This window comes from Pseudoalteromonas sp. PPB1 (genome assembly GCF_015356275.1).
Taxonomy (GTDB): domain Bacteria; phylum Pseudomonadota; class Gammaproteobacteria; order Enterobacterales; family Alteromonadaceae; genus Pseudoalteromonas; species Pseudoalteromonas rubra_D.
In genome coordinates this window covers 1-57,671 of record NZ_JACEQV010000018.1, presented here as the reverse complement: position 1 = coordinate 57,671, position 57,671 = coordinate 1, and the positions used below count along the sequence as shown (strand labels likewise).

50 protein-coding genes and 1 pseudogene (1 of these 51 running past the window's edge) are annotated in these 57,671 nt (G+C 47.6%); 16 read left to right on the top strand and 35 right to left on the bottom strand.

The genetic code is table 11. The annotated features are described in order from the left end of the window. The 4 genes from IY568_RS17260 to IY568_RS17245 all read right to left on the bottom strand — a co-directional run. A protein-coding gene (locus IY568_RS17260; RefSeq protein WP_194868223.1) for a hypothetical protein crosses the window boundary here: on the bottom strand, nt 1-124 show its start. Its footprint begins 326 nt before the window's first position; 124 of the gene's 450 nt are visible here — the first part of the coding sequence; its start codon is at nt 122-124; its stop codon lies beyond the left edge, outside the window. 748 nt (nt 125-872) lie between these two features. Beyond that, nucleotides 873-1,382 carry a hypothetical protein gene (locus tag IY568_RS17255; RefSeq protein ID WP_194868222.1) on the bottom strand — a complete coding sequence of 170 codons (510 nt, stop codon included), beginning with the start codon at nt 1,380-1,382 and terminating at the stop codon, nt 873-875. A gap of 120 nt (nt 1,383-1,502) precedes the next feature. Then, nucleotides 1,503-1,997, bottom strand: a complete 495-nt coding sequence (locus IY568_RS17250; RefSeq protein ID WP_194868221.1) for a hypothetical protein — start codon at nt 1,995-1,997, stop codon at nt 1,503-1,505. Between the two features lie 474 nt (nt 1,998-2,471). Further along, the gene (locus IY568_RS17245) at nt 2,472-3,242 is read right to left on the bottom strand and encodes a hypothetical protein (RefSeq protein ID WP_194868220.1); all 771 of its coding nucleotides are present in this window, start codon (nt 3,240-3,242) and stop codon (nt 2,472-2,474) included. A gap of 592 nt (nt 3,243-3,834) precedes the next feature. Between IY568_RS17245 and IY568_RS17240 the strand changes: the two genes are divergently transcribed. Continuing rightward, nucleotides 3,835-6,054: a GGDEF domain-containing phosphodiesterase gene (locus IY568_RS17240; protein WP_194868219.1), complete on the top strand. Its 2,220-nt coding sequence runs from the start codon at nt 3,835-3,837 to the stop codon at nt 6,052-6,054. On the opposite strand, the gene IY568_RS17235 is transcribed toward IY568_RS17240, so the two are convergent. Beyond that, a complete protein-coding gene (locus IY568_RS17235; RefSeq protein WP_194868218.1) occupies nt 6,051-6,953 on the bottom strand; it encodes a LysR family transcriptional regulator in 903 nt (300 codons plus the stop codon). The two genes, IY568_RS17240 and IY568_RS17235, sit on opposite strands and share 4 nt — an antisense overlap. Nucleotides 6,954-7,455: 502 nt before the next feature. Then, a complete protein-coding gene (locus tag IY568_RS17230) occupies nt 7,456-9,009 on the bottom strand; it encodes an AbgT family transporter (RefSeq protein WP_010382038.1) in 1,554 nt (517 codons plus the stop codon). Nucleotides 9,010-9,224: 215 nt separating this feature from the next. Here IY568_RS17230 and IY568_RS17225 point away from each other — a divergent pair, with 215 nt between their 5' ends. Next, entirely contained in the window at nt 9,225-10,070 is an 846-nt protein-coding gene (locus IY568_RS17225) for an HDOD domain-containing protein (protein ID WP_040644460.1), read from the top strand. A gap of 166 nt (nt 10,071-10,236) precedes the next feature. Further along, on the top strand, nt 10,237-11,412 hold the full coding sequence (locus IY568_RS17220; RefSeq protein ID WP_125561919.1) for an NRAMP family divalent metal transporter: 1,176 nt from the start codon (nt 10,237-10,239) through the stop codon (nt 11,410-11,412). A gap of 41 nt (nt 11,413-11,453) precedes the next feature. Here IY568_RS17220 and IY568_RS17215 read toward each other — a convergent pair whose 3' ends face one another. The 6 genes from IY568_RS17215 to fadI form a co-directional block, all read right to left on the bottom strand. Continuing rightward, entirely contained in the window at nt 11,454-11,732 is a 279-nt protein-coding gene (locus IY568_RS17215) for a YfcL family protein (protein ID WP_049863908.1), read from the bottom strand. Nucleotides 11,733-11,740: 8 nt separating this feature from the next. Then, a complete protein-coding gene (locus IY568_RS17210) occupies nt 11,741-12,868 on the bottom strand; it encodes an ATP-NAD kinase family protein (protein WP_194868217.1) in 1,128 nt (375 codons plus the stop codon). Continuing rightward, entirely contained in the window at nt 12,858-13,412 is a 555-nt protein-coding gene (locus IY568_RS17205) for an elongation factor P hydroxylase (protein WP_125561816.1), read from the bottom strand. The genes IY568_RS17210 and IY568_RS17205 overlap by 11 nt, the downstream gene beginning before the upstream one ends. A gap of 72 nt (nt 13,413-13,484) precedes the next feature. Further along, nucleotides 13,485-14,981 carry a sensor domain-containing diguanylate cyclase gene (locus tag IY568_RS17200; RefSeq protein ID WP_194868216.1) on the bottom strand — a complete coding sequence of 499 codons (1,497 nt, stop codon included), beginning with the start codon at nt 14,979-14,981 and terminating at the stop codon, nt 13,485-13,487. A 147-nt stretch (nt 14,982-15,128) separates the two neighbouring features. Beyond that, a complete protein-coding gene (fadJ, locus tag IY568_RS17195; protein ID WP_194868215.1) occupies nt 15,129-17,228 on the bottom strand; it encodes a fatty acid oxidation complex subunit alpha FadJ in 2,100 nt (699 codons plus the stop codon). After that, a complete protein-coding gene (gene fadI, locus IY568_RS17190; protein ID WP_125561822.1) occupies nt 17,228-18,538 on the bottom strand; it encodes an acetyl-CoA C-acyltransferase FadI in 1,311 nt (436 codons plus the stop codon). Before fadI ends, fadJ begins: the two co-directional genes overlap by 1 nt. 316 nt (nt 18,539-18,854) lie before the next feature. Between fadI and IY568_RS17185 the strand changes: the two genes are divergently transcribed. The 9 genes and pseudogenes from IY568_RS17185 (at nt 18,855) to IY568_RS17145 (ending at nt 28,232) form a co-directional block, all read left to right on the top strand. Beyond that, nucleotides 18,855-19,811: an AAA family ATPase gene (locus IY568_RS17185; protein WP_010382063.1), complete on the top strand. Its 957-nt coding sequence runs from the start codon at nt 18,855-18,857 to the stop codon at nt 19,809-19,811. A gap of 24 nt (nt 19,812-19,835) precedes the next feature. Further along, a pseudogene (locus IY568_RS17180) lies at nt 19,836-20,773 on the top strand (DUF58 domain-containing protein). A 6-nt stretch (nt 20,774-20,779) separates the two neighbouring features. Next, nucleotides 20,780-21,208, top strand: a complete 429-nt coding sequence (locus IY568_RS17175; protein WP_171045034.1) for a DUF4381 domain-containing protein — start codon at nt 20,780-20,782, stop codon at nt 21,206-21,208. Next, nucleotides 21,201-22,190, top strand: a complete 990-nt coding sequence (locus IY568_RS17170) for a vWA domain-containing protein (protein ID WP_194868214.1) — start codon at nt 21,201-21,203, stop codon at nt 22,188-22,190. The genes IY568_RS17175 and IY568_RS17170 overlap by 8 nt, the downstream gene beginning before the upstream one ends. After that, nucleotides 22,187-24,121, top strand: coding sequence for a vWA domain-containing protein (locus IY568_RS17165; RefSeq protein WP_194868213.1), 1,935 nt, complete (start codon nt 22,187-22,189; stop codon nt 24,119-24,121). The genes IY568_RS17170 and IY568_RS17165 overlap by 4 nt, the downstream gene beginning before the upstream one ends. After that, on the top strand, nt 24,115-25,746 hold the full coding sequence (locus IY568_RS17160; protein WP_194868212.1) for a BatD family protein: 1,632 nt from the start codon (nt 24,115-24,117) through the stop codon (nt 25,744-25,746). The genes IY568_RS17165 and IY568_RS17160 overlap by 7 nt, the downstream gene beginning before the upstream one ends. Nucleotides 25,747-25,797: 51 nt before the next feature. Further along, on the top strand, nt 25,798-26,313 hold the full coding sequence (locus IY568_RS17155) for a sigma-70 family RNA polymerase sigma factor (RefSeq protein WP_010382077.1): 516 nt from the start codon (nt 25,798-25,800) through the stop codon (nt 26,311-26,313). After that, nucleotides 26,313-27,044: a DUF3379 family protein gene (locus tag IY568_RS17150; protein ID WP_194868211.1), complete on the top strand. Its 732-nt coding sequence runs from the start codon at nt 26,313-26,315 to the stop codon at nt 27,042-27,044. The genes IY568_RS17155 and IY568_RS17150 overlap by 1 nt, the downstream gene beginning before the upstream one ends. 291 nt (nt 27,045-27,335) lie before the next feature. After that, nucleotides 27,336-28,232: a Tim44 domain-containing protein gene (locus tag IY568_RS17145; RefSeq protein ID WP_194868210.1), complete on the top strand. Its 897-nt coding sequence runs from the start codon at nt 27,336-27,338 to the stop codon at nt 28,230-28,232. A 44-nt stretch (nt 28,233-28,276) separates the two neighbouring features. Here the strand turns inward: IY568_RS17145 and IY568_RS25335 are convergent, their stop codons facing one another. Further along, entirely contained in the window at nt 28,277-29,806 is a 1,530-nt protein-coding gene (locus tag IY568_RS25335) for a LytR/AlgR family response regulator transcription factor (protein ID WP_194868209.1), read from the bottom strand. 146 nt (nt 29,807-29,952) lie between these two features. Here IY568_RS25335 and IY568_RS17135 point away from each other — a divergent pair, with 146 nt between their 5' ends. Further along, entirely contained in the window at nt 29,953-31,452 is a 1,500-nt protein-coding gene (locus tag IY568_RS17135) for an alpha/beta hydrolase (RefSeq protein WP_228553418.1), read from the top strand. A 112-nt stretch (nt 31,453-31,564) separates the two neighbouring features. Here the strand turns inward: IY568_RS17135 and IY568_RS17130 are convergent, their stop codons facing one another. Together IY568_RS17130 and IY568_RS17125 are read right to left on the bottom strand one after the other, a co-directional pair. Beyond that, nucleotides 31,565-31,732 (bottom strand): hypothetical protein, encoded by a 168-nt coding sequence (locus IY568_RS17130; RefSeq protein WP_194868208.1) that lies wholly within the window; start codon nt 31,730-31,732, stop codon nt 31,565-31,567. A 125-nt stretch (nt 31,733-31,857) separates the two neighbouring features. Further along, nucleotides 31,858-33,042: an AraC family transcriptional regulator gene (locus IY568_RS17125; RefSeq protein WP_194868207.1), complete on the bottom strand. Its 1,185-nt coding sequence runs from the start codon at nt 33,040-33,042 to the stop codon at nt 31,858-31,860. A 124-nt stretch (nt 33,043-33,166) separates the two neighbouring features. On the opposite strand from IY568_RS17125, the gene IY568_RS17120 reads away from it, so the two are divergent. Next, entirely contained in the window at nt 33,167-33,871 is a 705-nt protein-coding gene (locus IY568_RS17120) for a hypothetical protein (RefSeq protein ID WP_194868206.1), read from the top strand. Here IY568_RS17120 and IY568_RS17115 read toward each other — a convergent pair. The 18 genes from IY568_RS17115 to yceD form a co-directional block, all read right to left on the bottom strand. After that, nucleotides 33,856-34,620, bottom strand: a complete 765-nt coding sequence (locus IY568_RS17115; RefSeq protein WP_125561842.1) for a substrate-binding periplasmic protein — start codon at nt 34,618-34,620, stop codon at nt 33,856-33,858. The two genes, IY568_RS17120 and IY568_RS17115, sit on opposite strands and share 16 nt — an antisense overlap. Nucleotides 34,621-34,681: 61 nt before the next feature. Next, on the bottom strand, nt 34,682-35,692 hold the full coding sequence (locus IY568_RS17110; RefSeq protein ID WP_194868205.1) for a substrate-binding domain-containing protein: 1,011 nt from the start codon (nt 35,690-35,692) through the stop codon (nt 34,682-34,684). A gap of 154 nt (nt 35,693-35,846) precedes the next feature. Next, the gene (locus tag IY568_RS17105) at nt 35,847-36,260 is read right to left on the bottom strand and encodes a hypothetical protein (protein WP_010382100.1); all 414 of its coding nucleotides are present in this window, start codon (nt 36,258-36,260) and stop codon (nt 35,847-35,849) included. An 86-nt stretch (nt 36,261-36,346) separates the two neighbouring features. Then, nucleotides 36,347-36,556: a hypothetical protein gene (locus tag IY568_RS17100; protein WP_125561846.1), complete on the bottom strand. Its 210-nt coding sequence runs from the start codon at nt 36,554-36,556 to the stop codon at nt 36,347-36,349. A gap of 40 nt (nt 36,557-36,596) precedes the next feature. Beyond that, entirely contained in the window at nt 36,597-37,535 is a 939-nt protein-coding gene (locus IY568_RS17095; protein ID WP_125561849.1) for an ornithine cyclodeaminase family protein, read from the bottom strand. Between the two features lie 10 nt (nt 37,536-37,545). Continuing rightward, nucleotides 37,546-38,622, bottom strand: coding sequence for a M24 family metallopeptidase (locus IY568_RS17090; protein ID WP_194868204.1), 1,077 nt, complete (start codon nt 38,620-38,622; stop codon nt 37,546-37,548). Next, the gene (locus tag IY568_RS17085; RefSeq protein ID WP_194868203.1) at nt 38,619-39,647 is read right to left on the bottom strand and encodes a proline racemase family protein; all 1,029 of its coding nucleotides are present in this window, start codon (nt 39,645-39,647) and stop codon (nt 38,619-38,621) included. The genes IY568_RS17090 and IY568_RS17085 overlap by 4 nt, the downstream gene beginning before the upstream one ends. Before the next feature lie 57 nt (nt 39,648-39,704). Beyond that, nucleotides 39,705-42,710: a TonB-dependent receptor gene (locus IY568_RS17080; protein ID WP_125561854.1), complete on the bottom strand. Its 3,006-nt coding sequence runs from the start codon at nt 42,708-42,710 to the stop codon at nt 39,705-39,707. A gap of 242 nt (nt 42,711-42,952) precedes the next feature. Continuing rightward, nucleotides 42,953-44,815 carry a DUF885 domain-containing protein gene (locus IY568_RS17075; RefSeq protein ID WP_194868202.1) on the bottom strand — a complete coding sequence of 621 codons (1,863 nt, stop codon included), beginning with the start codon at nt 44,813-44,815 and terminating at the stop codon, nt 42,953-42,955. 117 nt (nt 44,816-44,932) lie between these two features. Then, a complete protein-coding gene (gene mltG / locus IY568_RS17070; protein ID WP_323744758.1) occupies nt 44,933-45,943 on the bottom strand; it encodes an endolytic transglycosylase MltG in 1,011 nt (336 codons plus the stop codon). Next, complete coding sequence (gene pabC, locus IY568_RS17065) at nt 45,943-46,710, bottom strand: aminodeoxychorismate lyase (protein WP_194868200.1); 768 nt, start codon at nt 46,708-46,710, stop codon at nt 45,943-45,945. Before pabC ends, mltG begins: the two co-directional genes overlap by 1 nt. A gap of 114 nt (nt 46,711-46,824) precedes the next feature. After that, entirely contained in the window at nt 46,825-48,063 is a 1,239-nt protein-coding gene (gene fabF, locus IY568_RS17060; RefSeq protein ID WP_138537717.1) for a beta-ketoacyl-ACP synthase II, read from the bottom strand. Between the two features lie 83 nt (nt 48,064-48,146). Beyond that, on the bottom strand, nt 48,147-48,383 hold the full coding sequence (gene acpP, locus IY568_RS17055; RefSeq protein WP_010374019.1) for an acyl carrier protein: 237 nt from the start codon (nt 48,381-48,383) through the stop codon (nt 48,147-48,149). Between the two features lie 209 nt (nt 48,384-48,592). Further along, nucleotides 48,593-49,339: a 3-oxoacyl-ACP reductase FabG gene (gene fabG, locus IY568_RS17050; protein ID WP_125561862.1), complete on the bottom strand. Its 747-nt coding sequence runs from the start codon at nt 49,337-49,339 to the stop codon at nt 48,593-48,595. A gap of 15 nt (nt 49,340-49,354) precedes the next feature. Further along, the gene (fabD, locus tag IY568_RS17045) at nt 49,355-50,281 is read right to left on the bottom strand and encodes an ACP S-malonyltransferase (protein WP_138537715.1); all 927 of its coding nucleotides are present in this window, start codon (nt 50,279-50,281) and stop codon (nt 49,355-49,357) included. 59 nt (nt 50,282-50,340) lie between these two features. Then, nucleotides 50,341-51,384 (bottom strand): phosphate acyltransferase PlsX, encoded by a 1,044-nt coding sequence (gene plsX / locus IY568_RS17040; RefSeq protein WP_125561866.1) that lies wholly within the window; start codon nt 51,382-51,384, stop codon nt 50,341-50,343. Nucleotides 51,385-51,395: 11 nt separating this feature from the next. After that, entirely contained in the window at nt 51,396-51,566 is a 171-nt protein-coding gene (gene rpmF, locus IY568_RS17035; RefSeq protein ID WP_010382129.1) for a 50S ribosomal protein L32, read from the bottom strand. Nucleotides 51,567-51,577: 11 nt separating this feature from the next. Then, entirely contained in the window at nt 51,578-52,102 is a 525-nt protein-coding gene (gene yceD / locus IY568_RS17030; protein WP_125561868.1) for a 23S rRNA accumulation protein YceD, read from the bottom strand. A 120-nt stretch (nt 52,103-52,222) separates the two neighbouring features. Here yceD and IY568_RS17025 point away from each other — a divergent pair, with 120 nt between their 5' ends. Continuing rightward, the gene (locus IY568_RS17025) at nt 52,223-52,810 is read left to right on the top strand and encodes a Maf family protein (protein ID WP_125561870.1); all 588 of its coding nucleotides are present in this window, start codon (nt 52,223-52,225) and stop codon (nt 52,808-52,810) included. Here IY568_RS17025 and IY568_RS17020 read toward each other — a convergent pair. Further along, complete coding sequence (locus IY568_RS17020; RefSeq protein WP_125561872.1) at nt 52,772-53,440, bottom strand: HAD-IA family hydrolase; 669 nt, start codon at nt 53,438-53,440, stop codon at nt 52,772-52,774. The two genes, IY568_RS17025 and IY568_RS17020, sit on opposite strands and share 39 nt — an antisense overlap. Continuing rightward, complete coding sequence (gene rluC, locus IY568_RS17015; RefSeq protein WP_125561874.1) at nt 53,430-54,392, bottom strand: 23S rRNA pseudouridine(955/2504/2580) synthase RluC; 963 nt, start codon at nt 54,390-54,392, stop codon at nt 53,430-53,432. The genes IY568_RS17020 and rluC overlap by 11 nt, the downstream gene beginning before the upstream one ends. Nucleotides 54,393-54,901: 509 nt before the next feature. On the opposite strand from rluC, the gene rne reads away from it, so the two are divergent. Beyond that, nucleotides 54,902-57,655, top strand: coding sequence for a ribonuclease E (gene rne / locus IY568_RS17010; RefSeq protein ID WP_228553416.1), 2,754 nt, complete (start codon nt 54,902-54,904; stop codon nt 57,653-57,655). Nucleotides 57,656-57,671 lie beyond the last annotated feature (16 nt).

Genomic DNA, 57,671 nt, shown 5'->3' with positions numbered 1-57,671 from the left:
AACCAGACCCCAAAGCGCTCATTTTATACAGAAGATAAATTTGCACTGTCTTGCTCGTCAAAACGATAATGTAAGCCAACAGGAGAATGAAAAGCAAATTTCTAATATATTTTAGGAAAACCATGATATTCCTTAATCCAACAGCACCTTCAGGACTAGCTCACCCAAAGCACACCTTTTTGTTAGCTTTTTTACATTTAGCCACGGTTAATAAAATCCCCTTCCATGCAGGTTCAGCACAAAGCCTTCTACGAGCCCATCCTGAGTCGTTTGCCCTGTAACAGCGCCGATTCCATGCTGAAACAGGCATATAGGTATGTATAATGGAGCCCCTAACCTAAGTAGCTTATGACAAACATCAGTATCACCCGAAGTAATTTTATTAATTTTCTCTTGTAGCTGATAAAGCGCTTCTTTAGGTTAAGTGCACAATAAGCTCATACGCAAAATGCTGATGGGCGCTATTGTCCGCAACACGCTTTGTATCAATCTTGTTGTTGTTTTACCCAATTATCTTCGGAATTAGCATATAGGACAGTGTGGCCCCCATTAGACTCAAGATTAGAAAGAACTTTTGATTGATGTCTCGAGAAAACTGAGCACCTATATAAATCAATAAACCACAACTCAATACTGCAATAACGAATGAAATTTGAGGGAAGAGATAAAACATGAATTCATTTATAAAAAATGATGTTTCTATAAAACGAGTGTTGCTTCCTCGTTGTATTACCATGAAATATAAAATTTCGATTATAGGTAAACCTTTTGAGGTTATCGAAACCTTATAAGCAACACTTTTTAATCTATTCTGGTAAATCAAATTTTACTCATTAGTCATTAAGACAATCATATTGTCAGTTGGAGCCTTGTTAACTACCAGACTCCTCGACCCACTCTTGGTGCTCCTCGATAAAGTTTTGCCAGTAATATTCTTCACCTGAAATGTCATTTAGATTCTTCTTAATGACAGCTAGCTCACTGGTGTCTGTAATCGTGTTTTCATCTGGGTCTATGAGAGCGAAATCTTGTTTGCTCAGGCCCCTTAAGTAGGAAAGTGCCTCAAGGAACGAACATAATGAGGTGGATACTAGCTCCCGGTTCCATTCACCCATACCATGCATAGCCGTATACACCGGCAGTGCTGAGTCGCTTGTATCTCCGAAAAAAGGGTCTCCGACTTCAGTATCCGTTCCAATAACAATCCAGCTACTTTGCCAATCACCTTCGCGCGGCCCGCTTAAAGCGGAACCGTCAGGATGTACGCTATAGCCAAGCTGAAAATCTTTGATATCGCTCTCGTCAGCAATACTAAATCCATTAGGACCAAAGAATACCTCCCTGACGCCTCTAGCTTTTAAAATATTAATAATTTCTTGCACCTAGATCTCCCTGAGTAATTAGCGCCGTACACAAATGGTTAAAAATAATTAGTTATAATGTGTGAACAACGGACAAAGCAAACGGCTTTTTACGAACCTTTAATTCACTTTGTTATATGCCTATTTTTCCAGGCTTTTAAAATTAGATATTTCGTAGAGCTTATCACCTAAAAAGACAAGACTCTGCAAATTTCTTTCTTGCGTCGAGGCTCTGGGTTCCCACACGCATGTTTTAGAGTACCTTTGCCCATTTTTGGGCTTAAAACACCAAGTTGCCCCATCCAACCCTCTCACATTGTCTTCCTGTAGAGTGGCTTGTACCGCACGATACAAGTCTTTCAAGTACATGGCTGTATCAGGGTCTAACTTCGCTCTTGATTCATGCTTTATTGTGGATTTCAATGGCCTGCTAGTTGAAATGGGTTCTATAAACTCTGACAATAAATAACTCACTTCACCCGAACAAAACTTAAAATGATAGCGACCGTGAAAAGAGGTGCTCATTTCAAGTTCAAACAATTTTCCCCCGAGCACGTCATTTTCTGAACAATTAGGGTCATCGGTAGCAAATGTGTTGAAACCAAAAACAATAAATATCAGTGAAACAGTTCTCATATTGTAAAAGCCGAATGACGTTCAATTAACGGGTTGAGTTTAAGCACTACCATTGAGCAACGAATTAGCGGTTACAAAGTAACTAAACCGGGGCCTCCTCCTGAGCAGCATACCAACATATCATTGCTATTAACGTAAACGGAATGATGGAAATAACTAAATTTTTCATCCTGACTTGCCGCCACTTAATTAAAATAGCTACTAAGTATGGTATAAACACAACCAAGGTAGCGAGTCCCATAAACCCGGCAAAGTACAGCATTTCGATTCTCATGCTGCTTGCGCTGGTGTGATATCCAAAAACGCCATAAAGAGCAAAAGCAAGCGGAAAGCACACTATAATCGTTACGGCATTCAATAGGTTATTTATTGTAGGGGCTCCAGTAGGTTCCATGACTCTCTCAATGCTGTACAACAATATCCAAATCAGCCGCCGCATCAACGGTCGGCTGTACTTGTTAGTTATTTGAAAATTCAAAGTGACACTTCTCTGTAGTCCCATTGGACTGCAAATCCCCGTGCCCCCATTAAAGGGTTCGCAAGGCGTTTGAACTCATTATCTTGAATCTCCCACTCAGCATCAGACTCAAGCTTTAGAGTCTCCGTGAGAACAGCCTTTGCTTCTGCTGTGATTCGGTCTTCAAATGTAACTGTATATTCTCCCATAGGAACAAACTTAATTTTATTAACAATAAAGAGCCGTCCAGTTCTGCCTCCAATTCGACTGCGCAGCTTTTTTTCATACTTACTATAGAGTGGCGTGCTTTTTAGCTCATAAAATGCTGATAACGCACTCCTTCCTTTTGGTTGTACGTGACTTGCAGATACGTACGAATAACTAGCGCTTTGGGCAAATAAAGCTTTTGCGTTGCCAGTGACTTTTTCACTGAGTTTGGCATTAAGGTTTGCAACAAACTTGCTGTTTATTTTTCCGCTCTCTGCACCTGTAACTAAGCCATTCCCGGTATCATATTCCTGGGGTATTTCAATGTCCCACATGTTATTAAACGAGATATCTTCAGGAAGATTATCTAACTCTTTCAGCCATTTATAGTCAGATATCACATCATATCCATTATCAGTTTCAAGTAGCAAAGTTCCAGGGAGATGGACTTCCCAAAATGGATTATACGATGTAAGTTTTCCCGGCTTATCAAATAATGGCGCTTCAGTGGGAGAGTGAACGCCACTCGTTTTGCACCCAGAGATGAACAAAAAAAGAAATATTAGCAATAATTTCAACATATCAAGTCTCCTTTAGGTTGAAAATCCACACGATTCACTCATGTTATATACCAGTGGTATTACTGAGAATACCGGTTTAAACCAGCCTACAAGCTATACCCCCTCAAAATAACATCGATACATTATGAACTATAACCACGTAGCTTATTGCTCAACACCAAAGTGCTCCGTTGAACGTGAGGCCTGGAATAAACGCACACTCGATTAGTTTAGGACGATAATGTTACTTATACCCGTTCGTATGCACATAATTGACCATAGTGGAGCGAGTGACTCTGGGTTGCTTTTAACAAACCCCAGCTCATGGACATGAACAACACAGCATGCCTATCGTTAAGGGCCTCTGAAAATTTGTGATAGTCACATGCAAACAGACACCACTACATAGTATTGGCAGCAAAAATCTTTTTTTAGCCCATTACTTACTGACTCTCCCTTTAACGCCAGCCCTTTGTTTGACTATTTCCCCTCCAGTATGTTGAAAAAAACCGCAATTAAGCTGATTTAGCGCAGCTTTTACTGTCTCTACCCATTGAATTGAGACCCTTATGGCCTTAGTATCGGGAAAAACAATAATAATAACTGTAACGTTTTGAGTTCTTTAAGCCGCTTTTTCTTACTTGAGGAAGAAACCCAATCGCCAAGCGAGGTGCCTAACTGGCGTGTCAGTGCACTGCGCATTATTTTGGTGACCGGACTTTTGTTGTGCCTGGGGATCTTTATCAACAGCTTGCCCGCTGCACTGGCATTTGAACTTAATTATGTGCTGGCACTGACATCGGGCTTTACACTCACCATAGGTGTGCTGCTTACACTGAGCCGCAGTGCCTACAAATTATGTGCTCACTTGCTAATGATTGCCATTGTGGCCGCAGGTGTAGCCATTAAACTGTTTATCCCCTTGTTACCCCTTGCTCAGCTTGGTTCTATTTTTGTTTACATTACGCCTATTCTAGCTTTGCTGCTGCTGGGTAAGCGAACCGCAATTTTTTACGCAGCATTGAATATCGTCCCGTTTCTGATGATAGTGCAGCAGGTTAATGTCTCGATGATCCCTTCGGGTGAGCGCATGTTGGTAGACGGAGACATTTACATACATTTTTTATTGTTTTTCTTCTTTAACTGTACAGTGCCACTGGCCGTGTGGCGCACCAGTCTGGCCGCCAGCCGATTGAATTTACATATGGCAAGCAACAACGAACTACTGGCTTCTCAGAAACAAATCTATCAGCGCTTCTTTCAGAAATCATTTCACGCCATTGTGCTGGTAGACCAACAATTTAATATTGCCGAAGCCAATGAGAAAGCGCGCCGATTGCTGGGGATCCAAACTCAACCCCTGCCCTGTAATTTCGCTCGTGTGACTCAGGACGATCTGAGTCGACTGCTGAACAATAACGACCTGATTGATGCTGACCTGAATACCTTTCATGTCGGCGAACGCACGATAGAACTGGCGTCGCGGGAATTTCACTCCGAGCAGCTATGTGCCTGGTATCTTAATGACGTCTCTGATCAGCATCAGCTTCAGCAGGATCTGCTGGCGCTGGACGTCGCCCACCAGCAAGCCAAATATTTTGATGCGCGGACCAACTTACCGAACAAAACCTGGCTTACCGAGCAATTACAGGTGCACATTGATCGCGGTCAGCCATTTGCTCTGCTAATTGCTGAAAACCTCAATAAACATGTACTGGATTACCTGATTGATGGTGAGCTGCACAAACACTTATATGGCCACATTAATCAGGTAGCTGAGCACGACCCCAGTTTGCTCGATCAGATTGCCTATATTGGTGCCGGAAGACTGGCTATTATTATCGAGCCCGATGCACCCGTGCTGGAAGTGGCACAACGCTGGCATCAACATCTAGATTTCTGGCTCAAACTGGGTCAGCATCAATTCCACGCCCGTTATGCAGTAGGCATTGCTACCTATCCGGAACATGGTTATATCCCGGAACGCCTGCTGAAAAATGCACAGCAAGCCTGTGAATTGCGTGGTGCAGGCGATGACCTGGCCATCTTTGACCACGGAACACGACGCCAGACACTGGCGCGTCACGAAATGGCCCTGCTGCTTGAAAAAGCACTGGAACATGACGAGTTACAAATAGTTTTACAAAGCAAACACGATAACACCCACTCAGTGATTGGCTATGAAGCCCTGGCCCGCTGGCATAGCCCTTTGCTGGGCTGGGTATCTCCCGGGGAGTTTGTACCCATTGCTGAGGAATTTGGCCTGGTTAATCACCTGACACAACGCATTCTGCACAAAGTGTGTCACACCTTGCAAAGCCACCCGGATATTCATGTGCCTATCGCCATCAATATCAGCTCCCGGGATATTGCCTGCGAGCAGTTTGCCCGCAACACACTGGCCATAGTGCATAGCTATGGCCTGAATCCGCGCATGTTTGAATTTGAGCTCACCGAGTATAGTTTTGCCGATGATCACAATCAGATCATGGAGGCCCTCGATAAAATGGGGTTCAGCCTGAGTATTGATGATTTCGGGATAGGATATTCCAATATTGCGCGGGTACTGGCTTCTCCCATTAAGCGACTTAAACTGGACCGCTCTTTGGTCACCCAGATCACTTCAGATCAAAAACAGCAGGCGCTGTTGCTGGGGATCCTGACCATGTGTGATAACCTCGGTATTGCGGCACTGGCAGAAGGCGTGGAAACTCAGGAGCAGCTGAATAAACTGCTCGAACTAGGGGTTAAAGAGTTTCAGGGCTACTGGTTTAGCCGCCCTGTGGCTGTTGAACAAGTGCTGGCGAACACACACGAAGCCTCTGCCACTTAATTGCTTTGTCGGTCTTCCAGCGCCATACATTGATATCTCAGCTCACCTAGAAACGCCCTGGCAGCCGGGCCGAGCGTATCTCCATCTTTAAAAATCAGGTTGAGCTGAGCCTGACGTGTGCGATTGTGGGTCAAGGGTAGTGGTTGTAACGCGCCCGTGCTGAGCTGCATTGCAATGGCACTGTAGGGCAACCAGGCAAAACCCAGCCCTTGAGTCACCATATCCACCATAGTGCGCAAATGACTTACGGTCCAGCGCTGATCAGCTCCCAACCAGCCGCTGTCTGTCCCCTTACCCAGCGCAGAATCTCTGACTACGATTTGCCGGAATGATTTGAGGTCCTCCAGCGTCAGCTCACGGTCGAGCTGATGCAACTTGTGATCCGGGTGCGCGACAGCCACAAACTCCACCTGACATAACTGTTCACTGAATCCATCTGTCAGCACCATAGGCGAGATAGCAATATCCACCTTGGCGTTCTGAAGCGCCTCAAACGACCCTGACAGAATAGACTCAACCAATTCAATGCGAAGCAATGGATAGGCCTGAGAAGTTGTCTCCAGCACTTTGTAGAGCAATGACTGAGGAAAGATTTCATCGACGGCAATACGCAGGTGGCTCTCAACCCCTTTTGCCAGAGTCTGGCCAACCGCTTCGACTTTCTCGGCTTCGTCGAGCAAATAATTGGCGCGGCGTAACATCATGTCGCCAGCTTCCGTCAAGTGCGTTTTGCGGCCTTCCACCTGAAATAGCTTAACCGATAACGCAGTTTCTATTTTCTGTACTGCCGTATGTATGCTCGACTGACTCTTATGAATAGCCTTGGCCGCTTGATTAAATCCGCCATACTCCACAACAGCGCGAAACATACGCCACTGCTCAAGCGTCACTCGTAACATCTCACCTTCCTCATCATTTGACCCTGTAGGGCCTTTGTCTGTAACTATTCTAATCTATTCAAGTACTTTTCTCTATTGATGTACAAGGCGTTCAACTTTTCATTACCTCAAGCAGTCTCACCTCAGAAACGAAATAAAACCAAAAGGCCAGCACAGTTTGTCATAATTTAGTCATCTAACAGGGGTATGATGCGCCTGCTTTTAACCGGTATGTACTCTTATTGGTTACTTGGATTTTCAACCTCCCTTGAGTATTTACTGCACGGAGGCAGTAAGATTTCCCTTGGTGCTTTTGGCCCAACCAATAGCAGATCCATATAGCCGACAGAAGTCGGCTTTTTTCTTTATTGCTATCAGTAACCCACTACTTTGTCAGAATGAATGTAAAAAGATGTCTGTGAAAGGCTGAAATTTTGACTCGATGTCTTTGAAAGCGGGCGTGAACAGTTGCTTGAGAGAGAAACAGGATGGGGCATAGGAGCCCCGTCCATAGTTCAGCAGATTAACCTGCCGGATAAATATAGCTAGACTGTAAACCCAGAGGAATGCTCAGGCCCCAGTATGCCAGCAGGAATAAGCTCCAGCCAATCAGGAAAGCAATAGAGTACGGCAACATCAGTGCCAGCAATGTACCAATTCCGGTGTCTTTCACATACTTCTGACAGTAAACCACCACCAGCGGGAAGTAAGGCATCAATGGCGTAATGATGTTTGAACTGGAATCACCAACACGATACGCCGCCTGAGACAGATCTGGTGAAATACCCAGTTGCATCAACATAGGCACAAAGATTGGGCCTAATAGTGCCCATTTCGCTGAACTTGAACCAACAAACAGGTTCACAAAAGCAGTCAGGAAGATAATCCCAATCACAGTCACAGAGCTTGGCAGTGCCATTGCCTTTAATACTTCTGCGCCTTCGATGGCCAATAATGCCCCCAAATTAGACTGGCTAAATGCCGCAATAAACAGCGCACAGAAGAACGCCATGACGATATAATAAGACATTGAGTTCATCGACTTACTCATTGCATCTATCATGTCTTTTGATGACTTAAAAGTACCGACCATAAAACCAAATACGGCGCCCGGGATCCAGAACAGTAAGAAAATCAGCGGTACAATGGACTGCATCAACGGCGCACTAAAATCGGTCAATGCACCACTTTCACTGCGCAGCGCCGAGTCTTCACCACTGGCCGCATAGATGAGCAAACCAATACCAGCCAGCATGACAGCAGACGCCGCGTAAAATGCCGAACGCTCTTTGCCGGTTACTTCGTTAAACTCAGGCAGATCATCAGTATCACCGTCGACTTTGGTCGATGCCAGACGCGGCTCAATAATTTTATCAGTAATGTACCAACCAAGCAGAATAATAAAGATGCTCGACGCCGACGTGAAGAACCAGTTATTCAGCGGGTTGACCGATATTTCAGGATCGATGATTTGGGCTGCGCTTTGAGTGAAGCTCTGCAATAGCGGATCAATACCTGACGGAATAAAGTTCGCACTAAAGCCACCACTTACCCCGGCAAATGCCGCTGCAATACCTGCCAGCGGGTGACGGCCCATGGCATAGAAAATCACACCCGCCAATGGAATTACCAACACATACCCTGCGTCGGTCGCTGTGTGGCTTACGATTGCGATCAAAATGATAGAGGGAGTTAGCAGGGCCTGAGGCGTGCGCTTCAACATCAGCTTAAGACCGGCATTAATATAGCCTGAGTGCTCGGCCACACCGACGCCCAGCATAGCAACCAAAACTACGCCCAGAGGCGCAAAGCCAGTAAAGGTTTTAACCATTGAGGCCAAAAAGCCAGCCAGAGAATCGCCGCTAAGCAGGTTATGAACAACAATCGCCTCTCCGGTGCGTGGATCGATGGCATCAAAACTGACGCCTGACAGCATCCAGGACAGTAGCCAAATCAGCAGCATGGCACCGAGGAAGATCATGGCAGGATCTGGCAGCTTATTGCCCACCCTTTCAATGTTGTTGAGGAATCGCATAACGAAACTGGTGTCGTTATTCGCGTTTTTCGCTTGTTCCATAGTTAATCCCTAAAAAGAAAATTAGCCAACTTTAACTTAACAACCGTAACAATGCCAATTCATTTGTTCCTTAATCCATTACGTGGGTATTATTTATGCGTTATTTTGCGTTATCGCAAAGAATGCGTAATTCAACTCAGCTACTATACTTGAAAAACCAGCCAGACTCTGGGCTGGCTGATCGTGTTTTCAGTATTTTTCTCAACGAGACCGCTATGATCGAAATAGACAACGCCGTGCTTAAGGATATGAATCATGGGTTTTGCCTGCCAGCAAAGCCCGAGCTGTTGCAAAGTTTGCATCAGGTACTGCAACAACCCGAACCTGAGCTAGGCGAAATTGCAGCGCTGATAGCAACAGATGTAGCGACCTCCGCCGCAGTATTAAAAGTAATTAACTCCTCCAGCTATGGCTTTTCACGTACCATTACGGACATTCGCCAGGCTGTGATGTTTCTGGGACTCAACAGTATTACCATGCTGGTGACGGGCTATTTGCTCAAACAAGCCTTTGATCAATCCAAGTGCTGCATCAAGCTGGAGCGTTTTTGGGACAGTGCTCAAGAAATTGCCGATGTGGCGACACTGATTGGCAATAAGATAAAAAGTAAAGTACCGGTCGAAAACCTGTACATGCTCGGCCTGTTCCATGATGCAGGTATTCCCGCCATGGCGTTCAATTACCCGGATTATGTCGAGGTATTGGGCGCCGCAAACAGAAATTACGATACCTTGCTGGTTGAGTTCGAAGAAGCCCGCTACCAGACCAACCATGCTGTGATTGGTTATTACCTGGCAAACAGTTGGAATTTGCCCAAGCCCATTTGTCAGCTTATTCTGCGCCATCACGACATTACCTATCTTCAGGAAAAACGTAGCGATGAAGAAATGCTGACCTTCTCAACATTGAAAATGGCAGAGAATCTGGTTCACACCAACAAGCGCTTTGTCGCGGCGCCAGACTGGCCACTGATGAAACAAAGCGTGCTTGATGCACTTAACCTGGATGAAGACGACTACCAGGACCTCAAAGACGATACCGAAGAATACTTCACCAGTTAGCTCAATTACACGTCCTGACAGGGCTTTTGATCTCCCAACCTCATTAGCCCAGTCATTTTCCACTTGGCAAATGCTTTCAAATCGTTAACATGAGTGGCAAAAATCATGGAACGTCGTGTTGGAATCAATGTTTGCTAAACTCAGGAACCTGGGCCCCGGGATCCTCATGGCCACCGCCGCAGTCGGAGGCTCTCATCTGGTCGCCGCCACCCAGGCTGGCGCCTTATTTGGCTGGCAACTATTATGGTTAGTGGTTGCGGTTAACCTACTCAAGTACCCCTTTTTCCGTTTTGGGGTGGAATACACACTGCATAGCGGTAACAGCCTGGTCACGGGCTATCACAATAAAAACCGGGCTTTGTTCTATCTGTTTGTGGTGCTCAATGTCATCGCTGCAGTTGTGAACACGGCGGGGGTACTGTTGCTCACGGCTGCACTGCTCCAATATGCGTTACCCTGGTCTATCTCGTTGACCACTTTATGCTATGCCTTACTATTTATCTGCCTTGGGATCTTATTGTTTGGTCACTATAAACTGCTCGACAAAGCCAGCAAGGGGATCATGGCCATCTTGTGCTTTACCACACTGGCAGCCTTGTTGGTCGCAGTGTCACAGGGTCAGGCCCACCCGTCACCGCAACCGGCACCGTCCCCCTACTCGCTTGCACTACTGGGATTTATGGTGGCCCTGATGGGCTGGATGCCAGCCCCCATTGAAATCTCAGCCATCAATTCGCTCTGGCTCAAAGCCAAAACTCGCACTCAATCGCTCAGTAAAGCACAGGGCTTGTTTGATTTTAACCTTGGCTACTTTCTGACGCTGTTCCTGGCCGTGGTATTCTTTTCACTGGGTGTGCTACTACAGTATGGCCAGAGTCAAAAAATCGAACTCGCAGGCGTCGCTTTTTCTAAACAGCTGATAGATATGTATGCACTAACACTGGGCGAGTGGGCGCGCTGGTTGATAGCCACGATTGCCTTTTTATGTATGTTTGGCACCACCATCACGGTACTGGATGGCTATGCCAGAACCCTGGATGATGCTGTGAAACTGATCAAACCACATAAAAACAAAGCCAGCCTGTCATTGTTTATTGCCCTGCAAGCCATATTCGGTATGGTGCTGGTGCTGTTTTTTAAGGCTAATCTCAAAGACATGCTGATGTTTGCCATGACACTGGCGTTTTTAACCACGCCATTTTTTGCCTGGCTTAATTTCTCGCTGATCCGCAAAGAACTGTTTGCACAGCAAAGTAAGCTGGTGCAAATATTGACCTGGACGGGTCTTACCTATTTGATTGCGTTTGCAGTGTTATTTGTGGTGTGGCGCTGGGTACTGTAAATGACAAAAGGCGGTATCAACCGCCTTTTTATTTGGGTAAATTAAGCACCTAACTGCTTAAGTCGCTCCCAGATGGTTACCACGTGATGCTTATCTTCCTCGTTAAGCTCACCGTCGCGGTAAGCTTTCACCAGGCTGGATTCAACTTTGGCATTCAGCTCATCGACTGATAACGTCAGTTCCTCAACCTGAGCATATCCAACTGCCAGGTCAAAATGACCGCGTAAGTAGCCACCAGCAAACAGTTCGTCATCGCTTGCTCTTTCTACTAATTCATCAAAAAACTGCTGTGCAGCTTCTATATACGCTTGAAGTGACATTCTGTCTCCTAAATTAAATCCTGATGCCCGACGGCATACATTACATGGTCATTATAACCTGTTACTACTTTGATGTAGCCACTCAGTTCGTTATCTAAGTCCTGATCGCCCGTATCCGCTATCAAAGGGCGACCATTGAGTGCCTGCAACTTACTTTTAGTCGCAACCACGATGATATTATCTTTGCCGATCTGGCGGATCAGCGCCGGGCTTAACTGCTGATTACCCCGGCCAAAAATATGCCCTTGTCCGCCAATTAAGGTAATGACCAGCTTAGTGGGTGCCTGCCCGACATTATCCAGCAACTGTTGTGCGGTCAGGTCGCTCCCTAGCAAAGTATGATCGCGGATCAAATCTACTCCGAGCAGGGTATTATCAAGCCCCAGCTCTTCCATAATCGCCGCTACGGTTGAGCCTGAGCCCATGATATATTGCTCGTCTTCTTCCATCTCTGAAATCACATACGCAGCGATATCGGCCAGCACTAGTTCGTCGCTTTCTTTACCGCCATTTTTTACGCTTTGTACGTAACGCAATTCACTGGGTACCTGCATTTCACCATAACGCTTGGCGCGCACCGTTCCGGCTCTGAATGCATTTTCATCTATGTCCATCACATCGGCATCGTCTATGGTGACCAATTCACCTTTGATGAGCATTTCAACGACCCGTCCCGCCGCTTTCGGCGTAATGGCATAAACGCCACTGTGGATTTTGCAGCCAGCAGGAACCCCCAGCACGGGGGCCTCGCTCCCGATCGCAGAGCAGATATTTCGTGCGGTCCCATCTCCACCAGCAAACAGCAACAAGTCTACTTTCGCTTCGGCAAGTAACCTGGCGGCCTGCTCAGTGTCCTCAGGGGTCGATGGCGTACCACAAGTCATGACTACCCGGGTGGTAAAACCGTGCTCTTTGGCAAGCTCCTCCCCCATTTCACCACTGACGGTATAGACCTCCAGCACATCCCGGTAGGGGTGTAACAAAGCCAGCGCCTGTGCCGTACGGCTATGTGCTTTTGGCTCAGCACCCATGGAGCGGGCAAGTTCAGCGGTGTCGCTACCATCACTGCCTTTCAACGCCACTGCGCCGCCCAACCCGGCAACCGGGTTGACTATCAATCCTAGTTTAAACTGCATCTGCAAACTCCTGTGGACAATGCCATTCAAACTGGCCAGCACTGAGTGGCCAGGGGGTCGAGTAAAACTGAGATAACGCTTTGAGTAAAGCCTGAGTGCGAACGTTGAAGCCGGCTGTGACCATCTCCGTCACCTGTGCATGAACACGTTTTTGAAAAGCAAAACGGCAAGTGGGCTCACCATTTAAATTGTCAACGGAGACGTTAAATGCAAACCCCGCAGCGGTGCTCAGGGCCCACTCGATAGCCTGAGGTTTAACTTCTACCTGCTCAAATGCCAGTTGCTGATCTTTACTGCGTCCATCAGGACAGTACCAGTAACCATAATCTTCCTGCGCCCTGCGCGCTTTACCCGCAACCAGCCAATGAGCAACTTCATGCAAGGCACTGGCATAAAAGCCATGCGCAAATACAATACGGTGATAATCACACTGCGTATCTGCTGGCAGATAGATTGGCTCATCTGTGCCTGACACCAGCTTGGTATTGTACTTTGGATAGAATAAGGCATTAAATATCGAGATCAGATCGTCAATGTGGTGCATACAACTCGCAGGTGGTCCTCAGGTTGGTTAATGGCCGCAGATTGTACGGATTTTTGGTGCTAAAGTAAAAAGTCAGTGCTGATCCGCAGCAAATAACACCGCTCTGCTACGACCTTGTGACTTAGCCTGATACAAAGCCTGATCTGCCTCCCCAATCAATTTTGCTAAATCCGATTTTTCGCTCACTTGTGTGCAACTCGTAACGCCGATACTTAAACTCAGCCCATGCTGGTTTTGTTCGCAATATGCCCGCACCAGACGTTGTGCCATTTGCAAGGCTTCTTGTGCATCAATTTCCGGACAAACCAGCACAAATTCGTCACCTCCCCAACGACCCAATCCGTCACTGGGGCGCACTGAGCAAACCAAAAAACGACTTAGCTCGGTTAGAGCGCGATCACCGGCCTGGTGGCCCAGCGTATCGTTCAATATCTTAAAGTTATCTATGTCGACTATCATGACTGACAAAGGACGCTGATAGCGCCTCGCCCGACTCAGCTCGTCATTCAGAATTTGCTCTATCTGACCTCGATTAAAGACTTGAGTTAAAAAATCGACTTCTGCTTTTTTTTGCAGTTGTAACTCGTGACGAAGGTCGCGGATCACCGCCACAAAGTAGGTCTCTTTTCCCAATGCCGTTCGGGCAATGGCAATGTCCAGGGGTATTTCATCACCACACTTATGCACACCGATAATATTTAAACCATTTTGCCCTTTGCGACGCATTTGTGCCCGACCCGTAAAATTGCGCCGCTCTTTGCTGTGCAAATCACGAAATCGCGCAGGGATCAGATCCTCTACCGACATGCGCAGTAGCTCCTGAACAGAGTAGCCAAACAATTCGGTGCACGAATGATTAACCCGGGTGATCTTGCCACTATACTCACAATAAAGCAGCGCATCCGGGATTGCATCAAACAAGCACGCCCGCTCCTCAATGGTCCTAAGCTGGCCACGTAACACCACAGCACCTGCACAGGCAAGTATCACAACCAAAGACAACAGCAACCAGGCTTCAACAGAGCCCTTATTTATAATACTATTCAGGGCCACCTGATGCTGTCGCTTGGTCTCCTCAATTCTCGCTTCCATACCTAATCGTAATGACTGGAGGGCAATGTCCAGCCGGCGATGGCGCGGTGATGAGGGGTTTTCAGATAACTTGAAAGGTGCGGTGTCCAAGGACTTGTCTGGGATTGATTGTCGAGGCTCACTCAGAATGCGTTGTACTTCATCAAGCGCCTCTCGTTCAGCATCACTCAAGTCCAGCTCAGCAATCATCATCACTATGTGCAGAGCGACATCAGCATCTGTATTGATACTATACGCTCGCTGCTCAGACAAATAATCTCTGACCTGATGTTCAGGGTCATTGTCACTCAGTTGACGTTCCAGTTCATCGAGCAGCTGTGCTTCTCGCAAAATAATGTCGGCCTGCTGCTGCCAGTGCTGCTCAAAGCGTGTGATCACAGCGCTGGCATCATCGCTGATGTACAACATGACCACGTTCGCGAACACCGTCGCGCTAACAAGTGTAGCGATAAAAGTGAAAAAGTACCTGCTGTGCATGCCTTGTCCCCGGGCCACTGACGCGCACCATCACCTGCAATTACCATTGCAAGATGAGCAAACAAGGTGACGACAATTATCCCCTTATTTTAGCCGAAAATAAAAAAGCCGCATAAATGCGGCTTTTTTACATGCTCAGACAAGGAGTTAACTATAGTAGGCTTCGCCTGCTTCAGCCTTTGCCAAAAGCGGCTCTGCAGGTGTAAACACCGCATTGTCGGTTGCATAGGTAGAGAGCTCAGAACACACCTTGTTCAGGCCGCGCTTGTCCATGTAGCTAAATGGTCCGCCCAAAAATGGTGGGAAGCCAATACCAAAAATGGCACCAATGTCGCCATCTCGGGCGCTGGCAATAATGCCCTCGTCCAGACAACGAGCCGCCTCATTTAGCATCTGTGCAACACAGCGGCTGGCAATTTCTTGCTTGTTGAGACGCGGAGCCGGTGTAATACCCAGCAAATCGTAGACAGACTCATCCACTTTTTTGCCTTTGCTTTCGTATTTGTAAAAGCCTTTTCCGGTTTTGCGGCCCAGACGTTTACTATCAATCATGCGAGCAAATGCATCAGGCGCTTTGAAACGATCACCCAGCTCTTTTTCCAGGATTGGCGCAATTTTTGAACCAATGTCTACGCCCACTTCATCCAGCAATGCCAAAGGCCCAACCGGGAAGCCAAACTCAACCAGAGCCTGATCAATTTTCTCAATCGGCTCACCCGCCAGCAGCAAGTTCGCCGCTTCATTCACATAAGGCGCGAGGATGCGGTTAACGTAAAAACCCGCTTTATCTTTTACCACGATGGGCGTCTTACCTTGCTTGCGAGCAAAGTTAACTGTACGTGCGATAGTCTCTTCTGAGGTCCCTTCATGCGGAATGATCTCAACCAATGGCATCTTTTCTACCGGAGAGAAGTAATGCAGACCAATGACATTTTCAGGACGCGCTGCGTTTTCAGCGATCTGGGCAATCGGCAATGACGAAGTGTTGCTGGCAAAAATCGTTTGCTCAGTACATTCACGTTCAATATCCGCGACCATGCTTTGCTTCAGTGCCAGGTCTTCAAATACTGCTTCAATGACGATATCGGTATGACGCATGCCAGTGTAATCGGTTGTGCCTGTGATGCGGTTCATCGCCAGCTGTAACTCAGCTTTGGACAAGATACGTTTTTTCTGCTTTTTCGACAGGATCTTGTAACTGTAACTCAGGGCATTGCTGATCCCCTGATGTGCCACATCTTTAATTCGTACCGGCACGCCAGCTTTCACTGCGCTGACATGGGCAATACCGCCGCCCATCAGACCACCACCAAGCACTGCCGCACGATTGATTTTAGGCGCATCGTCACTTTGCCATTCTTTTTTCATTTCGGTGGTGGCAAAGAAAATGCCACGTAATGACTGAGATACTTCTGTCATTACTAAATCGGCAAAGCCTTCGGCTTCTGTTTTATAGGCTTTCAATTCGCCTAACTCAACCGATGCACGGACCGCCTTGATGATAGCCAGCGGCGCCGGATAGTGGCCACCGGTTTTCTTCTCAACATTTTCTTGCGCTTTTTTGAAGATGATGTTGCGACCAAACGGATTTGATTCCAGCAGCTGACTCAGTTTGTCCAGCTTAGGCTTACGTGCTTTAGGCTTGCTACCCCGGGCCAGTTTAATGGCCACGTCCAGCAAGATGCTGTGTGGTACACTGTCATCTACCAGACCGGCCTTTTTAGCCTGCTTGGCACGCACTTGCTTACCTGTGAGCATCCACTCCAGCGCTTTTTGGATACCAACCAGTTTAGACAGGCGTTGTGTACCACCACCGCCCGGTAACAGGCCCAACTGTACTTCTGGCAGACCCAGCTTGGTTTTGTCATCGTCGCTACATACGCGATAATCACATGCCAGTGCAAATTCAAGGCCACCACCAAGGGCCGCACCATGAATGGCAGCGACAGTTGGGAATGGTAGTTTCTGCATTTTAAAAAACGCTTGCTGACACATTTCGGATAAGCGCAGCGCATCTTCGCGCGTTTTTGCCTGATCCAACATCTTGATGTCGGCACCGGCGATGAAGTTATCGTCTTTACCGCTGACAAACACCATGCCAGTCACATCATCATTGCGGCCCTGCTCCAGAATAGTCAACAGCTCATCGGCAAAGCTGTCGCGCAGCGTGTTCATCTTCTCGCCCGGCACATCGATGGTGACGATGGCCACGCGGTGGCTGTTTAATTCATAACTAAATACTGACATTATGCACTCTCCAATACAAAGGCAGCACCCAGACCACCAGCCGCACAAGCGGTAGTCAGCGCAAGTCCACCGCCGCGACGTTTCAGTTCATTCAGGGTTTGCGTGATCAAACGCGCGCCTGTTGCCGCAAACGGGTGACCATAGGCCAAAGAACCACCGTTTACGTTGAATTTATCCATATCGATTTCACCCAGCGCTTTGCTGCGACCCAGCTTCTCCTGAGCAAACTTATCAGAGGCAAACATCTTCATGTTAGCCAGGGTTTGCGCCGCAAACGCTTCGTGCATTTCAATTAAATCCAGGTCTTGCAGAGTAAGACCAGCGCGCTCCAGTGCCAGTGGCGTGGAGTGAGCCGGACCCATCAACATGTCTTCGTGCACACCGATAGCGGTAAATGCATAGTTGCGTACATAACCCAGAATTTCGTAACCCAGTGCTTTGGCTTTGCTTTCACTCATCATCAGTACCGCAGCCGCACCATCAGTCAGTGGTGTCGCGTTTGCCGCCGTCACAGAGCCGTGCTTACGGTCAAAAACCGGGCGTAATTTCGCATAGCCTTCCAGTGACGAGTTCGCACGAATGTTGTTGTCTTTTTCAATAAAGCCTTTGTATGGTTCAACGTGCGCTGCCATGACTTCATCTTTTAACAAGCCATCATCCCAGGCCTTGGCAGCCAAGGTGTGTGAACGGTGCGCCAGCGCGTCCTGATCAGCACGGCTGATTGCATGGGTTTTGGCCATTTGCTCAGCAGTCTGGCCCATAGACAAGCCCGTTGAGTACTCTGCAACCGCAGGAGGCACCGGCATCAGGTCTTTCAGTCTCAGCTTTGAGAAAATTTTCAGACGCTGTGACAAAGTACGCGCCTTATTGAGATCAACCAGGCTGCCTGCCAGCTTTTTGCTCACACCGATCGGTAAAACCGACGATGAATCTGCACCGCCGGCAATGCCGACAGCCGTATGACCTGCAATAATAGATTCCGCAACATTCGCCACAGCCTGGAAACTGGTGGCACAAGCACGTGAAACTGAATAAGCATCGACTGACACAGGCATGCCTGTGCCCAGCACGATTTCACGCGCGATGTTAGGTGCTTCAGGCATTTGCACCACCTGACCAAAGACCAGCTGATCTATCTCTGTTTTATCGATATTCAGACGTTCCAGCATTTCATTGACGACGACCTTACCCAGGTCCAGTGCTGGTACATGGTGATAGGCCGTGGCCTGTTTCGCAAAGGGTGTACGCAAACCAGAAACAATGGCAATGCGATCCCCTGTTGTTGTTTTTAGAATGTTTTGTTCAGACATGAATTTTGCTCTCCCGCTGACAGGTCTGACCTGTTATTGTCGCTTGATTCTAAACAACCGAATCCTTAATGCCAATAGCTAATTAGAAAATCTTGTAATTCAAGCACGACTCACAGGGCCTATCCAATTGCCGCTTTTAAATCTAGTCTGATTTTTGTTCAATTCAAAAAGTCACTGAAAAATAAATGAAGATTTATGAACTTTTACCCAATTCAGTGTCTAATCAAGTTACAAAAAAACGCCCGCAAAACCTTGAGTTTTGCGCCTCAATCCTTATAAATAAGCAAAAAATTTGTCACAACAAGGACAAAGCACCATGGCAGTAAACGCATTTAGTGAACTGAAAAACTACCTCGACTCGCAAATCTTAGGTCAGAGCGCACTGACAGAAGCGCTATTAATCGCCTTACTGGCAGATGGCCACTTACTGGTTGAAGGCCCGCCGGGACTGGCTAAAACCCGTGCCGTAAACGCCCTGGCAAAGGGCATTGAAGGAAGCTTTCAGCGCGTTCAGTTTACCCCGGACTTGTTGCCTGCCGATATTACCGGTACCGACATCTATCGCCAGCAAACCAGCGAGTTTGTGTTTGAAAAAGGCCCCCTGTTTCACCACCTGATCCTCGCGGACGAAATTAACCGTGCGCCGGCCAAAGTGCAGTCTGCGCTGCTCGAAGCCATGGCGGAGAGGCAGATCACGGTAGGCAAAACAACCTATCCACTGCCCGAGCTTTTCATGGTAATGGCAACACAAAACCCGCTGGAACAGGAAGGGACCTACCCGTTACCAGAAGCGCAACTTGACCGTTTCCTGTTGCATCTCAATATTGATTACCCGCAAGCCAGCACTGAGCTGGAGATACTGCGCTTAACCCGTGGCGAAGCACTGTCTGAACAAAGCGTGCAGTTCACCCCTATTTCACAACAAACCTTGTTTGAAGCACGTAAAAAAGTACTTTCACTGCATCTGGCTGAGCCGCTTGAACAATATCTGGTGCAATTAATCATCGCCACGCGTGAAGCCGCCAAGTTGGACCCGCAGCTGGGCGCCTGGATTGAATATGGTGCCAGCCCACGAGCGACCATTGCTTTGGATAAATGTGCTCGCGCTCATGCCTGGTTACAAGGACAAGACTTTGTCACACCAGATGATATTCAGGCTGTCCTGCATAACGTGCTGCGTCACCGTATCATTCTGAGCTATGAAGCACAGGCAGATGGGATCAGTAAAGATCAGGTGATCAGCCGTATTCTGGAACTGGTACCCGTTCCGTAAGTGGTTGCGATTATGAAGCATGCTATGCAATCCGTTGATCACACTAGTTGGCTGACACAAAGCCACAGCAATGGTGTTGAGCTGACACTCAAAGAGCTGTTGTACTATAAAAGTAAGGCACGCCTGCTGGACCTTAAGCCCAAACGCGCTATTCGCAGCGATCAGGCCGGGCAATACCTGGCCCCGCATAAAGGCCGGGGAATGGAGTTTGCAGAAGTACGTCAGTATCAGTACGGGGATGATATCCGTGCCATAGACTGGCGAGTGACTGCGCGCACCGGAGAAGCGCATACCAAGCTCTATCAGGAAGAAAAGGAGCGTCCGGTGTTTATTTTTTGCGATCTGTCCAGCCCGTTGCTGTTCGGCAGTCGCTTGTTGCTTAAGTCTGTTCAGGCTGCCCACCTGAGTGCCCTGGTTGCCTGGTCTGCGTGCGCCCGAGGTGATCGACTCGTGGCGTCGTGTTCAGCGAACACGGTCACCATGAACTTAAACCCACCGCACGTGACAAAGGAGTGCTGGCATTTTGTCACCAACTATGTGATATCCATGCACAAAGCCTTGCTCAGCGCGGTGAAAACCAGGCCTCAAGCTTTGACAATAATCTGAAACGTTTGTCACACCTGGCCAAGCCCGGCAGTCTTATCTATTTGATCTCGGATTTTAGCCAGCTCAATGAAGCCAGTTTTAAGCAGCTTGAGCACCTTAGCCGGCATTGTGAACTGATTGGCTGCCAGATCAGCGACCCGTTTGAGCACACCTTACCGGCTTATAAGGATGCGGTAGAAGTCAGCTCCGCGTCTGGCAGTTGGACTTTACCGTTAGCGGATAAGCAATTCAGAACCCAGTTTGCCGAGCAGGCTGAGCAAGCTTTTCAGAACAGACTGGCACGCTTGCAGCGTGCCGGAATGACCATGCAAACGTTTTGTGCCTCAGCGCCAATTGAAACCCAGATCTCCAGGTAAATGATGATGCAGAACCCCTTAGACGCGCTTCATGATGTGATCCCACCCGAGCAGGTTGACTGGTGGCCACTTACCCCTGTCAGCTGGGCGGTGATCATTGCAGTCATATTGATAGTGAGCGTCAGTATCTGGCTGGCTGTCAAAAAATGGCAGCATAATGCCGCCAAACGCGAAGCCATTCAGCTGAGTGAACAACATGCCCAGGATGCACTGGCATTACATGGCATACTCAAACGTCTGGCCCGGCACTATTATGGCAATGAGCACGCAGCTCAGCCTACAGCGCAGTGGCTGAAGTTGCTCAACAAACTCACAGGCCAGCAGTTCGACCAGCAGGACCTCAATTCGTTATATAGCAGTAACCCGACGCTGGCGTGCACTAAGCTGATGTCGGCAATTAAAACCTTCAAAACCAAGGAGGCCGTCAATGTTTGAACTTGACTGGCCACTGGCGCTGCTCTTGCTTCCCCTGCCCTGGCTGATTGCACGCCTTAAGCCAGCCACTGCACAAACTCAGATCCGCTTACGAATGCCTGGCTATCAGCAACAAAGCGGCTCCGGACAAAATATGGCTCGCCCGAAACGCAGCGTTAATGTGTTAGAAGCATTGATCTGGTTATGCCTGGTTGTGGCACTGAGCGGCCCCAGCTGGCTTGATGACCCAATCACCTTACCCAACGAAGGACGCGATATTATGCTGGCCGTTGACTTGTCAGGCTCGATGACAGAACAAGATATGGCTTACCAGGGCAAATATGTCGACCGCCTGTCGGTGGTCAAAGCGGTTTTATCTGACTTCATCGTTGAACGTCAGGGAGATCGACTGGGCCTGATCTTATTTGGCGATACCGCCTTTTTACAAACCCCTTTGACTCGAGATTTACAAACCGTCAGCCAGATGTTACTCGAAGCACAGATAGGTCTGGTTGGACGCGCAACCGCCATTGGTGACGCAATCGGGTTATCGGTCAAGCGCTTCAACCAAAAAGAGCAAAGCAGCCGTATTTTAATCTTGCTCACCGATGGCCAGAATACTGCCGGTAATCTAAAACCAGAAGAAGCGCTGATCCTCGCCCGCGAAGAAGGCATTAAAATCTATACCGTCGGTGTCGGTTCGGATGGCCAGGGTGGGTTTAGCTTGTTTGGCATGGGCGGTATGGCTGGCAGCAGCATAGATGAGAATACCCTCAAACACATCGCCTCTGAAACCGGTGGTGCGTATTTCCGGGCCAAAGATGTGAAAGGGCTACAGCAGATCTATGCGGAGCTCGATAAGCTTGAGCCGATAGCCGATGAGAACCAAACCTTCAGACCCAGACTGTCGCTCTTTTATGTCCCCTTACTGATAGCGCTGGCGTTATGGAGCCTGACGTTACTCAGTAAAGCCATCAGACAATTGCGAGTGAAGCCACTATGACCGAGTTTATTTTTATTCGCCCCGCTTTGTTGTGGTTGCTCCTTCCCTGGCTACTGCTGACAGGCATACAGTGGATTAAACGTCATCGTAGTAACGACGGCCAATTGATCGCCCCACATCTTGCCCAGTTCGTATTGGAAGATGGTCCCCGAAAGCAAGGCAGTAGTACACCCTGGCTGGTCAGCTTGTTGCTGTTACTCAGTATTTTGGCCGCAGCAGGACCCAGCTTTGAAAAGCACACGGTACCCGTTTTTAAAAGCAAACAAGCCCGGGTACTGGTCATGGATATGTCGTACTCAATGTATGCCACAGATATTCAGCCTAACCGACTGACCCAGGCTCGTTTCAAAACCCTGGATATGATTGGTCAATTTACCGAAGGTGATACTGCACTGGTTGCCTATGCTGGAGATGCCTTTGTGGTGTCGCCATTAACGGATGATATTAAAACACTAGAAAACCTGGTGCCCAGCCTGAGTCCTGAAATCATGCCCAGCAAAGGCGCTAACGTGCTGGCAGGCCTGGATCAGGCCAAGATCTTACTTGATCAGGCAGGTTACGCAGACGGTGAAATTATCCTGATCAGCGATGAGGTAGAGCAAGACGAACTGGCGGATATTTCAGATTTATTTAATGGCACAAATTATACGCTGCATGTGTATGGTATTGGCACCTTAGAAGGTGCACCAATTGGCCTGCCTGAGGGTGGCTTTTTGAAAGATCGCTACGGGCAAATTGTAGTCCCTAAACTCGACCCTGAGCGCCTTTCAGCCCTCGCCTCACGTCAGGGAGGCCGCTATGCCACTTACACACACAGCGACAGCGACATCAAAACATTTGCCCCAAATAAAGTGACAGACTTGGACAGCAATGAACAACCTGGTGAGGCTCTTTGGCATTTGGATGCCGGTAAATACCTGCTATTTATCATAGTGCCGCTGGCGCTGTGGTTAATGCGCTCTCAGCCACTTACGCTGGCAATTTTGGTTGTGGCACTGATACAGCCGCAAGTCGGGTATAGTGCAGACTGGAGTAACTGGTTTAAAAATCAGGACCAACAGGCACTGGAGTCTTACCAACAAGGTGACTTCGAACAAGCACAGAGCGCTCAGGATCCCACTTTAAAAGGGGCCGCTTTATACAAGGCCGGTGAGTACGCGCAGGCAGCGGAACAACTTAAACACGCGACTTCAGCCATTGGCCAGTACAACTATGGCAATGCGCTGGCTAAATCAGGACAACTGGACGAGGCCATTGCGGCCTATGAACAGGCTTTGCAACTGGACCCTGACTTCACACAAGCACAGGACAATAAGCAGCTTGTTGAAGATCTAAAAGCCCAGCAACAAGAGTCACAACAGCAAAATGGCGATCAGTCTGACAACCAGGAGCAATCTGGCGATCAAAAAGATCAGCAACAAGATGGCGAACAACAGCAAGATGGCCAGCAGCAAGGTAATGAGCAACAAAGCGACCAGCAGCAGGAAAGCGGGCAGCAACAACAAGGTGGTGAACAACAAGAAAGTAATCAGCAAAGCGAGCAGCAAAATGGCGAGCAATCTGACAGTGACGCACAAGAGCAGCAAAGTTCGGACTCAGATAGCGCTGGACAATCAGACAATGACAATGCGCCTGAACTGGCGCAATCTGCCGCACAGAATGAGCAACAGGAACAGACTGAGCAGTCCGCTCAGTCTGCACAACAAGCTCAGCAACAGGCTGCTGACGGTGAGGAGCAGTCGGAGCGCGCACAGCAACTGATGCAAAGTCGCCCACTGACACCACAAGAGAAAGAAAAAGCGCAGCAACTCGATCAGTTACTTCGTAAAGTACCGGACGATCCGGCCATCTTGCTACGCAACAAAATGTTATTGGAATCACAACAACGGGTGCGCCAGCGTCACCCGCGAGGAGTCGAAAAATCATGGTAACGCGATTACTGGGATCCGTGATCTTACTTATTACAATGATGCCTGCCTGGGCCGTAGACCAACTCAGCGCCAGTGTAGATAAAAACCCGGTGTTGGTCGGTGAATACTTTACATTGACCATAGAAGCCAACGGTAAGGTCTCGGGCCAGATCCCCGACACCAGTGCGCTGAGTGGTCAGTTTGTCACCAGCCCAATCAGCACCAGCTCCAGAACCAGCATCATCAATGGCAGCATGAGCAGCACGACCAGTTGGCAAATGCAACTGTTGTCGCGCAAAGCAGGCGAATTTACCATTCCCAGCTTTGAGGTAGCAGGCCAACAGTCCCGTCCTATCAAACTCAAAGTACTTGCCCGCGAACAAGATGGCGAAGCGCAGCAAAACCTCTTTATTAAAACAGCCCTCAAGCCAGACACTTTACATGTGCAGCAAGCTGCCCTATATACCGTTAAACTCTATATCGGTCAGGATCTGCTTGATGGTCAGCTCAGTGCGCCACAAATGCAAGAGGCACAAATTGCCCAGCTGGGCAAACAAAGTGAAGACTATGAAATCGTCAATGGTCGTCGTTATATGGTAGTGACTCGAGAATATCTGGTCCAACCACAAAAAAGCGGTACCTTTACACTTGAGCCGCCCATCTTTAATGGCCAAATACGCGAGGGCTACCGTCGCCTGGCTGTATCGGCGATGGGTGACAGCATTGAGGTAGAAGTCAAGCCAATCCCCGACACCTACTCAGGCACCTGGCTACCCAGCGAACTGGTCAACCTCAGCGAAGAATGGCAGCCAAGCGATCAAGCTGTTGTGGTTGGCACACCAATCACACGTACTCTGACACTCACAGCACTTGGTGTAACTAAAGAACAACTGCCTGACATAGAGGTGCCTGATGTAGATGGTTTCAGAACTTATCCAGATGAGACTGATCGCAAACAGATGACCCGTGATGGTCGGGTGATCTCTCAATTGATCGCCTCCTATGCCCTGCTCCCTCAAACGCCGGGGACGTACACTCTGCCAGAAATCAAAGTGCCCTGGTTTAATACCGTCATTAACAAAGTGCAATATGCCACCTTGCCATCCCGCACGATTGAGGTAAAGGCCGATCCAAACCAGGTATCCGTTGCACCGGCCCCCGTTATTGAAGCCCCCAGGCAAGCAGATACCGACTTCGAGCCGCAGATTGTCGTCCAGAATGCAGAAAAAACTTGGCTTGACTGGGCATTGCTTGCGTCGGGCTATCTAGTGTGGCTCGTCACCTTAGTGATTTGGTTTCTGACTCGCCAGTCAAAGCCAGCCAAGGTGAAGACACCCGAACAGACACCAGTAACGTCGGACGAAACACAAGCAATGCAGCAGATCAAGCGTGCCGTTAAAGCTGCTGATTTAGCCGCCTGCTATCAAGGGCTAAAAGCCCTTGCCCATGCTCAAGGCCATGTGCAACTTCATACCTGGCGTCACCAACTTAGCCAGGAGTTGCAAAACGAAATTGCAAAGTTGCAAGGCGCGCTCTATAGTGCCAAGCAGGAGAATGTTGATCTGGTGTTGCTGTATCGCCTTTTAGCGGCACAACATAAGCAGATTAAAAACTCTAAAAAACAGCATCTTGAACCGTTATATTAATTTTTCTTCGGTTTGATGAAATAACTTTGCTAGAGACAAGGTCTTATTAGCATGACCACAAAACAAAAACGTTACGAAAGTCTGGTCCAGGTCTACAACAAGGAGCTTTATCGCTTTGCTTATTGGTTGTGCCAGGACCCGACCATTGCTGAGGATTTGGTACAGGAAACCTTTTTGCGCGCCTGGCGTTCACTTGACGCTTTGCAGGACGATAGCGCCGCCAAATCCTGGTTATTAACCATATTGCGGCGTGAGAATGCGCGCCGTTTTGAACGCAAACAATTTGATTACGCCGACGTTGAGCAGGACACTCTGATTGATACCAGCAGTGCATCTCCCGACTCACAGACTGAGCAAATGATGATCCAAAAACAGATCAGCTTGTTGTCATCTGAGTACCGTGAACCACTGCTATTACAAGTCGTGATGGGCTGCTCCGGCGAAGAAATCGCACAGATCCTGGAACTCAACAAGAATACGGTGATGACCAGGCTATATCGTGCCAGAAACCAATTGAAAGAGGCTTTAACACAAGTGACCGAAACAGCAAAAGGGGCATCAAACTGATGGATGAACTCGAATTTCGCCGCCGCTTGTTTGCCGATCCCAATGATAAGGATGTAGTTGCTCAGGCAGACACCGATCCGGCCAAACAGCGTCTCGTCAAAGAGATGCAAGATTTTGATGCGACGCTGCATAGTGCGTTAGAGATTTCTGTGCCTGATGATTTAGCTCAGAAGATTCTGGCAAAACAGCAGGCAGATACTGATACCACGATACAGCAAACCGCCGAAGTCAAACAATTAGCCTGGTACCGACGCTTCAAGGCGCCGCTTGCCACCGCAGCCTCGGCCTTACTGGCAGTATCCTTGTACTTCGCCACGGCAGTCCATGCGCCATTACACGCTGGCGAACATGCCTTGCAGCACGTCTATTACGAAGCTGAAGCGCTCGCTTTAACACGCGAGGTGCAACTTCAGGAAGTTAACGAGAAACTGGCAATGTTTGGTGGCAAGCTTGAAGCTATGCCTGGCAAAGTGACCTACGCGACATTTTGTAATTTTAAAGGACAACGCAGCTTGCACCTGATCTTCCAGTCAGATCATGGACCGGTTACTGTTTTTATCGTGCCAACCGATAGCGATGATGCCAAGAGTAGCAATGAACGTTTTGCTGATGAACGCTTCAGCGGCAGCATCAAACCCGGAGATCGCGCTGATACCATTTTAGTGGCAAATCTCGATACCCCACTGGAGCAGTATCAAACCGCCGTGACAGAATCACTGCGTTGGTTGTAAGCGCCACTTGCAGATAAATACCTCAGCCCCAGGCAGGTTATGGGTGCTGAGGCTTTATCATTTCCCCAAGTTTTGAGAACAAATAGCTGATAATAAATACAGTTATAACAGATATTTTCGAACAGTTAGCAAGAATATTTCGACGCTAATCAAAAATCACAAAAAAACTCTAAATTTCATATACTTACCTATTTTATAAAGCCGTGTTACTGGGGTAGGCGCTTGAAATCGCTTCGCTTCACCGCATTGATTAACTACAATGCGTTCAGAACTAAAACTCAGAGGAACACCATGAAACAGTTTGTTGTTTTAATGACACTCATCGCCGTTCTGGTATCTACCAGCTTCAGTGCAGAAGCACGGAAAAAGTTCGGCAGCAAGAAAAGTGCGGGTAAAACCCACGCAACCAGCACCACAGCACAAAAAAAACAAGTCGATACTAAGACTCTGGCACCTAATACCGCTAAACCTAAGTCCAATAAAAAAGGCATCATGGCAGGCGTACTGGGTGGCTTACTTGCCGGAGGCCTGATCGCGGCCATGATGGGCGATGACTTTGAAGGCTTCCAGTTTATGGAAATGATCTTATTTGCCATCCTGGCTTTTGTGTTGTTCAAGGTGATCAAATCCTTTATGACCAAACGCCAACAACCCCATATGGCGGGTATGCCGCAAGGTGGTAACTTTGGTGGTGGCAACTTTGGCCAAAACAATGGTGGGCAACCGCAAAACCAGCAGCCACAATTTCGTCAGCAACCACAGTCGGCCACAGTGAGCGGTGGATTTGGTCAACAGCAGGAACAGGTACCCTTTAACCTGCCTGCAGATTTTGATGTAAATGGCTTCTTGCAAGGCGCACGTGATCACTATCACACAGTTCAGAATGCCTGGAACCAGAGTGACTTTGCGACCCTGGCCGAATACCTGAGCCCGGAGCTGGTCGAAGAGTTTAAACAGGACCGTGCACAACACGGTGAGGTAGCAACCGAAGTGATGTTTGTTGATGCTCAGTTGGTACGTGCGGAAACCACACCGGTCGCCTGGGAAGTAAGTGTCATGTTCAAAGGTAAATATCGTGACCTTGGCGATAAGCAGGAAGAGCCAATTCACGAAGTTTGGCACCTGGAAAGAAAGACACAAGGCGATGCGCCTTGGGTTATCGTCGGCGTAGAAGATTTAATCGACTAGTTCGACATCTGTGCTACCAGCACCGCCTGGTAGCACACTGTATTTCACTCAATAGTTCCCCTCACCTGACCTAGCAAACGCCGACTGACGGGCACGCGATTACCGTCACTGAGATAAAGAAACGCATAGCCAGACTCCATTTTATCCTTATTTAGCGCAACTCGTCTGACCTTATCCAAATCAACCAGATAAGATCTGTGGACCTGCATGAATGTGCCAGGGAGTTTATCAATCAAGCTTTTCAGTGTTCCCGAATATAAGCGCTCTTTGCCTCCGTCCAGGTGTAACTCAACATAATCGCCCGCAGCACGGCACCATAATATCTGTCCGACATCAATACGTTCAGCCGCACTACCAAAAGTCAGCGTGAGATACTGCTGCGTGCCCGTTTTGTTCAGTTGGGAAAGTTTAACCTGCAACTTGGCAATGGCCTGCTGATCAGCCATGGTCTGTATCTGAAGTTCACCCAGTTGGCGAATATGCATCCCCAATAACACACCCAGTAACAAGGTTACCATAACGTAGAAAAGCAGACTGTGAAACGACTGCAGACTCAGCATTGCTGCCATAACAAAAACACCCAAGGTAGCAGCAAATAGTAAGGCTTTGCCGGTACGATGCCGATAATAATACCAGCACGCAACCCCCACTCCGGCAAGCGCAGGGATGCTCACCGCCAGCGTCGTTTTTAGATCAAACCCGGGACTAAAAAATACCAACATCGAGGTAAGGCCTATAACGGGTGCCAGAACACTCAGCTTGACTTTGGTATCGAACTGACACAGGCGCAGTAAATAAACCAGTAGTCCAAAGCCAAAGGTCATGGCACAAACTAAGATCAGCACTAATCTGACATCATGCAAAGGATACGGGTAACTGAACCAGCCACGCAGTTGTTCAGCAGCTAGCTGAACAACTGCGATACCAATCAACCAAATCAACCCGGAAGGGATCTTAGCCCGCAAAGGGCTTAACCTCAGCATCAGTAAATAAAGTCCACCAAGAAGCAGGATACATAGCACACTGAGTTGCATATGCGGCTCAATGCCAAAGTAATCAGTGCTGTTTTGATACTTGCCCAGTGCTGCCAGGTGTAAAGGAGAAGATAGGCGCAAGATACTCTGGTGGGAAGACAAATGTATGACCACCCGGTTTTCACCGGTTCTTATCAAACCCGGGGGCACATAAAAGCGGGTGTCCATACGCCCGGCAAGTTCATGTTCGCCATCCTGTGAAACACGACCATTAGTGCCCAATAGCCTGCCATTGAGATAGACTTTACTAGAGGCTTTCGCAAACAAGTAAAATGCTAGTGGTTCAGCGCCTTCTTGCCAGCGTTCAGACAAATGCAGCGAAGCTTCTATCCAGATAGCCCGTCCCTGTGGGTCAGCACTAAAAAACGACTGTGTTGTGCACGCATCATCTTCAAAATTTGGTATTACTTCACCACCCGGACAGACACGTATCTGTTGATAATTTATGTGTGCCCAGTCTCGTGCTAGCGAATTAGCTGACGCTAATAATAGCAGCGTACAAAATATGACTCGTAAATGCCAGTTATCACAATACTGCACACTTCCCCCACCTCGACCTTTGACCGGTTGAATTCAACCGCTTATCGATATTACTATTAAAATCAATACATTTGATAGAATATCGCATGATAATTCGAATGGAACAAGATTAACTGGAGGCACAATTAGCAAACAAGAATATCACTATGAAAGACTTCAGATACACGCACTTTCGCAGCTACATCATACCCGTACTGCTATTCCTCAGCACAATAATGACCTTAGGTGCTTTCGCTCAGGATCTGCCCCTACTGACATATGACAATGAACAGGCTATTATTTTCAAGACTCAGGACAACCAACAAGTAGCAGCCTTTTCAGGGTTTGTCACCGTTCCGGAAAACCGTAACCGGGCTGGCAGCCGGGATATTCACATTCATTATGTACGCTTTCCTGCCACCACTAAAACACCTGGCAGCCCTATTGTTTACCTCGCCGGGGGGCCCGGCGGTTCTGGCATCAAAACGGCTGAATACGCCAACTTTCGTTTTCCTTTGTTTATGGCCCTGCGTGAATTTGGGGATGTGATTGCACTGGATCAGCGTGGTACCGGTAAATCCGATGCTCTACCAGCATGCCAATCGAGCATTTCCACTCATTCGGCTAAGCAACAAACAGATGTGGAAGTGGCGCACTTGTACCAACGCGCTGCGCTTGAGTGTGCCACATTCTGGCAACAGCAGGGAATTGACATTAAAGGCTATACGACAGAGCAAAGTGCCCAAGATCTGAATGACCTGAGACGTCATCTAAAAGCTGACAAACTGACTTTATGGGGGATCAGTTATGGTACTCACCTGGCATTGGCCGCAACCAAAACCATGCCTAACAATCTGGATAAGTTGGTCCTCGCCAGTGTCGAGGGGCTCAATCAGACAGTTAAACTCCCAGCTCAGACAGACGCTTACTTTGCCCGCGTTCAGAGTGCTATTAACACGCAATCAAAAGCCAAAGCTCTCTACCCGGATGTTGCCGGGCTGATCCGAAGAGTCCACAAGCGCCTTGAAACGGCACCAATAACCTTACATATTTCTGATAATAAAGGAAAGAAAACAGATTTTCTGTTTCAGCGCTGGCATATGCAGCGTCTGGCATCTGGGATGATAGCCGACCCACATCGAGGCCTGAAACGCCTGCTGGCACTTTACCGGGCTTTGGATATGGGGATCATTGAGCCACTTCAGCACATCGCAAACAGAGGTTATTTTAGCGAAGCGCAAATCAACTTCAGACTGATGCCATTGGCCATGGACATCGCATCTGGGATTACACAACAACGGCTGGAACAAGTGAATCACCAAAGCAGGTCAGCTTTGCTTGGCCCGTATCTAAACTTTCCTATGCCACAACTTCAGGGCGTGATCGACAGACTTAACTTAGGTGATGAGTTTAGAGCCCCTCCAGTATCTGATGTACCAACATTAGTGCTCTCAGGTTCACTAGATGGGCGCACTTACCCGCAAAACCAGCGCGAGGCTGTCAGACACTTTAGTCGCGTTACACAGGTGATAATAGAGAACGCAGGCCACAATCTGTTTATGCGCTCACCAGAGGTCACACAAACCATCCGCAGGTTTCTGGCCGACGAGCCAGTGAAAAAACAAAAGATTGTCGTGCCGCTACCGGATTTACTGATTAAACGCTAAAACATTGGTTTACATTAGAAAGGCAATTTTATTCTTCAGATCAATGTGGCTGCTTTAATACACCAACACCTCAGCGTCGTAATAAGACGCTGAGGCTATCAATTGCCGGCTATTAATCCCGACACGCACCAGCTGTGCATCCCCAATAAGGTTCACTAATAAAGCACTGTCTATTGTTGGTGATGTCCTGGCGCTGGCCACCTGCCACCTGAGGTGTCTGATCAGCAGGTAAAGGGTTATTGCCAGACAGGTTTTTCAATTTATTTATTTTGACTTTCATTTTTTATTTTCCTTGTTCATTTATTGACTACAGCTAGGCTACTTTATGAAAGCAACTAATGCAACCAATTAAATTAACTGTAAATCAACAAAATTTAAAATATAAACACATCTAACTCATCGCACTTACCCTTTTTTATACTCACCCGGTGTCATTCCTGTATGAGTTTTAAATGCCTTATAAAAAGACGAGCGCGCGTTAAAGCCAACCGCCATAGCAATGTCCAGTACTGTCTTATTATCATCAGCAAGCAGCAGCTTAATCGCTGCGTCAATCCGTGCCTTGTTGATATAGTCAAAAAACGACTGTCCCAGGGTCTGATTCAGGGTTTGAGACACATAATTGGCTGACACACCGATAGACTCAGCCAGCCTGTAGAGAGTCAGGTCTGGCTCCAGATAGAGTTGCTCCGTTACCACCGCGCGATGGATCTTCTGCGCAATGCGCTTTGACTGCTCGTCACCCAGTGCTGAGTGCTGGTATTTTACATCGACGCGAGCAGTCGCCATAACGCGGCGTTCATCCCCTGTCATGTCAAGCTGCTCGGTGAAACCATAGATTTTGCCAAAACCTGGTTTTTGTCGTAATGACCAAAACAGCACAAACCAGATGCTGATAGTACTCAGCACCGCGACGCCCCCTTCACGCAGTAACGTGGGTTGCGCACTTAAATCCTGAAAGAGTGTCAGTGCCAGCCAACACCAGGTAAATAACATCAGTATTAGTACCACAACTAACCAGTTCAGTTCGCGCTCCTGGGTGTTTGAAAATACCGCTTGCAACTTACGCCTGTAGTTCATCACCTTGCGCCAGGCCTTTAGCACATAAAACAAACTTTGCACCGGCCAAAACAGCATCAAGATAATGATCAGCCAGACTGTAAAACGTGCGTCAGCCGTTAGCTCGACGTTATCCTCTGCAAAGAAAATGGCAAATAACTCGGATTCAGGCAATTGCATCAGACTCGCTGACAGCACACATGAAACGCTGGCAGGGATAAAATGCCACATACTAGCGCGATTAAATTGCCAGGGGACGGGTGATGTTAAAGCTTGCGTGTATAAATAAAAGCAAGGAAACAGCAGCAACCAGGCAGGAACGATAGCTGCGATATAGATATATTGGGCTGACGGATAGTGTGTAAAGACAAACGGACCCGACAAAATAACAAACAGCGAAAAAAGAAACAGTACCAGCGCCCGATAACAATGCCAGCGCCTCGCCCTGCCAGTTAACACAGTTAAAGCCAGTCCAACAGCACCGAGTAAAAAGGTGTACACAAACGCAAATTCAGCCTCAAACAAAACCACTCAACTCCATGAATTAAATACTTATAATTATTATTCATGTCCTAACCTTTAGTATCGGACGACAGTCTTTGACTAGTCAGTATAAAGTGCAACTCAACCACATCGCAATATACAGGATCATAAGATGGAACAGATTACATTCACCATGCTAGCGCACATAATCACTGGGAGTGTTGCCTTTGCCGCCGGTGCAACCGCTATCGCCGTAGCAAAAGGAAAGTCACTACACGCTTCGGCAGGGACATGGTTTGTCTATACCATGCTGATAATGGCTGTCAGCGGTACAATGATCGCAATACTACAGCCTATGATCATCACCGCCATCGCTGGCACCTTTACAACCTACCTAGTTCTGTCGGGGTGGCTGGCCGTCAAATCTGCACCTAATACACAGGGAAGGTTTGACTACACATTTCCCGTATGCTCCCTGCTGATTGTGATTGCTTGTGTTTATTTCAGCAATCAGGCGGGCACCAGCCAGGCTGAAATAAAACATGGCATAAGCGCCTATGACTACTACTTTTTTGCAATACTCGCCGCATTGTCTTTTATTGGCGACATGCGCTTGGTGTATGCACAAGGGCTTGCGTCCACACCGCGATTGATGCGTCATTTATGGAGAATGTGCTTTGCCTTGTTTATATCGGTCGGCTCATTTGTGTCACAAGGTGCCGCCAAGATGCTACCACAGTCTTTTGTCGACTCAGGAGTGTTAGAGCTACCGGGGCTGGTCATTTTGCTTATAATTGTTTACTGGCGCCTAAAGCTCAGTTTTGGCAACAAAATACGCCAGTGGCGTGCCAATCGCGCAGCTCAGTCTTCCTCCTGAAGCATGTGCTGTCGGCATAGTTCAGTGGCCGTTGTGCTTTGCCGACAGTGTTGCGTGATAACCTGGTTTTCTGCTTTTCTTATTAACTCTGCCAGTTCACCGCTTTGCTTCATGCCGCGTAATACGGCATCCACTTCTTCGACCCAATGTTGCTGATCCTTATGGATATAGTGGTAGAGCGCGAGTTCACGAAAACTGCGCTGGTGCGGTATTACATTTTCAATCCCCGCCTGTGCCAGCATCACCAAACCATCAATACGATTGGTCAGCGCAACGTCGGCCAACCCCTTAGATACCAAGTTAAGCGCCTGGATGGTGGTATCAGTGTCCTCAACTCGGGGCATCCCCTCGGTGATGTTATTGGTGTGTTTTACACCACGTACTTTTGCAATTCGGTACTGCCTTAAGTCTTGTTCACTTTGGATGTTAACTTTGCCGTCATTGCGAATAAATGCCATCGTCTCTAACATATAATACGGCGTAGGAACACGGATGGTGTGAGGGTTTTCGTTACCGTAGCTAAAAATGCGCATGATTTCACCATGTCTTTTTCCGCTGCGTACCAGCTGCTGTGCACGCTTTCCCGGATAAGGTGTAATGACAATTGACACATTCAGCTTTTGATAGATTTCCGGTAAAACCAGACGGCCCACTTCCTGCTCAATCAAATAATTGATTGACACAAAGTGTAAGGGCCCGGCAAACGCGTTGTTGCACAACAACAGCAACAATAACAGAGACTTCTTCATCTACCTACCGAGCTTTTAAGGTTATGTTTATTCGATTATTTTAGTACCACTAAGGCAAATATCAATGGTTGGTCGTACAAGTTTCCGAATTTCCCTTATTGCAATAATGAAAATCCAAAAAATAGTGAGATTGAGCAGGTTCCCTGCCCTGCGTAATAAATTGATGCAAAAGCTCAGCACCGAGACGCCCCATTTCAAAGGGTTTTTGTCCGATGTTCGTCACTGATAACCCTCTTTGCAGCGCCTTTAGCTGACTATTTTCAGTATCGGCGGAAATAATCACCCGCTTCCCATCAGCAATAAGAGATTTGAACTGTGCCATGCGAGTGATGTAATCAGGATTAAACTGCGCAAACCCGGCAACAGCAAGAAAAATAGGGGGGTCGGGATATTTCATCATAGTGACAAGCTGATCCAATGCATCAGCCCGTCTGCCAAACGTAAACAACGGACAGCGATAGTGTTCAATCCACCCATTTTCACCCGACAGTCTTTTCGTGCTTTGACCGGACAATGCATAGCGCACCCCCGCAATGCGTTGGTTCAGGTTTGGTGTCGTCTGGTGTCCTGATTGCAGGCATATATACTGCTGTGGTTCGATTTTAAAACGCTTTGCTTCTTCACCCAGCGCTTTACCGAAGTCAAAATTATTGGTACCTACATATGCGAGTCGGTAGGCTGCATGCTTCGAAAGCAGATCGGAGTCAAAAGTGATAACGGGGATGGCATGTTTTGCTGCCAATTTGAGTGCGCCATCGACAAGGAATTGAGAATCCGTGGTTGAAATAAGTAATCCGTCAATGCCCTTTCGGATCAGCTCTTTGACGATCAACACTTGTGTTCTGACGTCCTGATAATCATCCGCACCATCGTAAATGCAATGCACATTTGGGTGGTCCCGGGCAAAGCGCTGGCAGCCTTTATGAGATTGCTGATAAAAGCTGTCATTTTTAGTTTTGCCCACAACGGCGATATTGACAGGCTCCTGCACTTCGGTGGCAGCATAAACCAGACCTTGCCAGCACAACAAGATAATCAACAGAAGTGAAAACGGAGCAATCCGGATGAGCATGCCAGTGCCTGGTGCAGTAACTAACGACTTGTTAATAGTTTAACCAAATCGCTCTAAAAAACAACAACCTTTGGAATCCAGCCAGCTCCTGAGCGGGTGATAAATCAGAGTAAGATCTGAGTATCAAAGGCCCGCTTTTACCTCTGACACAGTGTTACTTGCAGCTGAATGCTAACGTGATTTGATAAGGTTCGCCCATTGAATCTTCTGCAATACCACCGCCAATGCTCATAGCTGCACCCACATCATCAACGGCATTTTCACCCAAAATCCACATCGCCGTGCCGGCTGCTTCCACTGCTGTTGCGATATTACGCTTTTGCAAATATTCCTGCTCAGGCATTGACCCCATGTAGGTAATATCCTCATTTTGTATATAAGCGTGACCACGCTCTTGCTCATCGCAATAATGGTTTGCCTGTTCCAGTGCTTCCTTACCTGCCGCCTCTCTGGTTTCTGCGGTCAAGTTCACATAGTGCTTACCATCCGCAGAAGGACGGACGTTATTGTGATGCGCGCAGCCGCTTGCGAATACGGCGACCAAAGAGAATGCGATCCAGTTTTTCATAATCTTTACCCTGACTGTGTTTATTTTATTCGGGTAAAGTGTATAAAGTCTTTGCGTACCTTTCAGTGAGAGAGTGTTTGAAAGTGTTAAACCAGCACAATACCATGATTGTCAGCCAACACCTGACATTGCTGGCCTGACTTAAATCGTTCAACCAAAATCGGATCATACAGCAAGGTATCGCTCATTGATTGTCCACCGTATTGATAGGTCACCAGTATATGCGCCTGATGGCAAATCAGCGGATTAAGCAATCGTTTATCATTGACAACCACCAGCTCAATGATTGGACACATACGACAACGTTGTTTATTCCTCCTTGTAAATTTCCACACCTCAGCTTAGCTCCAGCACCAGTTTCGCGGCCAGCAAATCACTGAGCGCTGTACCAACTGACTTAAACAGCGTAATTTCACTGTCATTAAGCCTCAGAAAACAGTTTTTCCGAGCCATGTCGGCCAGCTCTCCTGCTACCTGATCTGCACTAAACACCCCTTCCGCAATTGGGATAAGCAACTCACCAGCCTCATTCAGAACATTGGTTTTACTGTCAACATATACCCGGCTGGCAAGCAATGTCGCGGTATCAATCTCTCGTGCATCTTTATGATGATTACCAATCAGATCTATATGCGTCCCCGGACTCAACCAACGCCCGTCAAACAGCGGAGTGTGACAGCCCGTCGCAGTACAAATTACATCTGCTGAACCTATTAGCCCAGCATTACTCTGGCCGAGCACAAAGTTAACCTCAGGAAAGGCCTGTGTCAGAGTCGCTTTCAGAGTTGCTCCTTTGTCCGGGTTACGGGCAACCAGCGTCACTTTCTCGTAATTTCTCACCGCCAGATGGGCACGCACCATATAAGGAGCCAGATTCCCTGCACCAAACATCACCAGGTGCCTCGCGTCTTCTCTGGCTAAATAAGACGCCGCAAGTGCAGAAACAGCAGCCGTGCGCCATAACGTCACCTGAGTGCCATCCACCAGCGCCAAAGGTTCACCATGCTTACGACCAAACAGCATTATTTTTGAATACAAACTGGCTTTGCCATGTGCTTCATTACCCGGGAAGTAGGTAAAAGCCTTAACACCTATCACTGCGTCATTCCATGCTGGCAACACAGCAAATGCGTCATGATTAGTGGCCTGAGCGTCCAGCTCGAAGACGCTGCGCCTGGGCATAGTATGCGTACTAGCAAACCCCCGCTGCAGCGCAGCAATCAAAGTGGGAAAACTCAGCGCCTGTTGCACCTGCGCTCGCTCTATCATTTTCATAGTGCTTCCTTTATAACTCAAAATCTTGTGGGGCATGCGTCAACAACTCATAGCCAGAGTGCGTGATCACAATATCTTCTTCCAGTCGTACGCCACCAACGTCCGGAATATAAATCCCGGGCTCAATGGTGATCACATTGCCTGGTTCCAGGCGGTAATCAACGCCCGGTTTGATGAAGGGCTGTTCATGCAGAAAAAGTCCGAGACCATGTCCCAGCCCTTCTCCTGCATACTGAGCAAAATCACTGTTCATCATGACCGCATGCGCAGCCGCATTGAGAGCCTGACAATCTTCACCTGCACATGCTCTAGCCAATGCTGCCTGCTGGGCGCTTTGCACCGTATCAAATATGCTGCGTTGCTCCGCGCTTGGTTTACCGTAAACATACGTGCGTGTCATATCAGAACGATAGCCGCCAACAACAGCCCCAAAATCTATCAGGATCAAATCACCATGTTGAAGCTTCTGTGTCGAGGGGTTGCCATGAGGCAAAGCGCTGCGAGGGCCAAATAAGAGAATAGTGTCAAAAGAAACCCCCTCAGACCCCAATTTTTGCATACGATAATCCAGCTCAAGGGCCAAGTCGCGCTCACTGATCCCTTCTTTAACGAGTTGCAAGGTGTCCGCCAGTGCCTGATCAGCGATTTGAGCGGCATGACGAATGCAGGAAATTTCCTGGTCAGTTTTCACTTGTCGTAATTGCTCAATAAAACCTGTGCAAGGGGTTAATACACGACCAGAAAGCTCGCGGCTGATCTCTTGCCACTGACCTACATCAATGTGTGCAGCATCGAAAGCCAGTGCCTTAAGCTCTGCGGATAAGCGACTCAGGCAGTGACCCAGGCTTTCAGTATCTCTGTGTCTCAATATGACTTCGGCCTGCTGCGCTTCAGCCTGCGCACGCTCATAGTAGCGGTAATCTGTGATCAGCTGGCATTGCTCATGGCTGATCAACAACGTTGCTGCGTGCCCGCTAAACCCGCACAAGTAACGGATATTTTCGTAGCCGAATACCACCATGCCCTGGTGCCCAGATGACTTCAGCAAATTGCGTATTTGAGTTTGTCGTTGTAGATACTGATTCATCGTAGAATAAACCCTTGTTGAATTGGATCGTTGGGATCCAGCCAAAATGTATGTTCCGCGGTGACATACGCTTCGCCTGTCACTTTTGGTCGCACCGCATCCCGACCACCATACTGACAAACCGCATCGATACTGACATCAAATCCGGATGCTAGGATCCCTTCAATATGGATAGTCTCGTCCCAGCCAAGCGCTCCCCGCGCAGCCAGCAATGCGGCTCTGCCGCTTACACCTGTGCCTGTGGGGCTGCGATCCAGCGAGCCATCGGCAAAAATGCACACGTGACGGCTATGGCAATGCGCTCCGCTCACCTGTGAATTGGAATAGAACACAACGCCATATAAGAAACCCAACGACACGTCTTCAGGGTGTTCAAGTTGAACCTTGCCTGCTAATGCGCGTTTTATTTTCCTGCCCAGACAAATGATCTCTTCGCTATTTTGCAGGCTCAGAGCCAGATCGAGTTGATCGGCGTCGACATACGCATAATAAGCACCACCAAATGCAATATCACAGTACACAGTGCGCATTCCGGCCAGTGTTACCGGCACATTCAGCTGACAAACGAAAGACGCAACGTTGTAAAATCCCACCTGTTTTTTGTCGCCAGAATAAAATGCGCAGATCTGCCCCGCAGGCGTATCCATCTTCAACTGTTGCTCACCCATTGCCTCTGAGCTCTGGGTTCTTACCAGCTCAGTCAGTGCAATCACCGCATGACCACACATGGTGGAATACCCCTCATTGTGCATAAACAAGACACCAAAGGCGCTGTCTGTACGCTGCGGTTCAGTCAGCAACGCACCATACATATCTGCATGTCCGCGTGGCTCAAACATCAGCATTTTGCGCATGTCTTCATAGCGCGTCAGGCAATACAAGCGTTTGTCGACCATGTTATTCCCTTTCGGCTCAGGCAAACCTGAGGTAATAATACGCAGCGGTTCGCCAGCCGTGTGCATATCCAATGCTGTTACTCGTGTCCAGTGTTGTGGCATCTGACACCGTCTAAAATCTAGTTTCATCACTTCTCCATAAAGAAAAGCCGGGCACGAAGCCCGACTGACCAGGGAAACAAACGATCAAAAAGTAAAACGAGCAACCAGGGAAATGTAGCGCTCCTCCTGACGGCGGGTCACCAGACCATAGTCTGGATTGAGTTCCAGTTCCTGACCTTCTACTGAGCTATTTCGTGTTCTCGTTTCAGTGATGTCCAACGCAGCATCGTTATTCAGCAGGTTGTATACTGTGGCTTTGAGCATCAAATCATGACCTGAAATTTCAGTGTTGTAAGTCATGGATAAATCGATGTTGGTCAACCAAGGTAAGGTGTCAATGCTGCCTCGCGGCGCCGCGCTGCCGTTCTCATCATAATGACTAACATGACCGTAATCACGGCTCACACACGCATCCCAGGGGCTGCCGTTCTTACAGCTATCAACATTTCGGGGATGCAGGGATAAATAATTGGTCGGGCGACCTGAAATGGCACGAGCAACCATACCCAGTGTCAACTCGTCAGTCAGTTCATACGCACCGGCAAATTTAAACGCATGGCGGTGATCATTAGGCAAATTGCCGTAACCATTATCCATTAAATCGGCATAATCATAAGACGTTGTCCAACCTGGATCCGCCTGGTTATTGTCGGTTTTAACCAATCCCTCGGTGTTCCCATAGCTATGGGACCAGGTATAAGATGAGTTGATCCTCAAACGATCTGTGATGCTGCCTTCAAGCGTAAACTCCAGCGCCAGATACTTACGCTTAGCTTGTTGTAACGCCAGTTCCTCTGCGCTCAGGCTAATTTCATCAACCTGGCCATCGCCGTCAAAGTCGTAACTCATGGTAATGGCTTCGCCCGGGTTATTCAGCACATAGTAGGAACTTTGCCCAACATTGTCTGTAATTCCCATTTCAGCCAACTTTTTAGCTAGCACCGGACCTACATCAGTATCTTCTACGCTGCGTCCCAAATCCCTGTAGATTGCACGAATACCAAGCGCCATATCGCCGAACACTTCTTGCTGGTAGCCCAAAGTGAATTCATCTGAGTACATGGGCTTTAGGCTTGATGAAGCAATCAATCCGGGTTCCGTAATACCGCGTTGACGCCAGTAACGATCACGCAACTGTGCCCCTCGGCTTGGAGAGCCATCTGCCCCCAGTACAGGTTGCCCATTGGCATCCACTTCGTCCAATGCATAATACTCAAACCATTCAATGGAAGAAGACCCCTGTGTTACGTTCATATTGACTGAGACGGGCTGAAAATAACGACCATAAGTTGCAAAGATTTTTGCGCTACCATCACCATGTAAGTCATAAATAGCCTGCAGCCGCGGTGCAAACTGATCTTTCATATCAACGAAAGCACGCCCATCAGAGACCGTGTTTTCAAATTCGCTGTATCTGAAGCCCAAATTCAGTACCAGATTATCCGTCGCCTGCCAGCTATCATTTACATAGAATGCCAATGCAGTTGAATCAGAATCCACTTCTCTGGTGCGCACCCGGCGCTCAATGTAATCCGTGCCTTGTGGCGCACCAGAAATATCGTCTTCTGACGCGGTTAAGATAGTCCACCACCCCTGTGCCTCACCTAAGCCATTTTGACCTTCATAATAGTCAACCGTAATCTTGCTGTAATCCAGACCAAATGACACAGAGTGCATTTCAAGATCCCAGGTAAAGTCGAGTTTAAACTGGTCGCGCACAAACTCTTCTTCTGTGACACTGCTCGCGGTATGAGACGACACCGTGACAAAGCCATCGCGCTCATCCCACACACCAGGCTCTGTGGATGCCACTACATTTTCGACATTTTCCGATACCCGACCCAATACAGCAGAGACTGAGAAAAAGTCATTGATATAACCGTTGTAATTAAGACTGTATACTTTGCCGCCGTCTTCGCCGGGGGCAGCAACACCACGTTGCTCTCCTATTACATTGGTTTCCCAGTCATATCCATAGGATGTGGTATCCCAAGTCCGTTTGTTGTTCATCGCTGAAAAACCCACAGAGTGGTCTTCACTGATAAACCAATCTAACTTAGCAAACCAGCGATCTTCTTCTCGATCACGGTCGTTGTAGACTGTTTGTCTTGCCCAGGTATGGTTTTCTCTGCGTGGCGCAAGTAATCCATAAAAGAACAACGAGTCTTCAATCAACGCGCCGCTGGTCCACACCTGAATTTCCTTAAAGGATTCGTCTGACTGCTGGGTATTGGTGTCATAACCCACAACACCATTACTCTGGTAAATAGAGTCATGCTGATCTCGCAGACTATTCGGGTCATAGCGCATTTCGACACCCAATTTGAAATCGTTATCACCGGATTTAGAAACTGCATTCACAATCCCACCGAGTGCGCCTCCAAATTCAGGGCTGACACCCCCTGTTTTAACCTGAGTTTGCGCAATTGCTTCCCAGGGCAAACGAATAGACCCCAAACCGGTGCGAATACTGGTGACATTCAAACCATTAAAATAATAGCCATTTTCAGCAGACGAAGAGCCGCCAAAGCTAGATGCACCTTTAAAGTCTGAACCTCCGGGTTCTGCAGTGCCAGGAGCCAGCAATGCAATACTTTCAAAACCAGTATTAACGGGCATGGCTTTGATTTCTTCATCTGTGTAAGTGACACCCGCTGTTGATGAAGCCATATCAACCCGACGAATGGCGGTACCCGACACAGCGATACGCTCAATATCTGTGGCACCCACACGATAAAGTTGTGCATCCAATAGTACTGACTGGCCGATGTTTACCTGAACCAGCTCTTCCATGACCGACTCAAAACCATCTTTGCTAATCGTTACCTGATACTGACCAACAGGCAGGTTACGCAGGATATATTCGCCCTGAGCGTTGGTTGTTGTGCTGAAGGTCAACCCCTTCGCTTTATGTGTAAACACCAGTTCGACTTCGTTAAGCTCACTGCCCTGCCCACTGACAATATTACCTCTAACCAGACTATTTCCGTCCGCTGCAAGCACAGGCACCGCGCTCCCTAACGCAAGCGCTATAGCACTCGCAGCCAGAGTATGACGGATCGCCTGCGTATTCTTTTTATTGTTACGCATTTCTAATTCCTGTTGAGTTCCCATTGATGATTTGTCTGTATCAGACCTATTCACCCTACAATGAATTTATATTGTATACAATATTTTTTATTCATTTATTGTGCTATCAGCAATGAAAGTAACGATCAGAAGCAAAGAAGTAATACGATGGAGTAGCCGGAATTAAAAAACAGAAGTGAAATTAGGATTAACCTATTCAGGCTGAATGAAGGGATAAAAAAGGTGGCTGCGCCACCTTTTCTTTAACTTTGTGATGCCACCCAGCGGTCAACATCATCTTCTACGATGGCCAGTGGCCTTGCGCCCTTAAGCAAAATGACATCATGGAAGGCTTTGACATCAAACTTATCACCCAGCGCCTTGCGTGCTTTATCACGCAATTCAACGAGTTTGATCATACCTAGTTTGTAACCAAGCGCCTGTCCGGGCCAAGCTATATAGCGGTCAATGGCCGATGTTACATCGCTCATTGCCGAGCCCGTTGCCTCTGCAAAGTACTCTATCGCCTGCTGACGCGTCCACTTTTTATAGTGCAGACCCGTATCAACCACCAGGCGCGCAGCGCGATAGGCTTCGGCCTGCAAGCGACCCAGGTCACCGAACGGATCGCCTTCATACATGCCCATTTCATACGCGACGAGTTCAGAATACAGAGCCCAGCCCTCGATATAACCATTAAATGAAGCGTTCTGACGCATCAGACCTATGTCTGTTTGCAGCATGTTCAGGGCAATTTGGAAGTGGTGACCAGGAACCGCCTCGTGATAGGTCAGCGTTTTCATACCAAAGCTGGGCACTGCCTTCATATCTTTGAGGTTGATGGCAAACACGCCCGGACGGCTGCCATCCAAAGAAGGGGCGCTGTAGTAACCACCTGGTGCACCGGCTTCAACTTCTTTGGGTATACGACGCACCTCGACTTCTTGGGGTGGTAACGTCGAGAAATACTGCGGCGCTTTTTTATTGATGGTCTCAATTTCACCCCGTAAAAAGGTTAACAAGGCTTCTCTGCCTGCATCACTGTCCTCGTACAGAAAGCGAGGCTCATCGTTGAGCTGCTTCATACGATCACCCACGGAGCCTGTCGTATAGCCATTTTCGCGCAGGATCTGATCCATCCGCTCTGTGATCCGTTTTACTTCGGCAAGACCAATATCATGGATCTGCTGCGCGCTGAGGTCTGAGTCAGCCAGATACGTAATTTCATGCTGGTAGAAAGCTTCACCACCAGGTTGAGCCCAAATCCCGACTTTCTCAGGTGCTTTTTCTTGCAGTACTTCCAGATCAGCAATCACACGGCGATAAGCAGGATAAATCTGCTCATTTACCAGCGCAGTCGCCTTTGTGACAAGCTGAGTACGTTGCTCGGCAGACACCGATGTCAGCACTGACAATTTCTGCTCGAACGAAGTGACCAACGGGTGCTTATCACTTGCATGCGCGATAAAGTTATTCAGATAACCAAAGGTATTCGGAAACAATACTTTGGGTAGAATAATGCCCTTTTCAGCATCACCTGCTAACTTGCCTCGAACCTGCTCTGTAAGTGTTGCAAACGCTTCTAGCCTGCCTAGGTAGTTTTGTGCATCCTGCAGGTTTTCAACGCTGTGTTGATCTTTAAGTAGGTTAGGAATATCCACCAGGGGTCCGGAAAGCTGGTTAACGATATAAGGTAGATGCCCGCCCCAAGTGTCGATATAACCACCACTAAATTGTGCGTCACCAGCATAGTAACGCGCCAGTACTTCGTTCACACGCAGGTGCAGGCGATCATCTTCGCTCATTTTGTGTGATTGTAGTTGCTTTAATTTTTCCGCGGCGTTATTCATATCGATTTGCAGTGCCTGCATACCAGATGCTGAATAGTCAGGTAACCTGTCGGCGTAACTACCGTATTGCTCTGCGGGCAACTTTAACGAAGTGGCCAGTGCAGGCTGATGATTAATAAAAGTTTGCGTATATGCATTAACTTGCTTGTCGATATCGGTACGTGACAATGATGCAGCAGTAGAGGGCGCAGCATCAGTCTGATTGACCCGGCTATCCTGAGCACAACCCGACAAAGCGATCGCTACGGCGAGCGTGAGCGCGTTCAACTTATTCATTTACAGAGCTCCAGTTTTTATTCTGCGTGTAGTGTTATGATGCTGGTATACCATATTTGTCTACAATATACAGCCGCTTGAGACCAGAGTTTAAAGCACTCACTTATTTTCAACCACTTAGCCATTTTGTTTATTCAAGATGTAGCGCTTCACCGCCTGGTTATGCTCTTTTAATGACTTTGAGAAATAGTGACTGCCATCACCTTTGGAGACAAAGTAAAGATAGTCGGTCTGTGCGGGCTGAGTTGCCGCTTTAATGGCATCAAATGACGGCATTGCGATAGGCGTTGGAGGTAAGCCTTTAATTCTGTATGTATTATATGGCGTATATTCACGTAAGTGACGACGCTTAATATCTCCGTCAAAGCTATCTCCCAGGCCATATATCACTGTTGGATCAGTTTGCAATCGCATTTTACGGTTCAATCGGTTTACAAAAACAGACGCAATCACTGGGCGCTCCTGTGCTTTACCCGTTTCTTTCTCAATAATGGACGCCAGGATCAATGCTTCATAGGCTGAATTGATAGGCAGATCCTGCGCTCGTTGTTGCCAGGCCAAGGTCAGCTGTGTTTGCATACGTTCACTGGCGTGTTTGAGCAAAGTAGATGCTTTATTGTAGGCATGATAATGATAGGTTTCGGGATACAGCCAGCCTTCCGGGTGAAAATCTGCGGCACCAAAAACCTCCTCTATCTCACCCCAAAAGTGCCGGGCCAGATTCGTTTCGTTCAAGTCAAAATCGATAAATGGTGCTGCTTTGAGATTTGCCAATACTTGCTTAAAGGTTTGCCCTTCTATGATTGTAAACATAAAGTCGGCCTGTGCGCCTGTGGTTAACTTTGACAGCGCGTCAAGCACACTCAGGCCTTGTAATTCGTAGACACCAGCCTTAACGTTAACCCGCTCAGGAAACATTTTCCCATACACTTGGTAAGGCAGACAGCGCTCAATCCAGTGCGCTTGTTGCCAACGCTGGCAAATTGCCACAAAGGTGTCACCCCGTTTAACCTCAAAATAGCGCGTATTACTCAACAGGGGCGCATTGCTAAGCTGCGATATATACTGTGTGGCTGTCAGCATAAGAACAACCAACCCAAGCAAAAAAATTAATATCAGTTTTTTCATCATGCTTTAACAACAAGCTCCGAGGCCAATGCTTGAGCTTTACTCAGACTAAATTGCTGGTGATCTATCTGACGCACTGGCACAAGGCCCATCAGGCTGTTACATAGATAAACGGCATCAGCGGCATAGACAAAAGCTAAGTCCATCGAGGCCGTTTCTATGGGGTTGTACATTTGCAGGCTCGAGAGAAAAACGCCCTGTATGCCACAATGAGACAAGTCCGGGGTATACCAGCGTTTATCTTTACAGATCAGAATATTAGCGGCAGAGCTTTCAATCACTTCTCCCTGAAGATCCATGACCAGAACATCATCAGCTTGTTTGGTGGCGGCATTTTGTTTAATCAGCACCTGCTCAAGGCGATTCAGCGTTTTTAATCCGGCTAACAGAGGTTGGTGGCCCAGACGCACATCAGATAGGGCAAGACTCACACCCTTTACACGCCAGTTTTCATAATGGGCTGGATAAGCCGATGAAGATAATAAAGTAGTTAACTGCGGCTCATCGGGTAACCCATAGCCTCTGCCGCCCTCACCTCGGGTGATCACTACCTTAAGCACACCATCATTTATCTCCCTGGCAGCGATTTCACAATGTTCTGACAACGTATTCAGGTCAAGCACAGGAAAGTACAGTGCACTTGCACATTGCTTAAGGCGCTGTAAGTGTCCTTCCCACCTATCCAGCTTGCCTTCACACACTCGGACTGTTGTAAAAAAGCCATCACCATAATTCAATCCCCGATCCCGGCTGTTTACCTGATGCATTACGCTTTACCACCTCTGCAATATTAGCCTAACTTTATCATATTCATGGCTGAGACAGCGTCAAAAAGGCATAAAAAAACCCGGCACTGCCGGGCTTTTATGATTGATCAACTATCAGACTTTCTTGAATAGTAAAGAGCCATTTGTTCCGCCGAACCCAAATGAGTTACATAGCGCATAGTCCAACTTAGCATCACGTGCTGTATGTGGCACATAATCTAAGTCACACCCTTCGTCTGGATTATCCAGGTTGATAGTCGGTGTCACTTTTTGGTGCTGTAGTGACAAAATACTAATAATAGACTCAACAGAGCCTGCAGCCCCCAATAAGTGGCCCATCATTGATTTAGACGAGCTTACCATCACCTCTTTTGCAGCATCACCGAAAACAGACTTAACCGCTGAGGTTTCTGCTTTGTCACCCGCCGATGTAGACGTGCCATGAGCATTGATGTAGCCAACTTGTTGGGCATTGACACCCGCATCTTGTAAGGCATTTTCCATCGCCAATGCAGCACCAGCACCGTCTTCAGGCGGCGATGTCATGTGGTATGCATCACCACTCATGCCAAAACCAACAAGTTCAGCATAAATCTTAGCGCCACGCGCCTTAGCATGCTCATACTCTTCCAGTACAATCACACCTGCACCGTCAGCCAGCACAAAACCGTCACGATCTTTATCCCAAGGACGAGACGCAGCTTGAGGGTCATCATTACGTGTTGACAGGGCTCGGGCCGCACTAAAGCCACCCATACCAATTGGCGTTGATGCTTTCTCAGCACCACCGGCAACCATAGCATCTGCATCACCATAGGCAATCATGCGTGCCGCATGGCCAATATTATGCAAACCTGTAGTACATGCCGTAACGATAGAGATATTAGGACCTCTCAGACCGTGCATAATCGACAAATGACCCGATATCATATTGATAATGGTCGAAGGTACGTAAAATGGAGACAGTTTTCGTGGACCACTGTTAAGCAACTTAACATGGTTTTCTTCAATCAGTGTCAGGCCCCCGATCCCAGAACCCACAGCAACACCAACACGATTGGCATTGTCTTCTGTGATTTCCAATCCGGAATCTTTAAGCGCCTGTACGCCCGCAGCAATGCCGTACTGAATGAACAAGTCCATTTTCTTGGCGTCTTTCTTTGACATGAATTGAGTCTCGTCAAAATCATTGACCAGACCCGCAAATTTAGTACCGAACTGAGTAGTGTCAAAGTGTGTGATATTGCGAATACCACTTCGGCCTTCTAACAAGCCCTGCCAGGTTGACTCAACGTCATTACCTAACGGCGTCAACATACCTAAGCCAGTTACTACGACTCGACGTTTAGCCACGGTTTCCTCCAAAAGGGATTTTCGAAATGATGGGGGGTACAAAGAATCAGGGCAGCGAACGCTGCCCTAATTTAAACCGTTAATTACTCAGCGTGAGCAGTAACGTAGTCGATCGCTGCCTGAACAGTAGTGATTTTCTCAGCTTCTTCGTCAGGGATCTCAGTATCGAACTCTTCTTCAAGAGCCATTACCAGCTCAACAGTGTCAAGAGAATCAGCACCCAGATCGTCTACGAAAGACGCTTCTGATTTTACTTCTTCTTCTTTAACACCTAGTTGCTCAACGATGATTTTTTTTACGCGTTCTTGGATGTCGCTCATTCTTCTTTCCTTTATTTAAACGCTATCGCGTTAATTTCAGATTGCGGCGTAGTTTACGGCGCATCATACTGTGATTCAAGGATTGACCATGACTTTTTTTTCTGGTCAAACCTGTTACTAAATATTTTTTACTTTTATCGCCTATTTTACTAGCAATTTCAAGTAAGATTGCCGCAAGATCACAAAAACTTCAATCTCGCTGACAATTGTTACACCATGTACATAGCGCCGTTTACGTGCAAAGTTTCACCAGAAACATAGGCTCCAGCATCTGATGCGAGGTAAACTGCCGCTGCTGCGATCTCTTCTGGCTTACCAAGACGTCCTGCCGGCACGTTCGCGAGCGTTGCCGCTTTTTGCTCGTCAGTTAGCTCATCAGTCATGTCAGTTTGGATAAAACCAGGTGCGATCACATTCACAGTAATACCGCGTGATGCAACTTCACGAGCCATCGACTTCGAGAACCCAATAACGCCCGCTTTAGCAGCAGCATAGTTTGTCTGACCAGCGTTACCCATAGTGCCAACTACTGAGCCAATATTGATGATACGACCTGATTTTTTCTTCATCATAGGACGCAAAACAGCCTTAGACAAACGGAAAATTGAGCTCAGGTTGGTATCAAGAATGTCATCCCATTCTTGCTCTTTCATGCGCATCAACAGGTTATCACGGGTAATACCGGCATTGTTTACCAGCACATCTACATCACCTAGGTCTTGCTTAATCGCCTGCAGTGTTGCTTCAATTGAGTCTGCGTCGGTTACATTTAATTTGTACCCTTTACCATTGTCACCCAGATACTCAGAAATTTTATCTGCACCAGACTCACTAGTTGCAGTACCAGCTACTTTTGCACCCTGTGCTACCATCGCGTTAGCGATTGCTTTACCAATGCCTCGGCTTGCGCCCGTGACAAGTACAACTTTACCTGTCAAATCAAATAGGTTTGTCATATATAATTCCGTCATTTATTTTGCAGACGTGATTGCAGCCGCATCATTGACGGCGCTGCACGCTACAGATTTATCAATTCGCTTGGCCAGCCCAGTTAGTACTTTACCCGGACCAAATTCGTAAGCCTGTGTGATCCCCTCTTTCGCCAATTGCTGAACAGTTTCGGTCCAACGAACCGGGCTGTATAACTGACGAACAAGTGCATCTTTAATTGCTTCACCACTTTGCTGCTGCGCAACATCAACATTATTGATGACAGGGAAAACCGGCGCGGCGAATTCAATCTCTGCCAAATCTGCTGCCAGTTGCTGTGCCGCTGGCTTCATCAGCGCACAGTGAGAAGGTACACTCACAGCCAATGGTAAGGCGCGTTTAGCTCCGGCTTCTTTACAAGCTGCAGATGCTCGCTCAACCGCTTCTTTATGGCCTGCAATGACCACCTGCCCCGGTGAATTGTAATTAACCGGAGCTACCACTTGCTGTTCAGCCTGCTCTTCACAGATTGTCGCAATGACATCATCGTCCAGGCCTATAATTGCCGCCATAGACCCTGTGCCCGCCGGCACTGCCTGTTGCATGTACAGGCCGCGTTTCTCTACCAACTTAACAGCCGTGGCCAGATCAAGCACACCTGCACATACCAACGCTGAATATTCACCCAGACTGTGGCCTGCCAATACCAGCTCAGCGTCGACCTGCTCAGTCTGCCATTGACGGAAAATCGCGACACTGGCAGTCAGCAATGCTGGCTGAGTGCGGTGTGTTTCGTTTAATTCGCTTTCGGGGCCATCTAATACCAATTTAACTAAGTCGTATCCCAGCGCAGCAGAAGCTTCTGCAAACGTATCCTGAACAACTTGGGAGGTTTCTAGTAATTCCGCCAGCATACCAACGCTCTGAGAGCCCTGGCCTGGGAATAGTAAAGCAATCTTTTGTGACATAGTGTGCTCTTTTGATTTCTATATCCTGCCGTTTCCTAAGCAACACTATTTGGATGAAACTAGGATCTGGCAGATGTCTCTTCAATCGGCGCCATTTCTTCAAAGGTCGCCTGGATCTTATCTGGAATACGTCTGTCGATCTCTCTGGCCGCTTCTTCGATAGCAGCCATAAATGCCTTCTTCGACGCATTTCCGTGACTTTTCACTACAATACCGCGCAATCCTACCAGACTTGCGCCATTATACTGGTCGGGGTTCACACGTTTATACAGTTTTTTTATGACGGGTCTAAGTAAAAACGCCAAACAACGGTAAAAAAGATGCTTTTTCAACGCTTTTGTAAACTTAAACATGATAAGTTTGGCGATCCCTTCACAAGTTTTCAACGCAACATTGCCAACGAACCCTTCACAGACAATGACGTCTGACTTGCCCGAAAATATATCACTGCCCTCACAATAACCCTGATAATTAATCACTGGACAGTCCTGCATTAATTTAGCAGCTTGTTTGATACCATCATGCCCTTTGATGTCTTCCAATCCAATGTTGAGCAAATGTACTTTGGGCCTGTCAATCTTAAGCGCTGCGCCCGCTACAATGGATCCCATAATAGAGAACTGCAATAAAGTCTCAGGATCACATTGCACATTAGCACCTAAATCTAACAAGTATACGGGTTGTTTCTTTTCTGTTGGTACGGACGTGATAAGGGCTGGCCGTTTGATGCCCGGCAGCATTTTCAATACATAATGGGCCATACTGAGCAATGCGCCTGTGTTACCCGAGCTAACGCAGGCTTGTGCTTGCCCGGCTTTTACTAGATCAAGTGCAACGCGCATAGAAGAATTGCGTTTATTTCGCAGCGCCTGAGCAGGCTCGCATGTATTGGTGACGACTTCATCGCAATGTTTAACAATTAGACGTGGATGAGACAGCGCATTGGCTTTTTCCAGTGCACTTTCAAGAACGGTACGGTTGCCACATAGCAACAGTATCAAACGGGGGTGTTTTTCTACCGCTTCGATTGCGGCGGGTATTGATGAACGGGGGCCGTAATCGCCCCCCATCATATCTAACGCTATGGTTAGATCAGCGTGCATAAAGCAATCTCTTACTTAGAAATTACTTTTTCGCCTTTGTAGTAACCGTCAGCAGTTACGTGGTGACGACGGTGAGTCTCACCAGAAACTTGATCTACAGTTAGTGTAGGACCGTTAATAGCATCGTGTGAACGACGCATGCCACGACGTGAACGTGACACTTTACTTTTTTGTACCGCCATTAGCCTATCTCCTAAGAATCTTTCTTAAGTTGTTTTAAAATTTCAAATGGATTTGGTTTGCTCTCTTGTTCTTCTATGTCACCAAAGCTAACTGGCTTATCAGAAAAAGAACAAGATCCTTCTTCATGCTTAGGAACGATGGGGATCGCCAGTATCAATTCATCTTCGACAATTTGCCGGAGATTAATTTCACCTTCTTCATCCAACTCCACAACATCATAGCACTCAGGAAGTTCGTCCGACTCTGCACCTAATCCGACTGGCGAATACGCAAAGTCTTGTTCCAAATCCAACCCTAGTTTATCGTTGCAACGTTGACACAACACTGTGACTTTGGCTTGTACGCTTCCACGCACTACAACCAAACCTTGCTGGTCTGTTTCGCAACGAATAGTTACCGCTATTTCACCTACTTGATCTTGCACAACTTGCTGCAAACGAGAAAGTTCTTCAAGCGCTATAACACCGTCATAACTGGCCCGGCGCTGTGCCGCTTTGCAAGGATCAATGGTGATGGGAATTTTCACCTTTTGCATAGGGGCTGCATCATATAGATAGTTACTGCTTTAGTCAAAGCAAAATTAAACTTTCATATTGTTTTTAGCCACGTTGCGATTATCCTATAGGAAATTTTCTCCAACGCGGTCCCGGTATTTATGAAATCACCACTAATCTTAGCCTCCAGCTCACCATTTAGGCAGCAAATTTTGGCAAAATTATGCCTGCAATTTGACAGTTTTTCGCCTGACATTGATGAATCGGCACATCCAAAAGAAACACCTGCCGAACTGGTTGCCCGATTAAGTGAAGCCAAAGCGCAAACAGCGCACCAGTATTATAGCAGTGGATTGGTGATCGGCTCAGATCAGGTCGCTCTATTTAATGACCAAATCCTTGGTAAGCCTCACACCGTCGAAAATGCCCACAAGCAGCTTCAACAATTCAGTGGTCAGGTTGTGACTTTTCTGACCGGGCTGTCTGTCTATCAGCTTGAAACACAGCGAGTCATCACGAAAGTCGTACCATTTAAAGTCCACTTTCGGACGCTAAGCGAGGCACAGATCAAACACTATGTTGCCAAAGAGCAACCACTCAATTGTGCGGGCAGTTTTAAAAGTGAAGGGCTGGGTATTTGCCTATTTGATAAACTTGAAGGAGAAGATCCCAATACCCTGATTGGTCTTCCCCTGATTGAGCTGACTAAATCACTGGCTGAGTTCGGCGTCGACGTACTCGGACAATAAAAACTCACTCAACTGCGCATAACTATGGCACAAGGCCAGTGGTGCATACTCTCTTAATTGCGCTTCACTGGCTGCACCAAATGTCACTGCGACAGCGGGTACGTTTGCATTGGTGGCAAGTTGCATATCAATGCCAGTGTCACCCACCATGATTGCATCACAGGCATTTACCGCAAGCTCGGTTAGGATCTGCTGCAACATCTCAGGGTCGGGTTTTGACTTTGCATCATCAGCTGTTTTAGTCAGGCAAAAATAGTGACCCAGGCCACTATGTGCCAACAAGTTGTTTAACCCTACCCGGCTTTTCCCGGTTGCAACTGCAAGCAAAACACCTTGTGCTTTCAAACTAGCCAACAATGCTTCGACCCCTTCAAACACGGCAATGGGTGTTGTGTCTTCCTTATATAGTCTTTTATAGCTCTTTGCTAGCTCGGCGGCTTTTTCTTTTTGTTCGGGAAACAAAGTTGCCACAGCCGTTTCGAGCGACAAGCCAATGATGGATTTGGCTGCATCATCCGAAATAGGAGGCAGTGCATGGTATTGTGCAACCTTATGTAAGGTATTCACAATTTTGGGCACAGTGTCCATTACTGTGCCATCCCAATCAAAAATGACCAATTTACGCGCCATTATTGCCTCTCAGAGTTTTCAGGCAATGCTCCAGAGCTTTGTCCAACGGTGCCTCAACGTGCAGTGTGGTTTCGTGTTTAGGGTGAATAAACCTCAGCTCCCGAGCATGCAGGAATAACCGACCCAGGCCTAATTGGCGCATTTTACTGTCAAACACCTGATCACCATACTTATCATCACAGGCAATTGGGTGGCCTTTACATTGCGTGTGCACCCGAATTTGGTGAGTACGACCCGTTACCGGTGACGCCTGGACCAGTGTTGCGCCTTCAAAACGCTCTAGCACGCGAAATCGGGTATGAGAGGCTTTGCCTTCTTCATGGTCCACACGTACCACGCGCTCGCCAGATTGCAGCGTATTTTTCCGCAGCGGCTCGGTGACATTTTTATGTTTTGCAGACCACTCTCCACAAACCAATGCCCAGTAGTTTTTTTCCATGGTTTTTTCTCTGAGCTGTTCGTGCAACCCTTTTAGAATTGCACGACGCTTTGAAATCAACAAACAACCAGAGGTATCACGGTCTAATCGATGCACCAACTCGAGATTTCTTTCATCCGGACGCAATGCACGGATGGCCTCTATTAGCCCATAGCTCAAGCCACTGCCACCATGAACCGCCATGCCGGAAGGCTTATTCATAACTATCAGATACTTATCCTCATAAAGGATGGCATCTTCAAGCCCCGCGACCTTGTCCAGGTTCTTTGGTACGAACTCGGACTTTTCCGCCACTTTAACCGGTGGAATGCGTACTTCATCATTCAGTTGTAGTTTGTAAACTGGCTTAACCCGCTTTTTGTTAACCCTGACCTCCCCTTTGCGAAGAATTTTGTAGATTGCGCTTTTCGGTACCCCTTTAAGATGGGTAAGCAAAAAGTTATCTATACGCTGACCGAGTTGGTCTTCCGTTATGGTTACAAAACTTACCTTTAAGCCGGTTTTTTCTGACATTGCCTAATCACTGAATTGAGTAATAATTTAGTTGCTATCACGCGGGTATTAGTGGGATAATCGGCCCGCCTATCTTTGCGAGCGTGCTTTTTATCGCATTGATGCCGCTGTGATGCACATCTTGGGTGGAGGATCATACAGATTAGAGCTGAGATTTCCATAGCTTTATCGACCCGACCCAGTGACAAATACGTGCGTTTAATCTTAAATGAAGCGTGTAATAGTTCATTGTATTGATTAAACACAGCTAAATAACCGAAATTAAAAGCAATAATTATTAATGTCTTGTGTAGATTAGTCGGGTTAGATTTAGACCCGTGCGACATCCGTAAGCTGAGTGAAACACTCTGTAACCCGCCACTTAAAAGCAGTGTGGCATAAGCGTTATATGCGGAAGTAAATGATTGTTCCCGTCTCCCAGTCGTGAGACTGCATTATAAAAATAGGAACACTAAACACCTGAACTAAGGTGCACAGGCAAAGTGTAAAAAATTAAGTAGAGTAAAAATATGAAACGTATGCTGATCAATGCGACGCAGCAAGAAGAAATGCGCGTTGCACTGGTTGACGGCCAGCGTCTGTACGATCTTGATATCGAAAGCCCTGGTCATGAACAAAAAAAAGCCAACATTTACAAAGGTAAAATCACTCGTATAGAACCTTCCCTAGAAGCCGCTTTTGTCGATTATGGTGCTGAGCGCCACGGTTTCCTCCCTCTTAAAGAAATTGCCAAAACATACTTCCCATCAGGCTACACCTTCAATGGTCGTCCAAACATCAAAGATGTGATCAAAGAAGGCCAGGAAGTCATTGTTCAGGTCGATAAAGAGGAACGAGGCCAGAAAGGGGCAGCACTAACGACTTTCATCAGTGTCGCTGGTAGCTACTTAGTATTGATGCCAAACAACCCACGTGCTGGCGGTATTTCTCGCCGCATCGAGGGTGATGAGCGCATCGAGCTGAAAGAAGCGCTGAGCCGCCTGAATCTACCAAAAGGTATGGGTCTAATCGTCCGTACAGCAGGTGTTGGTAAGTCTTTTGAAGAATTAGAGTATGACCTTAAAGCGCTGCTTGTGCATTGGGAAGCTATCCAAAATGCAGCAGACAGCGGTAAGGCACCTTTCTTAATTCATCAGGAAAGTAACGTTATTTTCCGTGCTATCCGAGATTACTTACGTCGCGATATCGGTGAAATACTGATTGATAAAGCACGTGTATTTGAAGAAGCGAAAGCCCATATTGAGCGTTTCAGACCTGACTTCATTAACCGCGTTAAGCTGTATCAAAATGATGTTCCGTTATTCACACACTATCAAATCGAAAGTCAGATAGAATCTGCTTTCCAGCGTGAGGTACGTCTTCCTTCAGGTGGTTCTATCGTTATCGACCCAACTGAAGCACTGACCTCTATCGATATCAACTCGTCAAAAGCAACCAAAGGCGGTGATATCGAAGAAACAGCATTAAATACCAACTTAGAAGCCGCAGACGAAATTGCCCGCCAATTACGTTTACGTGACCTGGGTGGCCTGATAGTCATCGATTTCATTGATATGACACCTCCTCGTCACCAACGTGAAGTGGAAAATCGTCTGAAAGACGCCGTACGCGCAGATCGTGCTCGAGTTCAAATCGGCAAGATTTCACGTTTCGGCTTGCTGGAAATGTCTCGTCAGCGTCTGCGCCCGTCATTAGGTGAAGCCAGCCAGCATACGTGTCCACGCTGTGATGGTCAGGGCACCATACGTTCAAACGAATCGATTGCTTTGTCCATCTTACGTTTGATCGAAGAAGAGGCCATCAAAGAGAACACCGCTCAGGTTAATGCACAAGTACCGGTAAAAGTGGGCTCTTACCTGCTTAACGAAAAGCGCCGGGCTGTTCAGCGCATCGAAAAACGCCACAACTGTGATGTAGTGATCATTCCTAACCAGCACATGGAAACGCCTCACTATGACGTTGTGCGTCTGCGCAAAGATGATGTGCCGGAAAGCGTCAGCTATGATCAGGTTGTTACACCTGAAGTTGAAGTTGTAGCCGCACCAATTGCCACACCAGTGGTTAAAGAAGAACCGGTTCTGAAAGGCGTAGCCATGCCAACAGCGCCAGCTCCAGCACCACAACCAGCGCAAGAGACAAAACAACCTCAGGCACAAAAGAAAGTGGAAGAGGAAGCGGGCCTGCTAAGCCGCATTGGCAAATGGCTGAAAGGTCTGTTTGGTACTGAGGAAGAGCAAAAAGAGGAAGAGCAGCCTAAGCAACAGCCTCGCCAACGTCAGGATAACCGCCGTCGCAATCAGCAGCGTCGTAAAAATCGCAATCGTAATGACCGTCGTAACGATGGTCGTAATGATGGCCGTAACGATGAACGCAATGACAACCGTAAGGCTGAGCAAGACAACAGCGATAATAAGGCACGTAAAGAAGATCAAAACGACAATCAGGAACGCAGCGAAGGTCGTAACAAGCGCCGTCGTCAAAACCAACGTCGTCGTAATGATTCTGATAAAGCGAAGCAAAATACAGAGCAAAGTTCTGAACAGAAGCAGGATAATGCTGAACAAGCAACGCAAGAAAAAGCGAACAAACCTCGCCGCCAACGTCGTAACCTGAAGAAAAAGGTGCGCATTGAGGGAGAATCAAAAACGACTCAAACTGCTAATGAAGTAGTTGAAGTTGAAGCTGAAACTGTAAACGATTCAAAGCAAAAGCAAGTGCAACAGCCTGCTACAGAGCAAAAAGCGGAAACAGTCACAAAAGAAGTGACCCAACAAGCTGTGGAAGCTCAAGTACCTGCGTCTGATGCCCCTGCGGATGAAGAGGTCAAGCTTCCTCAGAATCAAGCTCAGGACAGCCAAAAAGGTGAAGAAACAGCGGAAGAAGACAAAGAGCAACGCGAACAGCCGCGCACTCGCTCTCGTCGCTCTCCACGTCACCTGAGAGCAGCTGGCCAGAAACGCAAACGTACTGAGAATAAAGATGCAACACCTGCATTTGTACCAGTCGCGGATCAGGCTGCTGCGGAGTTTGAAGCTGAGCTCAATGCCACAGCTGAGCAAGCAGAGGAAGCACCTGCTGCTAAGCAAGCCGTAGAAGCACCTGCTGCTGAACAAGTTGTAGAAGCGCCTGCCGCCGAGCAAGTTGTAGAAGCGCCTCTCAAAATCAACGCATTTGTATTACTTGAATCATTGAGAGTTAGGTTGACACGCTTTGACACAGGTTGGATCGGAAAAACCCCCCTTACTTTCGAGGGGTTTTTCTAAGCTTTAAAGAAAACAC

Bases quoted from the DNA above. Each gene is read 5' to 3' on its own strand.
- IY568_RS17110 (WP_194868205.1), bottom strand. From the start codon at position 35,692: ATGCTCATCCGGATTGCTCCGTTTTCACTTCTGTTGATTATCTTGTTG.
- IY568_RS17245 (WP_194868220.1), bottom strand. From the start codon at position 3,242: ATGTTGAAATTATTGCTAATATTTCTTTTTTTGTTCATCTCTGGGTGC.
- rpmF (WP_010382129.1), bottom strand. From the start codon at position 51,566: ATGGCGGTACAAAAAAGTAAAGTGTCACGTTCACGTCGTGGCATGCGT.
- IY568_RS17210 (WP_194868217.1), bottom strand. From the start codon at position 12,868: ATGCAGTTTAAACTAGGATTGATAGTCAACCCGGTTGCCGGGTTGGGC.
- IY568_RS17200 (WP_194868216.1), bottom strand. From the start codon at position 14,981: ATGCACAGCAGGTACTTTTTCACTTTTATCGCTACACTTGTTAGCGCG.
- fadI (WP_125561822.1), bottom strand. From the start codon at position 18,538: ATGTCTGAACAAAACATTCTAAAAACAACAACAGGGGATCGCATTGCC.
- fabD (WP_138537715.1), bottom strand. From the start codon at position 50,281: ATGTCACAAAAGATTGCTTTACTATTCCCAGGCCAGGGCTCTCAGAGC.
- IY568_RS17135 (WP_228553418.1), top strand. From the start codon at position 29,953: ATGAAAGACTTCAGATACACGCACTTTCGCAGCTACATCATACCCGTA.
- IY568_RS17080 (WP_125561854.1), bottom strand. From the start codon at position 42,710: ATGCGTAACAATAAAAAGAATACGCAGGCGATCCGTCATACTCTGGCT.
- fadJ (WP_194868215.1), bottom strand. From the start codon at position 17,228: ATGTCAGTATTTAGTTATGAATTAAACAGCCACCGCGTGGCCATCGTC.
- IY568_RS17020 (WP_125561872.1), bottom strand. From the start codon at position 53,440: ATGGCGCGTAAATTGGTCATTTTTGATTGGGATGGCACAGTAATGGAC.
- IY568_RS17205 (WP_125561816.1), bottom strand. From the start codon at position 13,412: ATGCACCACATTGACGATCTGATCTCGATATTTAATGCCTTATTCTAT.
- IY568_RS17105 (WP_010382100.1), bottom strand. From the start codon at position 36,260: ATGAAAAACTGGATCGCATTCTCTTTGGTCGCCGTATTCGCAAGCGGC.
- IY568_RS17155 (WP_010382077.1), top strand. From the start codon at position 25,798: ATGACCACAAAACAAAAACGTTACGAAAGTCTGGTCCAGGTCTACAAC.
- IY568_RS17220 (WP_125561919.1), top strand. From the start codon at position 10,237: ATGGCCACCGCCGCAGTCGGAGGCTCTCATCTGGTCGCCGCCACCCAG.
- IY568_RS17170 (WP_194868214.1), top strand. From the start codon at position 21,201: ATGTTTGAACTTGACTGGCCACTGGCGCTGCTCTTGCTTCCCCTGCCC.
- IY568_RS17150 (WP_194868211.1), top strand. From the start codon at position 26,313: ATGGATGAACTCGAATTTCGCCGCCGCTTGTTTGCCGATCCCAATGAT.
- IY568_RS17215 (WP_049863908.1), bottom strand. From the start codon at position 11,732: ATGTCACTTCAAGCGTATATAGAAGCTGCACAGCAGTTTTTTGATGAA.
- IY568_RS17120 (WP_194868206.1), top strand. From the start codon at position 33,167: ATGGAACAGATTACATTCACCATGCTAGCGCACATAATCACTGGGAGT.
- IY568_RS17145 (WP_194868210.1), top strand. From the start codon at position 27,336: ATGAAACAGTTTGTTGTTTTAATGACACTCATCGCCGTTCTGGTATCT.
- IY568_RS17130 (WP_194868208.1), bottom strand. From the start codon at position 31,732: ATGAAAGTCAAAATAAATAAATTGAAAAACCTGTCTGGCAATAACCCT.
- acpP (WP_010374019.1), bottom strand. From the start codon at position 48,383: ATGAGCGACATCCAAGAACGCGTAAAAAAAATCATCGTTGAGCAACTA.
- pabC (WP_194868200.1), bottom strand. From the start codon at position 46,710: ATGCATCAGGTAAACAGCCGGGATCGGGGATTGAATTATGGTGATGGC.
- IY568_RS17115 (WP_125561842.1), bottom strand. From the start codon at position 34,620: ATGAAGAAGTCTCTGTTATTGTTGCTGTTGTTGTGCAACAACGCGTTT.
- IY568_RS17160 (WP_194868212.1), top strand. From the start codon at position 24,115: ATGGTAACGCGATTACTGGGATCCGTGATCTTACTTATTACAATGATG.
- IY568_RS17235 (WP_194868218.1), bottom strand. From the start codon at position 6,953: ATGTTACGAGTGACGCTTGAGCAGTGGCGTATGTTTCGCGCTGTTGTG.
- IY568_RS17185 (WP_010382063.1), top strand. From the start codon at position 18,855: ATGGCAGTAAACGCATTTAGTGAACTGAAAAACTACCTCGACTCGCAA.
- IY568_RS17025 (WP_125561870.1), top strand. From the start codon at position 52,223: ATGAAATCACCACTAATCTTAGCCTCCAGCTCACCATTTAGGCAGCAA.
- IY568_RS17075 (WP_194868202.1), bottom strand. From the start codon at position 44,815: ATGAATAAGTTGAACGCGCTCACGCTCGCCGTAGCGATCGCTTTGTCG.
- mltG (WP_323744758.1), bottom strand. From the start codon at position 45,943: ATGAAAAAACTGATATTAATTTTTTTGCTTGGGTTGGTTGTTCTTATG.
- IY568_RS17085 (WP_194868203.1), bottom strand. From the start codon at position 39,647: ATGAAACTAGATTTTAGACGGTGTCAGATGCCACAACACTGGACACGA.
- rluC (WP_125561874.1), bottom strand. From the start codon at position 54,392: ATGTCAGAAAAAACCGGCTTAAAGGTAAGTTTTGTAACCATAACGGAA.
- IY568_RS17090 (WP_194868204.1), bottom strand. From the start codon at position 38,622: ATGAATCAGTATCTACAACGACAAACTCAAATACGCAATTTGCTGAAG.
- yceD (WP_125561868.1), bottom strand. From the start codon at position 52,102: ATGCAAAAGGTGAAAATTCCCATCACCATTGATCCTTGCAAAGCGGCA.
- IY568_RS17225 (WP_040644460.1), top strand. From the start codon at position 9,225: ATGATCGAAATAGACAACGCCGTGCTTAAGGATATGAATCATGGGTTT.
- fabG (WP_125561862.1), bottom strand. From the start codon at position 49,339: ATGACAAACCTATTTGATTTGACAGGTAAAGTTGTACTTGTCACGGGC.
- IY568_RS17095 (WP_125561849.1), bottom strand. From the start codon at position 37,535: ATGAAAATGATAGAGCGAGCGCAGGTGCAACAGGCGCTGAGTTTTCCC.
- rne (WP_228553416.1), top strand. From the start codon at position 54,902: ATGAAACGTATGCTGATCAATGCGACGCAGCAAGAAGAAATGCGCGTT.
- IY568_RS17250 (WP_194868221.1), bottom strand. From the start codon at position 1,997: ATGAGAACTGTTTCACTGATATTTATTGTTTTTGGTTTCAACACATTT.
- IY568_RS17230 (WP_010382038.1), bottom strand. From the start codon at position 9,009: ATGGAACAAGCGAAAAACGCGAATAACGACACCAGTTTCGTTATGCGA.
- IY568_RS17165 (WP_194868213.1), top strand. From the start codon at position 22,187: ATGACCGAGTTTATTTTTATTCGCCCCGCTTTGTTGTGGTTGCTCCTT.
- plsX (WP_125561866.1), bottom strand. From the start codon at position 51,384: ATGCACGCTGATCTAACCATAGCGTTAGATATGATGGGGGGCGATTAC.
- IY568_RS17100 (WP_125561846.1), bottom strand. From the start codon at position 36,556: ATGTGTCCAATCATTGAGCTGGTGGTTGTCAATGATAAACGATTGCTT.
- IY568_RS17175 (WP_171045034.1), top strand. From the start codon at position 20,780: ATGCAGAACCCCTTAGACGCGCTTCATGATGTGATCCCACCCGAGCAG.